This is a genomic window from Rahnella sp. BIGb0236 (assembly GCF_004364755.1).
GTDB lineage: Bacteria > Pseudomonadota > Gammaproteobacteria > Enterobacterales > Enterobacteriaceae > Rahnella > Rahnella victoriana.
On the sequence record NZ_SOAO01000017.1, the window covers coordinates 57672 to 115342 of the forward strand.

Genomic DNA, 57671 nt, shown 5'->3' on the forward strand with positions numbered 1-57671 from the left:
GGCCGGGCAGCCACCTGTTCGGTGATGTGAACGATTTCTTCTGCCAGTTCAGCCGCCGCCTGCTCACGCACCGGCTCAGGTTTTTCTTCCGGCTCAGGCTCTGTCAGCGGTTCCGGTTCAATCTCCGGTTCCGGCTCGACGAGTGGCTCAGGCTGGATTTCGGGTTCAGGTTCGACATCCGGTGCAGGTTCAGCTTTTGGCTCTGCGTCAACTTCAGGTTCTGCAACAGGCTCGCGAACGAGCGGGACACCCGGTGCTTCCGTCAGTTGCTCTTCGACAACCGGCTGTTCTTCGCGTGTTTCTTCCTTCTGCTGATCTTCTTCCTGACGGCCACGACCGAACCAGGAGAAGAAACCGCGTTTTTTGTCTTTTGCCATTTTACAACTTCACTCCTCGCCGTTAATGACTGGCGAACGGATTATTAATAGGGTTATGGTCAGGCAGTCTATCACTTTCCCCTTCAGGCAACACGCCCGCGTGTTGAATTCCGCTGGCTTTTCAATCGACAATGTTAAACATTTGCCCATTGCCCGCACACCGGTAGAATAGCCCTCCAAACGATATGCAACGAAGCCCGACGGCTTTGAATGACACAAGCGAACTATGGCAAAGAAACCCAACACTCCCGCCGCAGGCCAGATCCGAATTATTGGCGGACAATGGCGCGGACGCAAACTTCCGGTTCCACACAGCCCGGGGCTGCGCCCGACCACCGATCGCGTGCGCGAAACGCTGTTCAACTGGCTGGCACCGGTTTTACAAGGCGCGCATTGCCTGGACTGTTTTGCAGGCAGCGGCGCACTCGGTCTGGAAGCCTTGTCCCGTTATGCGGCCAGCGCGACACTGCTGGAGTTTGAACGCCCGGTTGCGCAACAGTTAGAGAAAAACCTGGCGCTGCTAAACGCCGGTGATGCGAAAGTATTTAACGTCAATGCCCTGAACTGGCTGGCAAAAGCCGGAAGTGCCTTTGATGTGGTTTTCCTCGATCCGCCTTTCCGCAAAGGCATTCTGCAAGACACGCTGAACCTGCTGGAGCAAAACCAGTGGCTGGCTGACGAAGCCTGGATTTATGTCGAAACAGAAGCCGAACACGACACTCTGGATGTGCCCGCCAGCTGGCGTTTACACCGTGAAAAAGTCGCCGGACAAGTTGCTTATCGCCTCTACCATCGCGATGTGACGCCTGAAACCGGCTCACCAGAACAGGAGCAGTAAGATGTTGATCAATATTGGTCGGTTGTTGATGTTATGTATTTGGGCGTTTCTGGCGTTTAACCTGATCCACCCGTTCCCGAAACCGATCAAATACTTTTTAGACGTGGCGATTGTGTTCATGTTCTTTATGCACGGCCTGCAGGTCATGCTGCTGAAAGCCACGCAGGGCAAGGAAAAGGACACCATCGGCCCGTGGCTGCAAACCCGCATTTTCCTGTTCGGCGTGTTCGAACTGATGGCCTGGCAGAAAAAACAGCCGCCGTTGCCGACCAAAAAGTAACTCCCGCTTTTACGGCGCGTCCTGCGCCGTAAACTGTCCCGCTATTCTAAACCAACGTGAATCAGACCGGCCGTTACGGGGATTTCTGATTGTCGCCGGTATGCCCTCTCTCCTACACTGAAAACAAGTACAGGAAAACAGGATGTGTTTTCCTGAAGGCAGACCCTTGCATCGGTTTTATGTTCTGTTCTGAAATATAAAAGGATAAACAATGAGTTGGCCATTCCTCGCTGTATTTTTCTCCGGCTGGTTGTTCGTTGATGCCAGCTATCGCGGCCCGCGCTGGCAACGCTGGGTATTCAAGCCCGTCACGTTATTGCTGCTGCTTCTGCTGGCCTGGCAGGCACCGACACTGAATGTTTACAGTTATCTGATCCTGCTGGGTCTGGCGGCGACGCTGGTGGCGGACAGCCTGTTGCTGCTGCCTGAAGAGCGCTTTATGTACGCCATTGGCGCGTTCTTCCTCTCGCATCTGCTGTATACGCTGAGTTTCGCCAGCCAGATGACCATTACGTTTTTCTGGCCGCTGCCGCTGACCTTGCTGATCATCGGCGCGATACTGCTTGCGGTGATCTGGACACGACTTGCCGAGCTGAGATGGCCAGTGACCACTTACATCGCCATGACCCTGCTGATGGTCTGGCTGGCGGGTGAGCAATATTTTGCCCGCAGCACCGACATGGCGTTTTCGCTGTTCTGCGGCGCGGCGCTGTTACTGCTGGGCAATATTTTCTGGCTGCTCAGCCGCTACCGCTTCACCTTCCGCGCTGCCGACGCGCTGGTCGCCGCCTGTTATTTTGGCGGGCACTTCCTGATCGTCCGGTCTTTGTACCTGTAACCTCCCTCAGCGGAACCGTTCTGGTTCCGCTGATAAAATAAGGGTTGACCTTAGAGCTAACTCCAACGTTTACACTGGGGGTAATTCCACTCGGTGTTGAACCGGAGGCTTTATGATCCCAATGCAAAAAAACAACGGCTGTCGCTGCGGATGTCAGGGCAAACATGCGCCCGCATTACGTATCAACAAAATTGGCGCGATGGCCCGGCCCAGCACACATCCGGCGGGCTGCTGTAGCGAAAAGGCCACACTGGCGGTTTCCGCCTGCACCAGCACAGACAGTTGCTGCGCGCCAGAAACAGGTGAGCACTCACAAACCTCTGACGATGGCAGCGCAGAAGGCTCGCCGGGCGAAGACGCCCCCGGCGCACCGCTTTCCGGCAGCCAGCAATACAGCTGGAAAGTGGAAGGGATGGATTGCCCGGCCTGTGCGCGTAAAATCGAAAAAGCCGTGTCTGGCATTGACGGCATCAGCCGCGCCAGAGTGCTGTTTGCCACGGAAAAACTGGTGATTGATGCCGGTCTGGATATCTCCCAACCCGTGCAGCATGCCGTGATCGCCGCAGGTTTCACCCTGCAATCCCTCGATAAAAAACAAAATATCCCGCAACCGGAAGCGTCACGCCTGAAAGAGGCGCTGCCGCTGATCGCCCTCTCGGCGATGATGCTGCTGAGCTGGGTTCTTGATCACGTCAGTCCGCAGGCCGGTCAGATCGCGTTTATCGCCACCACGCTGGTCGGGCTGTGGCCGGTACTGCGTCAGGCGATCCGCCAGACCCGCGCCGGTTCGCCGTTCGCCATCGAAACGCTGATGAGCATCGCCGCGCTCGGTGCCCTGTTTATCGGTGCCACTGCCGAAGCCGCCATGGTGCTGCTGCTATTTATGGTCGGCGAACGCCTGGAAGCTTTTGCCTCCAGCCGGGCGCGCAGCGGGGTGAAATCGCTGATGGCGCTGATCCCGGATACCGCCGTTCGCGTGGTAAATGGCCAGGCGGAAACCGTGCCGGTCAGCAGTTTACGCCCCGGCGACATCATTGAAATTGCGGCAGGCGCACGTCTGCCTGCCGACGCCATTTTACAAAGCGCGGCCAGTTTCGATGAAAGCGCACTGACCGGTGAATCGGTGCCGGTGGATCATCTGCCCGGCGAAAAAGTCCCGGCGGGCAGCCTGTGCGTTGACCGGCTGGCACGCCTTGAAGTGGCTTCCGCACCGGGCAACAGCGCCATTGACCGCATCCTGCAACTTATCGAAGAAGCCGATGAGCGTCGTGCGCCCATTGAGCGTTTCCTCGATACTTTCAGCCGTTATTACACGCCGGTCATTATGCTGATGTCGCTGCTGGTAATCATCGTTCCGCCGCTGGCGATGGGACTGTCGTGGGAAACCTGGATTTATCGCGGCCTCACGTTGCTGCTGATCGGTTGTCCGTGTGCGCTGGTGATCTCCACACCTGCGGCGATCACCTCCGGGCTGGCGGCCGCCACGCGTCAGGGCGCGTTAATCAAAGGCGGCGCGGCACTGGAACAACTGGCGCTGATTGAAACCGTCGCGCTGGACAAAACCGGCACGCTGACCGAAGGCAAACCGGAAGTCACCGACGTGTTACCGCTGAACGGTGCCAGTGAAGGCGAAGTGTTATGTCTGGCCTCGGCGGTGGAAGAAGGTTCGCATCACCCGCTGGCGCAGGCGATTTTAGCCCGCGCAAAAACCGGCAATCCGTTACCGCTCACCGCACAAGATCGGCGCGCGCTGGCCGGTTCCGGCGTGGAAGGCGTGGTGTCAGGCCGTAAAATTCAGGTGCTGGCACCGAAAAGTGTGGCAGGAAACAGCCTGACGGCAGAAACCCTTGCGCAAATTACGGCGTGGGAATCCAGCGGGAAAACCGTGGTGGTGGTATGGCAGGAAGACAGCGCAATCGGGCTGATTGCCATGCAGGATCGCCTGCGCGATGACGCCCATGAGGCATTGCAGAAACTCAAGGCGCTCGGCGTATCGGCGGTCATGCTGACCGGCGACAATCCGCGTGCGGCAAAAACCATCGCTGACCGGCTGGGCATTGATTTCCGCGCGGGCTTGCTGCCTGCGGATAAAGTCTCGGCGGTCACCGCGCTCAATGCGCAGAAACCGGTGGCAATGGTCGGGGACGGCATTAATGATGCCCCGGCGATGAAAGCCGCGACGATCGGTATTGCGATGGGAAGCGGGACGGATGTCGCGCTGGAAACCGCAGATGCGGCGCTGACCCACAACCGTCTGAGCGGGCTGGCGCAGATGATCAGCCTGTCACGCGCCACGCGGGCGAATATCCGTCAGAACATCACGATTGCGCTGGGGCTGAAAGCGATTTTTCTGGTCACCACGCTGATGGGGCTGACCGGATTGTGGCTGGCGGTGCTGGCGGATTCCGGTGCAACAGCACTGGTGACCGCCAATGCGCTGAGGCTGTTGCGCAATAAGTCGAAATAACCCGTCAGGGCTGAGCCATCAGCCCTGTTTTTCTGCCAACCCTTTGCACAGCAAATAGCGGTACGGCACGCTTTCGGTATCCGACGCCAGCAGCGTATGTTCCATAAAACGGCAGAAACCGGGGATATCGCGGGTGGTGGCCGGATCATCAGCGATGATCAGCAACGTTTCGCCGTCTTGCATGGTGCGTACCGCTTTACGAACCATCATCACTGGCTCGGGGCAACGCAGACCCAACGCATCAAGCTGATGGTCAGGATTGATAAAGGGGTCGGTCATTTCGTGTCTCAACATCTACATACGTGAATGGGCGGTTGTTTGGCAAAGGCGGATAGTTTAACCCGCTGGTTTTCTGGCGCAACAAACACGGCTCATTGCGCTAAAATTAACCATGGGATCTGTTGCGCAAACGGTGCGCAAACAGGTACTATGCGCGCCGCATTGATTATCTGCCATTGCTAAGACCCCAGTAATTGGAGTTGCAGCAAGGCAGCAAGCGAGTAAATCCCGATGAGCTGACTGAAGTCAGTGATTCGGGTTTGCGAACACCGCTAACGCCGCTGCGGCTTCAAGGACGCAGGGTATTTGGGTTCCCTCACCCCAATTTTTCACAAAAAAAGGCCACATCTATGTACTCCTTTACTGCTCAGCAGCGGTTTTCCGCGCTGATATGGCTTTCGCTATTCCACATCGCCATCATCACCTCCAGTAACTATCTGGTTCAGTTGCCCGTTTCCATTTTTGGTTTCCATACCACCTGGGGCGCGTTCACTTTCCCGTTTATCTTTCTGGCTACCGACCTGACCGTGCGTATCTTTGGCGCACCGCTGGCGCGACGGATTATTCTGTCTGTGATGGTGCCGGCTCTGGCCATTTCCTACATCATCTCGGCGCTGTTCTTTGAAGCGCAGTGGCAGGGCGTAGACGCGCTCAACAGCCTGAATATCATGGTTGCCCGCATCGCCACCGCCAGCTTTATGGCGTATGTGCTGGGGCAAATCCTCGACGTTCATGTGTTTAACCGCCTGCGCCAGAACCGCCGCTGGTGGATCGCACCGGTCGCCTCGATGTTCCTCGGCAATATCAGCGATACCCTGTCCTTCTTCTTTATCGCCTTCTACAAAAGTACCGATGCCTTTATGGCGCAGCACTGGGTGGAAATCGCGATGGTGGATTACACCTTCAAGGTCCTGATCTGTCTGGTGTTCTTCCTGCCGATGTACGGCATGCTGCTGAATATGCTGCTCAAACGTTTGTCCGCTCACGGCAATAACCCGCATTCTGCTGTCAGCGCGCACTAAAGCGGACCGCCGGAAAGACACAAATCGCGCCATAATCTGACTTGCATTTGTGGTCTGAATAGGTTGCCATAAAGACTGTTAAGTCAACATGTAAGCCTGGTGAACAGGCCACTTAAGGAAGCCCGATGCGTAATATCGCGAAAATGATGGGAATGGCAGTACTGATCGCCGGTCTGGCTGCGTGTGACGGTAAAACCACCGACGCACCTGCAGCGGATAAAGGCGCGCCAGCGGCCGCAGCAACGGCAGCCACCACGCCGGTCAGCCTGCTGGAAGGCAAAGTCACCTTCTCCCTGCCGCAGGGAATGAGCGACCAGAGCGGTAAGCTGGGCACGCAGGCCAACAATATGCACGTTTACGCTGACAGCACCGGTCAGAAAGCCGTGATTGTGATCCTGGGTGATAACACCACGGAATCGCTCGAGGTTCTGGCGGGTCGTTTACAGGATCAGCAAAAAGCCCGTGATACCAATCTCCAAGTAGTGACCAATAAATCCATTCAGGTGAATGGTCAGGATCTGCAACAGCTGGATACGGTGATCACCTCTGCCGGTCAGAAAGCCTATTCTTCTATCGTGCTGGGTAAAGTCGACAGCCACTTACTGACTTTGCAAATCACCCTGCCAGCCGATAATCAGCAACAGGCGCAAACTGACGCTGAAACCATTATCAGTACGCTGAAAATTCAATAAATTCAGTGCGTACGTAAATAGCAGGCGGAGCTTTGGCTCCGCTTTTTTTTGTTTCTTATTGACACCCTCGCTCACAAAATCGCCTCCCTTTGTAATAAAAATGTAACATTTCCGTCATAAATCACAGTTCGTTTGTGCGCGAATGGCTAAAGTGATGTTCGTTTTAGAACACACTGGATCCACCATTTCGTCCGTGGCTCATGATGAGTCCGACCTGATTTATGCCATCGGAGGCATTTATGCTCAGTATCTTTAAACCCGCGCCTCACAAAGCTCCTGTTGATGAGGCTCACGTCGATCCGCTTTACCGCCGTCTCCGCTGGCAAATCTTCATGGGGATTTTCTTCGGTTATGCGGCCTATTATCTGGTGCGTAAAAACTTCGCACTGGCTATGCCATACCTGATTGATCAGGGTTTCTCGCGAGGCGATCTGGGTTTTGCGCTCTCCGGGATTTCCATTGCTTACGGCATCTCAAAGTTCATCATGGGTTCGGTGTCTGACCGTTCGAATCCGCGCGTCTTTCTGCCCGCCGGTTTGATTCTGGCGGCCGCGGTGATGCTGTTTATGGGCTTCGTTCCATGGGCGACCTCCAGCATCGCCATCATGTTTGTGCTGCTGTTCCTGTGCGGATGGTTCCAGGGAATGGGCTGGCCGCCGTGCGGACGTACCATGGTGCACTGGTGGTCGCAGAAAGAACGCGGCGGCGTGGTGTCAGTGTGGAACTGCGCGCATAACGTCGGCGGCGGTATTCCTCCGCTGCTGTTCCTGCTCGGCATGGCATGGTTTAACGACTGGCATGCGGCGCTGTATATGCCCGCTTTCGGCGCGATTTTGCTGGCGGTGTTTGCCTTCATGACAATGCGCGATACGCCGCAGTCCTGCGGTCTGCCGCCGATTGAAGAATACAAAAACGATTACCCGCCGGACTATGTCAAAGAGTCTGCCGAGCAGGAACTGACAGCAAAACAGATTTTCATGCAGTACATTTTGCCGAACAAATTGCTGTGGTATATCGCGCTGGCTAACGTCTTTGTTTATCTGCTGCGCTACGGGATTCTCGACTGGTCACCGACTTACCTGAAAGAAGTGAAGCATTTTGCGCTGGATAAATCCTCGTGGGCGTATTTCCTTTATGAATACGCAGGCATTCCCGGCACGCTGCTGTGCGGCTGGATGTCGGACAAAGTCTTCAAAGGCAATCGCGGCGCAACTGGCGTGTTCTTTATGGTGCTGGTGACCATCGCGACGGTGGTGTACTGGCTCAATCCGGTCGGCAATCCGGGCATAGATATGGCCTGTATGATCACCATCGGCTTCCTGATTTACGGGCCGGTGATGCTGATTGGTTTACATGCGCTGGAACTGGCACCGAAAAAAGCGGCGGGTACCGCCGCAGGCTTTACCGGGCTGTTTGGTTATCTGGGCGGGTCGGTGGCTGCGAGCGCCATCGTCGGGTATACGGTGGATTACTTTGGCTGGGACGGCGGATTTATCGTGATGATCGCCGGTTGTGTGCTGGCCGTTCTGCTGCTGTTACTGACCATGCTGAGTGAGAACAAACATAAAGCGCAGCTGGCGAAAAACGCTTAATTAACGTTGATGTTCGTCGAAAAGGCACCGAAAGGTGCCTTTTCATTTTTTAACGCGACACTGCGGGGATCCGCCGCTGTTCCTCATCGAACAGCAACATACCGGACGTATTAAACCCGGCTGTTAGCGTCTCGGATTGGGCAAAAGAAAGCTGTCTGGAAGATTTGATTTTTACGCCATGCTCACCGAATCGCGCATACACCAGCGTTGAGTCGCCCTGCAATTCAGTGAAATCCACCGTCACGTCAAAATGATGATCCGTGGCTTCGTTCAGGCGCAACAACTCAGGTCGGATCGCCAGCGAAACGGACTGGCCCTCCCGCGCCGCCGGAAATTTATCCCCCAGCGGAAACCGTGCTTTTCCGTCAATCACCAGATGGCGGTCAATCACCTGCGCCGGGATCACATTGATTTTCGGCGTGCCAATAAAACCGGCGACAAACAGACTGGCCGGACTGTTGTAGAGTTCCACCGGCGTACCAATCTGCTCGATGTGCCCTTTGTTCAGCACCACAATCCGGTCGGCCAGCGTCATGGCTTCGACCTGATCGTGCGTCACGTAAATCATGGTGTTTTTCAGGCGGGTATGCAGCTGACTGATTTCCTGCCGCATCTGCACCCGCAACGCGGCATCAAGATTCGACAAAGGCTCATCGAATAAAAACACCTCCGGCTGCTGGACTATCGAACGGCCAATGGCGACCCGCTGACGCTGCCCGCCGGACAGGTTTTGTGGCAGCCGGTCAAGCATCTCATCAAGGCGCAGGATCTGCGCCGCCTGCTGAATGCGTCGTTCAATTTCATCCGGTGGCGTGCGGATATTCTTCAGGCCAAAGGAAAGATTCTGACGCACAGTCATGTGGGGATACAGCGCGTAAGACTGGAAAACCATCGACAGCCCGCGCTGACCGGCGGGCAAATCCGTGACATCTTTTTCGCCAATGCTGATGCTGCCGGACGTCAGTTCATCCAGCCCGGCAATCAGACGTAATAATGTGGATTTCCCGCACCCCGACGGCCCGACAAGAACCAGAAACTCCCCGGCATGAATATCGAGGGATAAATCAGGGATAACCGGCGCTTTATCATAATATTTCTGGATATTTTTCAGCGATAAGCCTGACATAACGTTGTCCTGTATGGAGTGAAGGGATTACGCATGGATAAGCGCGAGAAGCGCCCGGGTACTTTCAGCCAGCAATGAAGGAGACTGCCGCGTTTCCACGTTAAGACGCAGCAAGGGTTCGGTGTTGGAAGGGCGTAAATTAAAACGCCAGCACGCAAACTCCATACTGAGTCCGTCCGTTTCACTGATGTTCAGCGCCTGATTTTCGTAATGTTGACGAACCCTTGCGATCACCGTTTCTGGCAGCACAGCCGCAATGTTCAGCTCTCCCGATACCGGGAAAAGGGTTTTTCGCTGAGCGATCAGTTCTGACATTTTCTGAGAACCGCCGCTGAGTTGCTGTAACACCAGCAGGGCCGGGATCATTCCGCTGTCGCAGTAGCCGAAATCACGGAAGTAGTGATGCGCGCTCATCTCGCCGCCGTACAGGGCATTTTCGCTACGCATTCTTTCTTTGATGAAGGCATGACCGGTTTTGGTTTCGATGGCAACGCCGTGATGAGCATGGATAACATCGCGGGTATTCCAGACCAGTCGCGGATCATGAAGGATTTTCTCACCCGGCTCGCGCTGCAAAAACCATTTCGCCAGTAATCCGACAATGTAATAGGCTTCCACGTAGTCGCCCTGCTCGTCAAAGATGAAGCAGCGGTCAAAATCGCCGTCCCAGGCAATACCCAGATCCGCCTGATGCGCCCGTACCGCATCGCGTGTCGTCATGCGGTTCTCCGGCAACATCGGGTTGGGAATACCGTGGGGGAACGTGCCGTCCGGCTCATGGTGAATTTTTATCAATGTCAGCGGAATGCGGCGTTGCTGAAATGCCTCTTCCAGCGCATCCAGTGTCGGCCCCGCCGCACCATTTCCCGCATTGACCACCACGCGCAGAGGTCGTCCGTTTTGCAGCGTAAAATAGCTGAGCAGATGCGCAAGGTACGCCCGGCGGTTCGACACTTGCTGATAATGGCCGCGTTGCGCCGCCACCGCAAAGACCGGGTTTTCAGCCAGTTGCTGAATATCCTTTAATCCGCTGTCGCGGCTTACCGGCCTCGCCTCTCTGCCGACGATTTTCATGCCGTTGTAATTATCCGGGTTATGACTGGCGGTGATCTGGATCCCGCCATCGGCCTGCAAATCACGGGTCGCGAAATAGACCTCTTCACTGCCGGTCATACCGATATCGATGACGTCCGTTCCCTGATCCATTAATCCCCGTGCGACGGCCTGCTTGAGTGCAGCAGACGTCCGGCGGATATCACTCCCCAGCACCACCCGCTGCGGACGGTAAAATTGGGCAAATGCGGCGCCAATACGGCAGGCAATATCTTCATTGAGTTCAGAACCCAGCACACCACGAATATCATAAGCTTTAAAACAGGTTAATAAGGCCATATTTCATCCTGAAAATTGACATCAGTAATTCAGACTTCATGGCAATACCGGAAATATCAGGTCGAGCCACGTATAATCAGCGTAAATCCGAGATCGTAATCAATATTCGACTTTCCGCTTAATAACAGACTGGCGGCCATTTCGCCTTTTTTAACCGGATCCTGTGAAATGGTCGTCAGGGCAATTTCATTACCGGTGCGCGGTATATTATCGAAACCGGTAATAGCGATATCCTGTGGGACAGATAATCCCGCTTTGCGGCAATAATTCGCCGCACCCTGTGCAAATCGGTCGGACAGACAAATCAACGCGGTGATGGCCGGATTGCGTGCCAGTAATTCTCTGGCGGCCATTTCACCACATTCTTCATGGTGACGTGTCTCACAAAGAAAACAGGAATTCAGTGCAATATTTGCGGCAAGAAAAGTCTCCACGCAGGCATTTACCCGCGTGAGCATGACGTCATTATCCCCGGCAACAGGATCGGTCAGCGGCTTTATTCCCTTACTGCCCTGCAACGACGGAAATGAAATAATCCCGAATTCGCGGTGGCCTTTTTCCAGCAAGTGCTGGCAGATTTCATGCATCGCCTTGCGGTTATCAATCGACACGCTGCTGTGCGGCGGAATACGGAAATCCGTCGTCACGACCGGCACCTTTTTAGCCAGCGCTTTGGCGATGATCTGGTCGTTATTGTGCGTCGCATTGAGTATGTAGCCATCAACGGCCGTATTGATGGCGCTCACGCGCGGGCCTTGTTGGTTATGTAACGGGATCAGGATGAGGCTGACGCCTTCTTTGTCACATTCCGCAGCAATGCCCTGCATCAGTTGTACGTCATGCCTGTCGGTAAACGCATAACTGAGGGTGTCGTTAAAGATAATACCTATCGCATTCGATTTACCGGTGCGTAATGCCCGCCCCACATTATCCGGACCATAAAAATTCACCGAGTGAGCGTAATCGATAATTCGTTTTTTTAATGATTCTGACAACTTTCCCGGATTATTAAAGGCATTAGATACCGTCGTGTGCGTCACGCCTAATTCTCTGGCAATCGACTTCAGTGTTATCTTACTCAGTGTGAATACTCCCTGATGTTTAAATAATACAATCAAAACACAAGCACAGTATTAGACCGCCCACAGTTAGTCATAAGAAATTGTGTTTTGCAATGAATATAAAAATAAAGTTTAACGTTAAACAAAATCATTTGTGTGACGGCAATAACATTTATTCACCAAATGTCCATGCTAGCGTTTAAATAGAAATTAACTCATATAATAAAAATATGAATAATCCATAAATATAATTACGGATTATAAATCCAAACCTAACGGAAATAGGAATTCGGATGAAAACACTCAAACTGGCTGCTATTGCGGGGCTTACGCTATTAATTTCAGGTTGCGGACCGGACGAGAAAGATCAGACGGCGATAAAGATGTGGGTGGCGCCTAATATTACCCAGGAAAGATACTGGGGTGAAATCGTCAAAGAATGGAACAGCCATCCGGAAAACAGAAAAGTGGAATTCACCGCAATTCCGGCAGCGGGAAGTTCTGAAGAAGCCATTATGAATGCGCTGGCCTCAGGGACCGAACCCGACATCTCCACCAATATTTTTATTGGTTTCGCTAAACAGTTATCCGAACTCAAACAGCTTAATGATTATTCTAAAATGCCCGGTTTTCAGGAGCTGGTAGAAACCCGCCATATGGGCAAAGCCGTTTCCAGCTGGCAGTTCGGGGGCCAGCAAACCGTCATCCCGATTTATATCACCCCGATCGTCTACTGGTGGCGCGGTGATTTGCTGGCCGCTCAGGGATTTGATCATGTGCCGACCTCCTACGACGAGATTTACACCCTTTCCGGGCGTATGGCGTCAAGTAAGCAAGGCTATGGCCTGCAACTCACCAGCGGTAAAAACTGGTGGGATCGCTGGTTTGATTTTATTCCGCTGTATTACGCCGCCTCCGGGGGCAGCCCGTATCTTACGGATAATAAATCCACGTTCGATAACGAAGCGGGTGTGGAAGCCCTGAATTTTATGGGGAAAATGTTCGCCAACAAATGGACCAGCTACGACTTTACCGCTGCGGATGATCCGCTGGCGGCAGGTACCGTGCTGGGTGCGGTACGCGGTCCTTGGGATATCGAGCGTTATCAGAAGCAATTCCCTGAGGTGTTAAAAACCATCCGTATCGGCCCGATGCCGACGCAGTCAGGAGAACCCGGAGCGACGATGGCAGACAGCAAAGGGATCGTGATGTTCAGTACCTCGAAAGTGCAGGACGATGCCTGGAAATTCATTCAATGGGTATACAGCAATCCGAAGAACGACTTGCGCTGGCTGGAACTGACGGGGATGCCTCCGGCCAGGGAAGATCTGCAAAGTAACCCGGTATTCAGCGGTTACCTGCAACAGCATCCGCTGGTGAATGACATCGCATCTTATCTGCCGAAAGCCGTACCCCCTGCCGCCGTCACCAAAACGGTGGAAGTCCAGCGGGCAATGACGCAAATGATTGAAAAACTGGTGTTTGATAACAAACCGGTGCCGGACGCCCTGCATGCGTCATCGCAAGAGATTGACCGCGTGCTGGAGCAGTAAACCGATGATAAAACTGAAAGATTCCACCACCGGAGGCCTTCTGGCCTCCACTTATCTGGGATATTCCCTGATATTCTGGCTCTATCCTTTTATCTGGCTATTTATATTAAGTTTTACAGACTGGAAATTTATTGGTGTTCCTTCCTTCAATGGTGTGAAAAATATTCTGGCGGTGATGCAGAATCCTTTATTCTGGACGTCGATTTATAACGTATTTAAATTTTTGCTTTATTATCTGCCGATCGTGCTGATTTCTTCATTATTGTTCGCCTTTGGATTACAACGGATAAAATACGGCAAGGCGTTTGTCGCACTGAGTTTTTTACTGGCCAATGTGTCATCGGGCGTGGCGTATTCCATCGTTTTTTCGAAGTTATTCAGTGAGACCGGCCCGGTGAATACGTTTCTGATGCAATGGTTCGGGATCTCGGTTCCCTGGTTTACGCATCCTGATGTGGCGATGTTATCTGTTGCGCTGATTATCACCTGGAAATTTGTCGGTTATTACGGGCTTATTTTTTATTCCGGTTTGATCACCATCCCGAAAGATATTTACGACGCAGCAGAACTCGACCGGACCTCGCGCGCGGGGAAAATCTGGCACGTCACCTTACCGATGATGAATGCGCAAATCGTCATGGTGCTGGTGCTGGCCCTTACCGTCGCCTTTGCCATTTTCACCGAGCCGTATCTGATCACCGGCGGCGGGCCGCTGGAGAGCACCACCACACCGATGGTGGTGATGTATGAAGCCGCGTTCAGGCAGATGCAGCCGAGCTGGGCGGCCACGATGTCTATCATCGTCGCCCTGTTCAGTTTCTCACTGATCTGGATTGTCCGCCGGTGTCTTGAAAAGAAAATCGAGGTTGTATGATGAAGCCATCCACGTCACTTTCTGCGCCGGGAACACGCAAAAAATTCGGGTTTTCCTCCCTCGTGATCCATCTGCTGATGTTCACGCTGGCACTGACCTGGTTATATCCCTATATCTGGATGTTCATGGGGTCACTGAAAAAGACATCGGAAATATATACCACCGGCCTTTTCTCCGGCCATCTGTCTTTCGATAACTATGTCTTTTTATTTGACGGCTCAGGAAAAGCAGAAAAACCTTTTCTGCGCACATTATTCAACTCAATATTTATTACCCTGACGATCACGGTCTGCGTCACCCTCACGTCGTCTTTCATTGGCTATGCACTGGCGAAAATGGAATTCAAAGGGCGGGATATTTTTAAAAACCTGCTGATCCTGCAAATGGTATTTCCGGCCTTCATGTTTATTATTCCGCATTTCGTGCTGATCCGTGAACTCGGCCTGATGAATTCCTACGGGGCATTAATTTTGCCCTTTGTGATGAACGGCTGGGGGATATTTATGATCTCCCAAAGTTTCAAAGGTACGCCGAACGATTATATTCATGCCGCCCGGCTCGACCACGCCGGTCTGGTGAAAATTCTGCTTCACGTCATGCTGCCGCTGAATAAATCCATTCTCGCCATCGTCGCCTTGTTTACCTTCACCAGCGCCTGGGACAATTTTCTGTGGCCCCTGATCGTCATTCAGGACGCCAGCAAAATGCCGCTTTCCGTGCTGCTGGCGACGTTCAGTAAATCCTACAGCATTTATGTCGGCCCGGTGCTGGCAGGCTCCGTCGTACAGACCCTGCCGATCCTGATACTTTTCATTCTGTTCAGAAAACATTTTCTGCAAGGGATGTCACTTTCACTCAAATAGCAGGATGCGAATGATGAACTGTCAGAAAACATGGCCTGAACGGGTCTTTTATCAGGTGTACCTGCCCTCTTTCTGCGACGGGAATGACGACGGTCTGGGGGATTTTAAGGGGCTGATTTCGAAACTGGATTATCTGGCCGGGCTGGGCATTGGCGGTATCTGGATCACGCCGTTTTATCCTTCGCCGCTGGTGGATAACGGCTATGACATCAGCGATCACTGCGCGGTAGATCCGCGTTTTGGCACGCTGGACACTTTCGATGCCCTGATCGCCGCGTGCCATGCGCGCGATATTCTGGTGGTGACAGACGTCGTGATTAACCACGTTTCAGACCAGCATCCGTGGTTTCAGCAGGCCCTTCACCAACCCGACAGCCCGTATCGTGATTTTTTCTTCTTTCGTCAGGAAATCAACAACTGGACGTCCTTTTTCGGCGGTCCGGCATGGTCGCTGACACCGGATGGCACGACGCATTATTACCATAAATTTTCCCCGCAGCAGGTGTGCCTGGACTGGTCGAATCCGGCCGTCGAACAGGAAACGAAAAAGATTTTCGATTTCTGGATTGCCCGCGGCGTGGACGGCTTCCGTTTTGACGTCATTAATTTTCTGACCACCGACGGCATTGGTGACGATCACCCGCCAGCCCAAGCAGGCGCTGAGCCGCCGCATGAGAAAGACATCAATCAGCCCGGCGTGCTGGAAGTGGTGAAACGGTTATGCCGGCACATCCGTTCACAAGGCGATTTCTTACTGATTGGCGAAGTCGGCAGTGAATCGCTGCCTCTGCTGGTGCCTTATCAGGACAAGGAACGGCTGGACGTGGTGTTCAATTTTAATCTGGGGAGTCAGAAAACATTCGACATTGCAGCCATTTTCGCCGAAATGCAGGCAATGGAAGCCACCCTGTCCGGTTTACCGACCCTGTTTTTCTCCAGTCACGATATGTCCCGCATGATCAGCCGCTTTGGCGAATCGCCCCGTGACACCGGCCGCGCGGTAGCCGTGTTTGCGCTGCAAATGACAGCGCGGGGTCTGCCTTTTATTTTTCAGGGAGAAGAAATCGGCATGACCGATTTTATTCCTGAGAATGTGCAGCAGATGCGGGATATTCAGGGCGTCACTCACTATCACAACGCCATTTCACAAGGCATGAGCGATAAGCAAGCACTCACTTATGCATTGCCATTTTGCCGTGATGCCTCGCGTTCGCTGATCCCCTGGTCATCGGCCGGTGAAGGAACGGAACCGCTGAGTATTGAAAATGAGAGTGAGTGCTCACAATCCATATTATCGCGGTATAAACAACTGATCCGCATCAGAAATAGCCATCCGGCCCTTCAGCAGGGCCGTTATCCGTACCTCACCTTGTTTCAGCAATGCCTGATATTCCGCCGTCAGCTCGGCGGGGAATGTCTGGAAGTGATGATCAATTTCGGTCCCCCTGTCGTCAACGTAGGTTACGGCGATGGCAACACTGTCTTATTCGGCGCAGACACACCGGTGCTGAACAAAAATCACATTCTTATCAAAAAGGTACGCCATGAAAATGCACAGAAGTGAGAAAAACCCGCTGTTAACGCCTGCCGACGTAACGCCTTCCCAGCCGGGCTGGAAAGTGGAGTGCGTCTTTAATGCCGGCGTTTGCTCGTATCAGGGGGAAACCCTGCTGCTGTTGCGCGTGGCAGAAAGCGTGAAATCCGCAGAGGAAAATTGTCTGGAGGTGCCCCTGTTATTGCCGGTGAATGGCGGCTGGCAGGCAGGGACCAAACGGTTTCAGCGCGATGACCCGACGTATGATTTCAGCGATCCGCGCATGATTGTGCTGAAAGCCGATCCGTCACAGGTGTTTCTTACCTCCATGTCGCACCTGCGGTTAGCCCGCAGCCAGAACGGTGAAGATTTCGTGGTGGATGACCAGCCGTTCCTGACGGCAGATACGCAATACGAGCAGTTTGGCTGCGAAGATCCGCGTATCACCCTGATCGACGGTATTTACTACATCAATTATTCCGCGATTTCACCGTACGGGATTTCCACCGCGCTGGCGACCACCACCGATTTTGTCACCGTGACCAAACAGGGCGTCATTTTCTGCCCGGATAACCGCGATGTCTGCTTCTTCCCGGAGAAAATTCAGGGCCGCTATCTGGCGCTGACCCGTCCTTCGCCTAAGCATTTTGGCAAACCCGATATCTGGATTTGTGAATCGCCGGACATGCTGCACTGGGGCAACCATCAGCATTTGCTGGGCAGTGCCTCCGGCGAATGGGATGCGCTGAAACTCGGCGGCGGTGCACCGTTAATCCGCACACCGCGCGGCTGGCTGCAAATTTATCATGGCGTGGATAAAGACCAGCGCTATTGTCTGGGGGCGATGCTGCTCGACCTGAATAATCCCTTCAACATCCTCGCCAAATCCGCCGAACCGCTGTTACAGCCGGAAGCGATTTACGAGAGAGAAGGATTTTTCGGCAACGTGGTCTTTACCTGCGGCGCGCTGGTGGAACAGGACGTGCTGAAGATTTACTACGGCGCGGCCGATGAATGTATCGCGCTGGCGACGATGCCGCTCGACGCATTATGGGCGCATCTCGGACTGGCGGAGTGAGTGCAGCAATTAACTTATTTCGGCAATTCCGCCTCCCGGTATTGCCGTCACCCACCTATAACAGAATCGGATAATTTACAGATAAAAATCATTCATTAACTCACCAACACGGAGGTGAATTAAGTTTATTTCATTATTAATATAATTATAGTATTTGATTTATTTATGAGTCCATAACATCATATTGGAAATCATGTCAAAATATTACTTTTAAATTATTCATGGAATGAATTTTGTGTTGTGTAAACATTATATTTTTAAATGCTTATTATCTCTTTTTGTCTCCGGGGTCGCCCTGTCTGCAATGGCTGCGCCCCTGAGCCCGGCTGACCGGGGCCTGATCCGTCAGGAACAACAAGATATTTTAAGGCAGAGCCAGCAACAACGTGATGATCTTCAACGTAGTTTTTCTCCCATCCCCGTCGACGACTCTCATTCAGAAAAAGATAATGGCCCTTGCTTTAACATTCATAAAATATATATAAATAACGCAACATTGCTATCAGATAAAAAACAACACGAGATCACGCAATATCATCTTAACCAATGTGTTGGGATGAACAGCATCGCAGAAATAACCCGTCAAATCTCTGACTGGTATATTCATCAGGGATATATAACCAGCCGCGCATTTATCTCTGAGCAAGATTTATCTCAGGGGGAATTACATATTTCGGTGCTGGAGGGACGTCTTGAGAAAATCACCCTCGAAGGCGGTTCATCTTCGCAGCTCACCATGGCTTTTCCGGGGCTGGAAGGCGGTATTCTTAATCTGCGTGACATCGAACAGGGCATGGAGCAAATCAACCGGTTACGCAGTAATCCGGTGCAAATAGACATTCTTCCCGGCAAAAAATCCGGCTATTCCATTGTTAATCTCACCGCCACGCCGGAATCCCCTCTCAGTGCCTCGTTGAGTTTTGATAACAGCGGGCAAAAAAGTACCGGGACCGGGCAGCTTAGCGGCTCGCTGACCGCCGGTAACGTGCTGGGCATGGCGGATAAATGGTTCGTCAGCGGCGGACGCAGCAGCGACGGGGCTACCTCGCATGACGCACAGAACGTACAGGCCGGACTCAGCATTCCTTACGGCTATAACCTGGTCGATTACAGCTACAGCTGGAGCAACTACCTCAGCACGATCGACAACAATGGCTTTGGCTGGGCATCCACCGGCGACAGTGTCACCCACCGTTTAACCGCCTCGCGGGTGCTATTTCGCAACGGCGATATCAAAACCGGTGCCTCCGTCGGGCTGACACATCAAATCAGCAATAACTACCTCAATGACGTGCTGCTCGACAGTAGCAGCCGCAAACTTTCCAGCCTGCTGTTTGGCCTGAACCACACGCAAAAAATCTTCGGCGGTGTCGCAACGTTAAACCCGACATTCAGCCACGGCGTGTCCTGGCTCGGTGCGGAAGACGACAGCGGTAAACATGACGATATGCCGAAAGCGGGTTTTAAAAAATGGAACCTGAATGGCAGCTTCCAGTTGCCCGTCGCGAACCATTTAGGATGGCTGACCAGCTTCTACGGTCAGTGGTCACCGGACAGGCTTTATGGCAGCGAGCGTCTGACCATCGGTGGTGAAAGCTCGGTGCGCGGCTTTAAAGAGCAATATCTTTCCGGCGATAACGGCGGCTACTGGCGTAACGAACTGAACTACAGACTGTTCACATTGCCACTTATCGGCCAGGTCAGCAGCGTGGTCGCACTCGACGGTGGCTGGCTGCAAAAAGATAACAAAGACCCGTGGGCGTCCGGCACGCTGTGGGGCGCCGCCGCCGGACTTTCCGCAGCAAATCGTTATTACTCCAGCCAGCTGACCGTCGGCACACCGGTGAAATATCCCGACTGGCTCGCGCCTGATCATCTCACTATTTATTACCGCATCGCGTTTGTTATTTAAGGGAAAACGATTATGGATAATCATCAAAAACCAACGTGTTTTGCGCAAAACCTGTTGAGTTACCTGATCTGCGGCTTGCTGGCAGGACAACCGGTTTTCCCGGCGTTTGCCGCACCGACCCCGGCGAATGCTGCCACCGGCATCGATAAAGCCGGAAACGGTGTGCCGGTGGTGAATATCGCCACCCCTAACGGGGCGGGAATTTCCCATAACCAGTTTCAGAATTACAACGTCGGCAAAGAGGGGCTGATCCTCAACAATGCCACCGGCCAGCTAAACCAGACACAATTAGGCGGGCTGATTCAGAACAACACGAATCTGAAAGCAGGCCATGAAGCGCGCGGCATCATTAATGAAGTGACGGGCGCGAACCGCTCACAACTGAACGGCTACACCGAAGTGGCCGGAAAAGCGGCAAACGTGATGGTCGCCAACCCTTACGGCATTACCTGTAACGGCTGCGGATTTATCAACACGCCGAATGTCACGCTCACCACCGGTAAACCGGTATTCGATGCCAGTGGCAACGTGCAATCCCTTGAGGTGAAAAAAGGGGCCATCACCATTGAAGGCCAGGGGCTGAATGCCAGTCAGGCGGATGCGCTGTCAATCATCTCGCGGGCGACCGAAGTGAACGCTGAAATTCATGCTAATGCGCTGAACGTTATCGCGGGCGCTAACCGTGTGGATAAAAAGGGCCGTGTGACCGCGATAAAAGGTGAAGGTGCGGCACCGGTCGTGGCGGTGGATACCGGTGCGCTCGGCGGCATGTACGCCAATCGTATTCATCTGGTGTCCAGTGATAAAGGCGTGGGCGTCAACCTCGGCAATCTGGATGCCCGTCAGGGCGATATCACTCTGGAGGCTAACGGCAAACTCACGGTAAAAAACAGCCTTGCCCGTGGCAGTCTGAATGCCAAAGGGGAAAGCGTGACGCTGAGCGGGGAACATAAAGCCAGTGGCAATATGACTGTCAGCGGGCACGACATGACTCTCAGCAACGGGACCTTTGCCAGCGATAACAATATTGTCCTGAACAGCGAGGGCAAACTGGCCATCAATAACACCCGTTTAACCACCGGAAACAACCTCAGTCTCACCGCGCAGGATTTCACGCAGGACAGCCGAAGCAGCGTCAATACGGCCCGTGATATCTCCGCGCGCGTCACAGGAACCGCGACCAATCAGGGCCAGCTGATAGCCGGTCACAGCGCTGCCATCAGCAGCGGTTCCCTGTCCAACAGCGGTAAAATCGCCGCCAAAAGCACCACTTCGATCACCGCCACAAAAACCCTGAGCAACGCAGCGGGAGGAGAAATCCTCTCAGATGAGGCGCTGGTCGTGTCTGCGGAAGATACCCGGCAGAGCGGAACGTTGTCCGGCAAAAAATCACTGGCGATAAGCGGACGCTCACTGACCGCGACGAAAGGGTCACTGTCGACCAGTCTGGGCGATGTTTCCCTGAAAACCCATGAGGCAAATCTGGGTGGCGACGTTATTGCTCATGGTGACCTTGCCGTGCAGGCAGAGAGTCTGACCAGCCAGCGCGATGCCCGGCTTCAGTCCGATGGGTCAATGACGCTGACAGCGACGGATGCGACGCTTTACGGGACGCAGGCGGCACAGGACGCCCTGACGCTTACGGCACAAAGTCTGGTTCACGGCGGCGTAACCACAGCGGCGAACCTGACAGTCAGCAGCGGACAATTTAATAACCTGAGTGAAGGCTTGTTTTTAAGTCAGGGGTCTCTGGACGTCAGCGCAAACGCCCTTCTCAACACCGGGCAGATCATGGGGGATAACCTGTCTCTGACGTCAAAAACCCTCAGTAACGAGGGCCTGTGGCAAGGAACCTCTGCGCTGACTCTGACGGCGGAGGAATTGCGCACGGGTAACACCAGCCGCACGCTGACCGCAGGCGATCTGACCCTGAATGCGGGTTTACTCAATACGGCAGGTACGTTGCAGGGGCAACATGTTGTTATCTCTGCCCGCGACTGGATGCACAGCGGTTCCCTGCTGGGAACCGGCGATGTGGATGTCTCGCTCGCCCGTACACTGGATAACAGCGGCGACATTTTAAGCGAGGGCAACACCACCCTGACCGCGCAAAGCATCACGAACCGTGGCTCGCTGCTGAGCAATACAGACCTCACCCTGACGGGCGATATGCTGGATAACCGTGGCGCGTTGCAGGGCAATAATCTGCTGATGAATCTGATCTCCGTCGCGAACTCCGGCACGGCGGTTGGCTTGCAATTGTTGCAGCTTGCCGGACATGAACTCCTTAATGACGGGCAGTTATTGAGTGGCGGCGCGTTAGCGATCCGCAGCGAAAACATCACCAATAACGGCATCTGGCAGGGACAGAACATTGTGCTAGATGCGCACCAGCTGGTGAACCGGGGCACATTGCAGAGCGCCGATGCGCTGACGCTAAAACTGACCGGTGACCTGACCTCCGCTGCCGGCAGCAAAATTATCGCCAATGGCAACGCGGCGTTGCAGGCGCTAAACCTGACCAACGACGGCCAGTGGCTCGCCAGTAATCTGGTGATTCACGGCGCGTCGCTGAATAACAATGGCGACATCAGCGGCGTCAACGGGCTGGTTGTGGCACTGACCGGCGCATTTACCCAGCAGCAGGACAAAACGCTGTTAACGGGCGGAACTCTGGAGCTGAGCGCGGAGACCGTCAATAATGCCGGGCAAATTCAGGGGGTCGATATTGCGCTGACAAGCCATGCTGTCGGCAACAGCGGGCGTATTCAGGCGAACGCTGACCTCACCCTGAGCGGCAATCTGACCAACCGCGCGACGGGTAGCGTGCTGAGTCAGAACACCCTGAACCTCGCCATGGCAAAGCTTGAGAATGACGGTTTGATTCAGGGTGGCGGGACAACAAAGATTGATGCCTCAGCATCCGCCCGCAACGACGGCAGAATACTTTCCGGCGGCGAACTCACGCTTAACACGGTGAAGCTGACCAACAACAACTGGCTACAGGCCACGTCCCTGCTGCTGAATGCCAATTCCCTTGATAACGCGGGAACCCTGTTTGGCACCTCGAATCTGACGATTCATGCTGACCAGATTGAACACCGAACCACTGGCAAACTTTACAGCGGCGGCAATCTTCTGCTGACCAGCGGCGTTTTTGATCAGCTTGGTCAGGTGGTCGCGCTGGGTAATTTGACCCTGAAACTCACCGCTGCCTTCACCGCTAAAAATGTGCTGGCGGCAGGTAACGTGCTGGATATCACCAGCAATGGCGCGATAACGAATCAGAGCGTGATGCAAGGTCAGGCAGTGAATCTGACGGCCGGAGCGGCGCTCACCAATTACGGGCAAATCACCACCGGCAGCGGCGCCAGCACCCTTTCCGCTGACAGTATGGCGATGAACGCCTCCGGCACCTTACAGGCCGGTGGCGACGTGACACTGAACAGCCGTGGCAATATTACGGTGGACGGTTTTGTCGGCACCGCAGGCTCACTGACCCTGAATGCCGCCAGCAGCATTCTCAATACCGCCCTGCTCTATGCAGGCAACAATATGTATCTGCTGGCCAACAGCATCCGCAATAACCACGGCGATATTCTGGCCGGTGACAGCCTGTGGATGCAGCGCGATATGGCGGGCCATGCCAACGCCGAGGTGGTGAATACTTCCGGGAATATCGAGACGGTAAATGGCGATATTACGGTGAAAACCGGGCATTTACTGAATGAGCGGGAAAAACTGGAAGTGACAAGCTCTGGCGAAGAGGATCTTACTCAGCAGTATGATTGGCTGACAACAACTGAAGCCTATATTCCTCTGGATATGCTTACAGAGAGCGACTATGGGTATATTTATGGAGAGTCGTGCTCCGGAGGCGGTAGCCCCGGGCATGGTGCTTCACCAACCTGCCACGACTACGCTGTGGCCGCGCCTTACATCAATACGCCTGACAGAGAATTTGCAGTTTCACGTTATTCCGTCACCGTGGATAGCAAAGGTGCAGCCGGACGGATTTCATCCGGCCGCAATATGCTATTAGCAGCCGATTCTCTGGAGAATATTGCCAGTATTGTGCTGGCGAATGGAAATATGAACTTATCCGGAACAACGCTGAGAAATGAGTCATATATTTCAGGTAGTCGCACCCGCTATCAGACTTATGAAATTTTCACTCCAACAAGCTATGCAGAAACGGATTTTTTAGATCCTTCCGTGGATTTCAGAGGAGGCTCTCTTCATTTTGTTGCAAACGGTGAAAACAGAACTGAAAACAATGACTCGACACTCTACCGTTCCGTCATTCAGGCGGGGGGGAATGTCATTGCCAATTTCACCCGCGACATCAGTAACACCACGACCACGGCAAATGCCGGGAGCACCAGCAACACCCTCACGGTTCCGACCCTCGACACGCTTAGCCAGCCTGATGGCGCTCAGCAGCAAGATCTCGCCAACACAGATAGCGCGGATATCACTTCGCCGCAGTGGTACGACAGCCTCACCGATGCAGTGGCGAACATCACCGGTGGTGGCAGCTTGTATCCGCTGCCGTCGGGGAATAACGGCTATTTCGTGCCTGCAACCGACGCGAACAGCCCGTATCTGATCACCACTAACCCGAAACTTGATGGTCTGGGCCAGTTGGATCAAAGCCTGTTTGGCGAACTGTATTCTCTGACCGGAATGCAGCCGGGGAGTGCACCGCGTGAAACCAACAGCGCGTACACCGACCAGAATCAATTCCTCGGTTCGGCGTACTTCCTCGACAGACTCAACCTGCACCCGGAATACGATTACCGCTTCCTTGGGGATGCGGCCTTCGACACGCGCTACGTCAGCAACGTGATGCTCAACCAGACCGGTAACCGTTACATCAACGGCCTGGGTTCCGATCTGGAACAGATGCAGTACCTGATGGACAACGCAGCAGGTGCGCAGCAGTCGCTTGGATTAGCGTTCGGCGTGGCGCTGACGGCGGAACAAATCGCCGCGCTCGACAGCAGTATTTTGTGGTGGGAATCGGCCACCATCAACGGTCAGACGGTGATGGTGCCGAAAGTGTACCTGTCACCCAAAGACGTGACGGTGAATAACGGCAGTGTGATTTCCGGCAACAACGTTCAGCTTACGGGCGGCAACATCACCAATAGCGGCAGCAGCATCAATGCAAGCAACAACCTGATCCTCGACAGCCAGAACAGCATCAGCAATCTGAATGCCGGTCTGATGCAGGCAGGCGGTGGTCTGCAGCTTAGCGCCCTGGGCGATATCAATAACATCGGCTCCACTATCAGTGGCAAAACTGTCCAGCTCGAAAGCGTGGGCGGCAGCATCAATAACATCACGCAAACCGAACAATGGCAGGCAGGCGGAACGGGCAGACGCGGCGAGTCTGTCAGTTTCAGCGAGACACAAAGCGGCCCGATGGCAGGGATCATCGCGCAGGACGACATGATCCTGAAGGCCGGACAGGACATCAACATCACTGGTGCACATGTGGCAGCAGGAGACGATCTGCTGATGCTGGCAGACGGCAATATTCATGTCACGGCCAACACAATGACCGACAGCGAAAGCCAGTCTGGCTTCCGGCGGAAAGACGCCACACACAGTGAATCGGTGACGTCTGACGGCAGCAGCATCACCGCCGGTGGCAGTCTGGGTATGCAGGCGGGGAATGATGTGACCATTGAAGCCAGCCAGATTAATGCCGGTGAAAACGCGGTCCTGATTGCCGGCAACGACCTGAACCTGAACGCAGCGGGAACGCGCGAAAACAGCCGCCAGGGCAAAAGTGAAACCCACAGCACGGATGTCGCAACCACCACAATCACCAGCGGTAACGATCTGACACTGGTCGCCGGGCAGGACATCAACAGTCATGCCGCAGGGCTGGCCGCAGAAGGTGATGTGGCGATGCAGGCTGGTCGCGATGTGAATCTGATGGCGGAAGACATCACCGACGGCAACAGCTACAAAGCGAAGAAAAAAGTCGAAATCAACGAATCGGTACGCCAGCAAAGCACCGAAATCATCAGCTCCGGCAACACCACGATTGTCGCCGGACGCGACGTTAACAGCGCAGCGGCGCAGGTGATTGCCAGCGGCGATATCGGCATCGGCGCAGGCCGTGATATCAATCTCGACACCGCGACAGAGAGCGATTACCACTTCAAAGAAGAAACCAAAACCAAAAAAGGGTTCATGAAAAAAACCACCACGCACACGGTGGAGGAAGACAGTGCAACCCGCGAGGCAGGCACGCTGCTCAGCGGCGATAACGTGACTCTCGTCGCCGGAAATGATCTGCGGGTGAAAGGCTCTGCGGTGGTGGGCGACGGCAATGTCAGCCTGAATGCAGGCAACAATATCGACATCGTGGCGGCGACCAACACCGACTCAACATACCGCCTCGAAGAGAAGAAAAAGAGCGGCATGTTCAGCGGCGGCGGTATTGGCGTCACCATCGGCACCAGTAAATCACGTTATGAAATGAACGATGAAGGCACCACCCAGAGCGAAAGCTTCAGCACCGTCGGCTCGACGGGCGGCAACGTCAGCATTAACGCAGGCGGTCAGGCGCATATTGGCGGCGCAGATATTATCGCCGGAAAAGATTTACGCATCACCGGCGACAGCGTGCTGATTGAACCGGGCCGCGATGCGCGTACCCACGATGAATCGTTCGAACAGAAACAGAGCGGGCTGACGATAGCCTTATCGGGCGCGGCAGGCAGTGCGGTAAACAGCGCGGTGACGACGGCACAGTCGGTCAGTGACGAAAGTGACGACCGGCTCGCCGCGCTGAAAATCGCTCAGGGTGTGATGAACGGCGTATCGACCGGTCAGGCGATGGAACTGGCACAGGCCACCACCGGCGATGCTTCCACCGCCTTCGGCATCAGCGCCTCGCTGGGGACACAGTCATCCAAATCCGAGAGCCACAGCGGACAAAACACGGCCACGGGCAGCACGCTGACGGCGGGCGATAACCTGTCGATAATCGCCACGGGCGGCGATATCACGGTCATCGGCAGCCAGATTAAAGCCGGGCTGGACGTGGCGCTGAACGCCGCAGACGACATCAACCTGATTTCCTCACAGAACACCCAGTGGCTGGACGGAGAAAACAGCAGCAGCGGCGGCGCGATAGGAATGGGTATCGGTATGGGCGAGAGCGGTGCCGGGATTAACATCTCCGCCAGCGGTAACGCCTCCAGAGGCAGCGAGAGCGGCAACGGCACGCAGCATAACGAAACCACAATCGACGCGGGCAACCGTATCAGCATCAACAGCGGCGACGACACAACGATTGCCGGTGCGCAGGTCAGCGGCAACAGCGTGGTGGCGGATATCGGCGGCGACCTGACCATCAGCAGCCTGCAGGACAGCGACTATTACGACAGCAGCCAGAAGAGCATCAGCGGCGGTGCCAGCTTCTCCTTCGGCACCATGACCGGCTCCGGCAGCATCAGTGCCAGTCACGACGGCATGAACAGCGACTACAACTCGGTCACTGAGCAGTCGGGTATTTATGCCGGTGACGGCGGCTTTGATATCACGGTCGGCGGGCATACCCAGCTTGATGGCGCGGTGATTGCCAGCACAGGGTCGGCGGATAAAAACCACCTTGATACCGGCACGCTGGGCTTCAGCGACATCGGCAATAAAGCGGAATACAGCACCGAACATCAGGGCGCTGGCATCAGCACCGGCGGGACTGTTGCAGAGAACTTTATCGGTAATATGGCGAACGGCGTACTGGTGGGCGCAGGCGGTGAAGGTGAGGCTTCCGGCACCACCAAAGCGGCGATTTCCGCAGGCACCCTCACCATCCGCGACAAGGAAAACCAGCAACAGGACGTGGCAGATTTAAGCCGCGACACCGAACATGCCAACGGCAGCATCAGCCCTATCTTTGATAAAGAAAAAGAGCAGAAGCGGCTGGAGATTGCGCAGGCGCTGGGCGACGTGGGCAGCCAGGCGGCAGATATCGCACGGACGGCGGGCGAGATTAAAGGGCTGGAAGCCGCGAAAGCCGCGCATCCTGAGCTGAGCGGTAAAGCGCTGCTGGAGACAAAAGAGTACAAAGACACCCAAAAACAGTACGGTACCGGCAGCGACATCCAGCAAGGTATCAGCGCAGCGACGATGGCACTTCAGGGGCTGGCGGGCGGTGATATGGCAGCGGCACTGGCAGGCGGCGCGGCACCTTATCTGGCGGAGCAAATCAAGAAACAGGTCGGCGAAGATAACGTTGCCGCCAATGCCATCGCCCACGCCATTGTCGGCGGTGTCATCGCAGAGCTTCAGGGACGTGACACCGCAGCGGGTGCCGCAGGCGCAGCAACCGGTGAGCTAATCGCCCAGGTGCTTTATCCGGGTGTGAAACGCGAAGATCTGGATGAAACGCAGAAGCAGAAAATCGTGGCGTTGAGTACGTTAGCTGCGGGTCTTGCTGGCGGACTTGCAGGTGATGATACGGCGGGTATTATTGCCGGTGCGCAGGGTGGGAAGAATGCGGTTGAGAATAATTATCTGAGTGCAGACCAGACAAAATCATGGTTAGAGGAATATAAATCTGCATCTTCCGATGATGAACGAAAACGTCTGATTGACGTTGCTAATAAAGCTGATAAGGATCAGCAACAAAAGGCAATAGATACGAAAATATCAAAGGACTATCTTATCCAGCAGCAGGATGACCTCATCAGTCTGATTCAGTCATCTGGATGTGATGCAGATTGTCAAAAATTGGCGCAATACAGCATTGACCAACTGAGCCCAATTATTAACAATTACGATGAACTGCAACAAGGTAATAACATTCCTCGTGCTGCAATAGCGACAATAACACTCGCCATTCCTGTATTGAGTAAAGCCGTTGCACCAGTTATTGGAGAGTGGATGGGTAGCCAAACCATAGCTAACCGTATAATAGGTGCTGGAACGAGTGGCACTGCAAATATGGGAATGCAGGGTTATAATATTTATAATGACTCAAATGAAAGCTTCAGTTGGGCTAGTTTTGGTACATCCGTAATTACAGGTGGTGTAACTGCTGGCATGAATTATAAACCATCAGTAATAATAAATACTGCAGGAGCGGGATTCTCAAGTATTTTTGATGGGAAATCCCCATGGGTACCTATGGCAGGAACCTTTGCGGGTTCTTCGTTGGGTTACTGGGGAGCAGGGAAAATCACTCCTTATGCAGAAAAACAATTTAATCCTTGGTCAAATGGATTTAAAGAAAAATACAACCTTTATCTTCCATCCATATCGGCACCTTCAGGGGTGTCTCCATTGCCAAGTATTATTGGCGGTGGCGCAGGTGCAATTGGCTTTGAAATGACAAACAAATATATCGATAACAAAAGCAAAGAAATATCTAGCGGGGTGAAAAAATGAAACATTTGAAGTATTTTTCTTTTTTAATTTTAATGTTTTCATTATTAATGATGTTTTTCCTATTTGGATTGAGGGCGTTTGTTGAGGTGATTTTTTATTTTAAAACAAACACCTTCTCAATAAAAAAACAGGATGTCATTGAAATAATTTCTCTTGGTTTTATAATTGGTTTTTTCTTTAGTTGTGTTGTTTGTTTAGTACAATATATACAACACAAAAATCGCTGAACAAATCCCGACTAGCTCGCCGGGCGCTTTTAATTGTCACTTAGTCATGGGTCGGATCACCAGTTTCCCTTCCGGACAGGCTAGGCAGCTATCAAGGAAGCTTGTAGTGGTGAAACACCAATATCGTGTGAAACAGCAGTAGCAGCAATGGGTAGTGTACTGGCCTGGCCGCTGTTGCCGGAAATCGCAGCAACAACCAGCCTCATTGGTGCTGGGGCGAACGCAGGAGTGGGGTTGCTGGTAAATGGTGAAGTGAATCTAAATGATGTGATTCTGGGTTACTGGACAGGCGCGTTAACGGCAGGAACCGGTCTGTGGGGCACAATGGGGATGAATGCGATCAGCGGTGGCACCTCCAGTTACCTGAAAGGTGATGATCCGCTGAAAGGTGGCGCTATCAGTGGGGCAGCATCGGGGCTGGGTTATGGGTTCGGTAAATTGGTAGAACTTCCATTCGATAGGGCCTTGAATCCAATGAAACCATGGAAAGACTGGATCTGGACTGATGTCGGAATGGGCGTATCTAAGCCACTACCGATTAATCCGTTACCCGGCGTTACTGGAAATATATTTGGTACCGGAACAACTGAATTTTCGAATGATCAGGCAGGAAAATGGATTAAAGATCATTCGGAGGTTAAGAAATGAGGAGAAATAAGAATTTTAGGTGGTTATTTGCTTTTTTGTATCTCAATTTAGCTCTAATGCTCGTTTTTCCATTATGGTTTATGCTCGTCCAAATTGGGACTGAGTTATTTTACTCATTGTATTATGCTAGAGAGTTTAGTTTTTCAGATATTAATTTTATGAAAACAATAAAAGCTGGCGTGTTTTGTGGTGTTCTTGCAGGGTCTGGTTGTTGGTGGATTTACTATCAGCACTACAGAAAAAACAGATACAGATAGCAAGAAATCGCTCAGGGCGTGATGAGCGGCGTATCGACCGGTCAGGCGATGGAGCTGGCGCAGGCTACCACCGGCGATGCTTCCACGGCGTTTGGTATCAGCGCCTCGCTGGGGACACAGTCGTCCAAATCCGAGAGCCACAGCGGACAGAACACGGCCACGGGCAGCACGCTGACGGCGGGCGATAACCTGTCGATTACCGCCACGGGCGGCGATATCACGGTCATCGGCAGCCAGATTAAAGCCGGGCTGGACGTGGCGCTGAACGCCGCAGACGACATCAACCTGATTTCCTCACAGAACACCCAGTGGCTGGACGGAAAACAGCAGCAGCGGCGGCGCGATAGGAATGGGTATCGGTATGGGCGAGAGCGGTGCCGGGATTAACATCTCCGCCAGCGGTAACGCCTCCAGAGGCAGCGAGAGCGGCAACGGCACGCAGCATAACGAAACCACAATCGACGCGGGCAACCGTATCAGCATCAACAGCGGCGACGACACAACGATTGCCGGTGCGCAGGTCAGCGGTAACAGCGTGGTGGCGGATATCGGCGGCAACCTGACCATCAGCAGCCTGCAGGACAGCGACTATTACGACAGCAGCCAGAAGAGCATCAGCGGCGGTGCCAGCTTCTCCTTCGGCACCATGACCGGCTCCGGCAGCATCAGTGCCAGTCACGACGGCATGAACAGCGACTACAACTCGGTCACTGAGCAGTCGGGTATTTATGCCGGTGACGGCGGCTTTGATATCATGGTCGGCGGGCATACACAAGCACAGGCAGGGTGTGCAGCTGTAGTCAGGCGGCAACATTGCCCTCACCACCAGCACCCGTAAATCACACTATGAAATGAACGATAAAGGCATGGCCCGGAGCGGGATCTTTAGCGAAGCCGGGAATAAAGCAGATGCCAAAGCAGGGTTCCCCCTGCTTTGGTTTTTTCAACAAATTAGCTTTCTTCGGACAAATACATCTTACGCAGGTAATGCGGCACGGCATCGTCGGCGTTGGAGCCGATGATTTCCGCATCCGGCATGGCGGCTTTCAGACGCGGCAATGAACCGCTCATCAGACAACCTTTACCGGCCATGGTCAGCATTTCCAGGTCATTGAGACCATCACCAAAGGCGATGCAGTCTTTCAGCGAATAGCCCATCAGTTTGGACACATATTCAAGCGCATGCCCTTTCGACACCCCGCCCGCCATCACTTCCAGACAGACCGGCAGTGAGAAACTGACGTTTACACGGTCGCCCCAGCGCGCGTTGATCGCTTCTTCCAGTGGCAACAGTTTTTCGTGGTCTTCACAGGTGAAATACACTTTGCAGATGCCGTCGGTTTCCAGCAGGCCCGGTTCATACAGTTTGTATTTGAAAACGGATTCGCGGAAGAAATCATCCTGATCGGCGCGGTCACGGTTCATGTACCAGTCATCATTACGATAAACGTTGGTCAGGATATCCGGGTTGTTATGCATGATGCCGAACAGGTCTTTGGCGATGTCTTCATCCAGATTGTGTGAGAAAATCAGGTCGCCGTCGGTGTTATGCACGCGCGCACCGTTGGAGGTGATCATGTACGCACTGATTTCCAGATTGTCGCGCATCTGCGCCACATCGATATGGTGACGCCCGGTGGCGAACACGAAATGCACGTCGCGCTGGGTCAGCAATTTCAGCGTCTCTTTGGCGAACGGGCTCAGGGTATGATCAGGTGATAGCAGCGTGCCATCTAAATCGGAAGCAACAACATGGTACATAGCGTTAGGTTCTAACCTCTGATGGAGTTGTGCGCGGCGAACCGCGGATTAAAGCTGTCGCGCAAAAAAGCGCATGATAGCGTCCAGCGCCTGTGCCCTCAGGTCGTCCCGTTCAAACAGGATCTCGTGGCGCGCGCCTTCGATGACCAGCGGTTTTTCCCCTTCACAGGGGTGCCCCGCCACGGCCATGGCCTGACAAAAAGCAAGATGGGACCGGTTATCCACCACACGGTCTTCGCTCGCCTGCAATAACAGAACAGGAGTGGTGATTTTTTCGGCTTCTTTCAGGATATGCATCCCCGCCTCAATCCCTTCACGCACCCAGTGATAGGTTGGCCCGCCGACCTGCAACTCAGGGTAATCGGCATAAAACCGCAGATTACGGCGATAGCGTTCACGGCTGTGTGTCAGCTGGTTGACGACAAACGGCAGGGGCCGCCAGTGTCCGGTCCCCAGCGCATAACCGTCGCGACGAACCGGGCGATTCTCCGCCCAGTTGAGGATCCGGCGGGATACCCAGCCCGGCATCGGCAAATAAATGCCGGTCATCGGTGCGAGTAACGCCGCTGCATCGAACTGCCCCGGATTTTTCGCCAGAAACAGGGCGAGAATGGCACCGCCCATGGAGTGTGCCAGCGCGAACTTTTTCGCGTACTGACGTGGGGCAATCTCACGCTGATAAAAGGTCTCGAAATCGGCGACATAATCGTCAAAGTGCTTAACGTGGCCGCAATGCGGGTCATCCAGCATACGCCCTGAACGCCCCTGCCCCCGGTGATCAACAATCATCACATCGTAGCCGCAATGGAACAGGTCATACGCCACTTCGGGATATTTTACGTAGCTTTCGATACGCCCCGGTGACACCACGATGACCTTATCGTGCCGGGGCGAACAGAAGCGGACGTAGCGGATCGGCACGTCATCGACGCCGATGAACTCATCTTCTTCGCGTGTTCGCCAGAAATCCAGCAAGGGTCCGGTCGCAAAGGCGGAAAACTCCTTCTCACGTGTTAACCACTTCGCATAATTCACAGACATTCATTGATCCAAAGTTGTCAGACACAAGAGCAGGAAGGTGTTATTTGTGAGCTATAGCGCAACTATAGACAATAGCGTATTGTGCCATAAAACGACGTATTCATGTTCCATAAAAGGCGTATTCAGGGAGTCTCGCAATGACACTGGACTGGTGGTTAACCTACCTGCTCACCACTTCTATTTTAAGTTTATCCCCCGGTTCCGGCGCGATTAATACGATGAGTACGGGCATCAGCCACGGCTATCGCGGTGCGGTGGCGTCCATCGCCGGGTTACAGCTCGGTTTAACCATCCACATCGTGCTGGTCGGTATCGGGCTTGGCGCGCTGATCTCATCCTCGCTGCTGGCCTTTGAGTTTCTCAAATGGTTTGGCGCCGCGTACCTGATCTGGCTCGGTATTTGTCAGTGGCGTTCTGCCGGGGCGATTGACCTGAACGCGCTGGCCAGCAGCATGCCGCGCCGTCGTCTGTTCAAACGGGCCATCCTGGTGAACCTGACCAATCCAAAAAGCATTGTGTTTCTCGCCGCATTATTCCCGCAGTTTATCATTGCTCACCAACCTCAGGCTGCACAATACGTGGTACTGGGTGTCACAACGGTGGTTGTCGATATCATCGTGATGATCGGTTACGCCACGCTGGCTACCCGCATCGCCGGTTGGGTGAAGGCACCGAAACAAATGCAGTTGCTGAACCGCATCTTTGGCTCGCTGTTTATGCTGGTGGGTGTGTTGCTGGCAAGTGCGCGGAAGGTTTAAATACATAAGCGGGGGGAATTCTGTTCTCCCGCTAATAATCTCACACCTCATTTAATTAATTTTGAAGCACTGCTACATATCATTGAATCCACGTAATAAAAATCTCTTTAATCACCCTTCCTGTGATCTCCCATTAAATGATTGCTTGCGTTATATTCCTTACCCGCTACACATTGACCTAATAAAGACAGATCTACAATATCAGGGATGAAAGGAGCTATGAATGGATATCTATACGCGCAGGACTGAGAGAGAGAATGATTATTATGTTGTGATGGGAAATCTTGCCGGTCGCGCAGTGATAGAAGCGGGTTCGACGGCTGCAAGATTTATTAAATACAACAGTGTTAAAATGAAATTTAGGAATGAAATTTCAATATTCGTCGAAAATCAGTTAGAAATCATAAATGGTGATTACTCAGCGAGTAATAAAAAACTGGCTGTAGACTACTTAAACAAAGAAAAGAACAATTTAAATCATCAGGAATTCCTACTTAAGTATAACAAAGTTATCGTTGGTGTATCGATAGCAATTGAATTCACAAAGGATTTAACAAAAATTCCTTTATACTATGTGGTGAAGGCTGTGGGAGTTTATGCTGGTATTGCTCAGGTACAACTGGGGAGTGCTCTGGTTGGGGGTAGTTATATGACTGGCCCAGGGGCCATTATTGGTAATGCTGCTGGATTTGCTCTCATAATCCATGGATTTGGTGCCATAGAGGAAAATGTAACATCCATAATAAATAACGCCCCTGACTATAAAGGTTATTTGAGAAGGGCCTATGAACACAGTGCAGTGTCTGCTGGAATGTCTCCTGAACAAGGAAGTATTATTTATGGCGGTGTGGATTTAATACTTTCTGGTTACGGGCTTTTTAGAAATGTGATAAAACCTGAGTCATATCGCTTATTTAAGTGGATCAATACTGATACGGTCATTGGTTTCAAGGACATGAAAGGCCCTGCATTAACAATGGAGATGTTGATTGATGGACTAACGATAAACTCAACTTATGATGTTATTAGTAGTCAGGATAATTAAAATTTATTTTCATTAATATATCCATACACTTTATAAGATAATTTAACTGGAGAGGACCGCTGAATAATCATACAACCAAGAAGATAGGCAATCCCTAATGCTATTATTTCATCTAAAGCGATATCCGTATAGTTAATACCTATTATAGACATAATTACAACCAATAGGATAATATGCATTTTGACGAGTTTTGGAAAGGCAAAATAAAGCTCGTAAAGCACGCTCTGCAAACTGACTTTTCTTATCTCTGATTGCTTAATAAGAGTTTTTATTTCTTTATTACTAAATCCACTTTTTTAATTTTTTTTAAAAGATCGACATCACTCATGATAAAATCCATTTAACGATAAAATTGAATTTTTTTCCTGATTTTAAATGATTTATATGACAAACCAATGGGAGAGAAACCTTCAAACACAAGGAAAACAATAACATAAGTAATGAATAGACCCACTATATTTGATAGAGTCATTTCATTATGATTTAGAACCAATATGACGACCACGATGATATTTAACAGTGCGTGCATGCGAAGTAATTTCGTGAAGGCTTCAGCAAGGTCATATAAAACATGCTGTAGGGTAAGACCTCTTTTTATGGACTGCTCAGTTATGCGCCTAATATCTTTATCTTTGAAATTATTTTCTTTCATCATTTTTAATAAATACTCATTTCTCATGATAACCCCATGAAATATTTGTTTTTTATATAGATCAAACTTAAGATAGTAGACAACAAAAATAGGATTAAGACCAGAGAAAAACACATCGTTGGCCTGCTAAAAAGTCACATCTTTAGGTATCCAGACAGTCTGATTACCCAGCTAATAATCTCACACCTCATTTAATTAATTTTGAAGCACTGCTACATATCATTGAATCCACGTAATAAAAATCTCTTTAAGCACCCTTCCTGTGATCTCCCATTAAATGATTGCTTGCGTTATATTCCCTGACCGCTACACATTGACCTTAATGAAGATATTACATTAAGGATAATAACCATGGCGCATAATATTTACCTGACACTGACAGGGAAAAAACAAGGACTGGTCTCCGCAGGTTGTTCAACATTTGATTCTATTGGTAACGCGTATCAAAGCAGCCACAAAGATCAGATATTAATTTATGAACTAAGTCACACTATGACCCGGGAACAAAATGTCACTCATCATCCCCTGACCTTCAAAAAACCTATCGATAAATCCTCTCCTCTGTTAGGTTTCGGCGTTTCAAACAACGAAGAGTTCGACGCAGTTTTCGATAAATACCGAACTGACAGTACCGGCGCACAGATACTTTATTATCGAATCAGATTAACCAAAGCCACCATTTCAGAACTGAGTCTGGTATCCCCAAACTCTTTGGATCACAACGAGGCTCAGTCTGTCGAAATCGTCTCCATGAATTACCAAAGTATTATCTGGGAACATATAACAGCAGGCACCAGCGCCTACAGCATCTGGGATGAGAGGGTCTATTAATGGATATATGCCCGCATGACTGAAAGGGAAAATGATTATTATGTTGTGATGGGTCAACTTAAAACAAGGTTGCTCAAAGAAAATAGATTATAAAGGTTATCTCCGCCAAATTTATGAAGAAGCGCCATGCCCCCGATGTCTCTTCTCTTTGAAATAGGCGTTGATGGTTTAACCATAAAATCAGCCTATGACTCCCAGGATAAAACTCCCTAGAGACCTGTTAAATGCATATATTTTTTATACAATCTGTGAGATTTATAGGATAGTTTTACCGGTGCAACATGCCAAAAAATTGAAATAACGAGCATAAAAATAAACAACATGAATAATTTACCTTCAGACAACCCAATATCAAAAAGAGCAATAATTGTTAGAATCAGAATAAGTATAAATACAGCAGCAATACGGTAAAATATCTTAGAAAGATACAGTACATCAGATTGTAGAGCAGAAGAGTCTCGTTGAGAGATAGCGATAAGATGGCAAACCTCCTTTTCTGTAAACCCACTCTCTTTCATTACTTTAATAAAATCAGTATCATTCATAGCAGTAACCTTATTGATAATAGTTTGTATATAAAAATTGGAATAACAGAGGGTATACTAATCCATATACTCCTTATACATCCTATGTGATTTATAAGAAAATTTCACAGGTGTGATATACCATATAATAGAAAAAACCACTATATAAGCACAGAATAAAAACACTTTACCCCCATTGAATTCGCCAGGAATAAGGTATGCCACCATGACAATCAAAATAAATGAAAGTACAAATATTATCCGATAAAATTTTCCGGCAAGTTCCTTCACATCTGACTGCAAATTTGAAGAATCTCTTTGAGCGTAAAACACCAGATCAGTGATTTCCTTTTCTGTAAACCCGCTCTTTTTCATTATGTTAATAAAATCAGCTTCATTCATGACAACATTCCTTTATTGATGAATATTTTCTAATCTTAAATGATTTAAAAGGCAGAAGTATAGGTGCAAATCTTTCACATACTATTACGCCTATAACATAGACTCCAACGCCAACCCTGTTTCCATGGAATGATTGACGACCCTTCTTATTTTTCTCTTCCGAAGTCCATTAATCCTCATCAGTTCCAATAAATCATTGTTATCCATAACCGCTCCATGAAACATTAGTTTTTAATATATATCCATTAAGCAAAATATATTAGACAACAAAAAGAGGATTAAGGCCAGATTGAAATAATTGAAGATACGGAAGCTATTACGCTTCCGTATTAACAGGAAGGGTAAACTTAACGATTAATAATCAGCGCAACACCAAAGCCCGCAAACACTACGCCCGCCACGCCATCAATCCATTTCGCTAAACGCTGATAGCCGCGTCGCATTTTCGGCAGCGCGAAGACCAGTGCCACTAATGAGAACCATGCCAGGGTTTCAACGACGATCAGCATGAATATGCCAAGACGCTCGCCGCCGCTGACACTGTCGCCGACAAACATCGAGAACACGCTGCCGAAGTAGATAACGGCTTTCGGGTTGGAAAGATTGGTCAGCAGGCCGCGCATAAAAGTACGCCCGTTCGCCGGTAACGCGACGACGGGTTCTGCCGCCTCCGTCTCGTCAGACGGCTTTTTAGAACGCGCGGATTTCAGCAACTGCCAGCCCATCCAGCACAGATACAGGCCACCGCCGACGGTAATAATCTGGTGCAACCAGGCCATTTTTTGCAGGATCAGATGCAGGCCCATCAGCGCCACCGCCGCCCAGACAGCAACACCGAGGGTAATACCAATCACGCCCATCATGGCTTCTTTACGCGAACGACTGGCTGCCGTTTGCGAGACAAAGAAAAAGTCCGGACCGGGACTCACCAGCGCGATCATATGCATCATCGCAACCATCAGGAATAGCATCAGCATGATTAACTCTCTGTGTTATGTGTAGGAAACAGAATTCTTAGTCGTCGCCGTTATCAATATGGTCACGGATCATCGCCATAAATGGCCGGCCGAATTTCTCCAGCTTACGCTGGCCGACGCCGGTGATATCCAGCAAATCACTCGCGCTGACCGGCAGATGTTCGGCCATTTCCAGCAGCGTGGTGTCGTTAAACACCACGTACGGCGGCACATTATTGTCATCCGCCAGCGATTTACGCAGTTTGCGCAATTTGGCAAACAGCTTGCGATCGTAATTCCCGCCATAGGTTTTCTGGCTGGCACTGCTTTTAATTTTCAGCGTCTGAATACGCGGTACCGCCAGCTGTAACGGGATTTCGCCACGCAAGACCGGACGCGCTGATTCAGTCAGTTGTAACGCCGAGTGCATGGCGATATTTTGTGTGATCAGCCCGAGGTGGATCAGCTGGCGTACCACGCTGGTCCAGTGTTCGTTGCTGTGTTCTTTGCCGATGCCGTAGACGCTCAGTTTTTCGTGGCCGTATTCGCGGATACGCTGATTGTTCGAACCGCGCAGCACTTCGACCACATAACCTAAGCCAAAACGCTGGCCGACGCGCGCAACCACTGACAGCGCCTTTTGCGCATCCAGTAAACCATCGTAGCGTTTTGGCGGATCAAGGCAGACGTCACAGTTGCCGCAGGCGTTCTGTTTACCTTCACCGAAATAGTTCAGCAACACCAGACGGCGACAGGTTTGCGCTTCCGCGAAGGCATTCATCGCATTCAGTTTATGGCGTTCGACATCCTGCTGAGCGCCAGCCGGTTTTTCTTCCAGACAGCGGCGCAGCCACGCCATATCGGCCGGATCGTAAAGCAGTACCGCTTCGGCAGGCAGGCCGTCACGCCCTGCCCGGCCCGTCTCCTGATAATAAGATTCGATGGTGCGGGGAATATCGAAGTGCACCACAAAACGTACGTTAGGCTTGTTGATGCCCATGCCGAAGGCGACGGTGGCGACCACAATTTGCAGGTCATCACGCTGAAAACCTTCCTGCACGCGGGCGCGGGTGTCGTTATCCAGCCCGGCATGATACGCGCCGACACTCAGCCCGCGGCTTTGCAGACGGGCAGCGGTGTCTTCGACTTTGGCACGGCTGTTACAGTAAATAATGCCGCTTTTGCCGCGCTGATCCTGCACAAAGCGGATCAGCTGATCGAGCGGCTTAAATTTTTCCACCAGCGTGTAACGGATATTCGGACGGTCAAAACTGCTGACCTGAATCAGCGGATCGTTCAGTTCCAGCAGGCGGACGATATCGTTACGGGTGGCTTCATCGGCGGTCGCGGTCAGGGCGATCACCGGCAGTTGCGGATAACGCAGCTTGAGCTGACCCAGGGCGCGGTATTCCGGACGGAAATCGTGGCCCCATTGGGAAATACAGTGGGCTTCATCCACGGCCAGCATCGCCGGATTCCACTGTTGCAGCTGTTCGAGGAAATCGCCCATCATCAGGCGTTCCGGCGCGATATACAGCATTTTAATGCGTCCCGCGCGGCAACCGGCCATCACGTCCAGCTGTTGCTCACGGGTTTGTGTCGAGTTCAGGCAACCGGCTTCAACACCCGCCGCCATAAGTTGGTCAACCTGATCTTTCATCAGTGAGATAAGGGGCGAGACGACCAGCGTCAGGCCGTCCATCACCAGTGCAGGGATTTGGTAGCACAGCGATTTACCGCCGCCTGTGGGCATCACCACCAGACAATCCCGGCCAGAAATGGCGGTATTGATGATAGTTTGCTGGCCTGGTCTGAATTGCTGATAGCCGAAGGTATCGCGTAATACCTGATGAGCCAGCTCTTCTTTGTTTATCACTGCCGCCGTAGACACTCAATTCCCCAACTGTTCAAACCACCCGGCTAAACCCGAAAGCCGCCGGGGCTGTACTGCTTCGACACCTAATATACCCTAAATCATTCAGGTTGCAGCCAACGCACCTGCAACCTGAAGTATGACGGGTATTACATGATGTCGTTAAGCATAATGCCCACACCGATGCGCGTCTGACGGTGATTGTAGTCGATCAACGACTCGCCGTAACCGCTGAAGACCTGCGTATAGAAGCGTACCTGTTTGGAAATCGGGTAGCTCCAGCCGGTGGTTGCGCCGCCGTAACCGGTATTCCAGTTGTAACGGCTTTCGACGCTGAACACGCTTTCGCCCCACGCATAGCCTACTTTCAGACGGTAATACCCCATGTACTTGGTGATGTCCGGGTTGTCGTCGTTTTTGTCACTTTCCGGAATGCGATACCAGGGTTTGAGATCAACCTGCCAGTTGCCGTTCTGCGCCATAAAGCGCGCGTAGACGCGGTTCCAGCTGCGGGATGTCGGGTCTGAGCGGCCGTTGGACTGATGAGCCACACCGTATTCGGCTTCACGCATTGTCCAGCCAAGGAAATCGTAATCCGTTGCCCAGGCGAGGAACAGTTGCGGCTCGTAGTTGGTCTCACGGAAGGGTGAAGACTGTCCGCTGTTGGAAAGTTGCCAGAAGGATTTCTGGGTATACGACGCGCCCAGCACCGAGTTTTCACCCGCAATGCCACGCCACAGCGGGAAGGCCAGGCTGAGCTGGAATGCCACTTCATCATGACGCGCATTGTCTGCCCAGTCATAAGACTGGATCGCTTTCTTATTGATATTGCTGGTATCGGTGTAAATCAGGTAGTTCGGTTCGTAAGGATACAACGTGAACGGGTTGTCGTGTTCCTGCAACATATTCGCAATAATACTGCCGCGCACCGCAGGTTTATCATGCACTTCCTGCACCGTGGCTTCTGCTGCATGGCCCAGTAATGGCATCGCCAGCATGGTGGCTCCGACAGCCCAATTTTTACGCATTCTTCCGTACCCTCGCCCTAAAGTGAACAATTCATTATTTAATATAAGCCAGCTGCCCGGCCGGATTTTTTTGCTGACTCACGTCAGGAAACCCCAAAGCAGGGCATTTTACACGCAAAATCATGCCAGCATGAGTATTGAATACATTTATCCTTTGCTGGCTAGAAATCCCGTCGCCCCGCACCTAAAATCAACAATCCGTTAACCTTTTCGGCGAACATACGGCTCACTTGTTTTCGTCAGGAATTTATTCATGTCTGCTTCATCCCTCAGCCACGAGGCCGCCCTGCAACTGATCGGCAATATTTTCGTTTACGATATGCCGTTTAACCGCGAACTCGGGCTCGAACTCAAACGTCTCGACTGCGATTATGCAGAGCTGAAATTTGCCAATCAGACCAAACTGGTCGGCAACGCCGCACAAAAAATCTTACACGGAGGCGTGATCGCCGCCGTGCTGGATGTCGCCGCCGGTCTGGTGTGTGTCACCAGTTCGCTGATCCGTCGCGACAAGCCGGATCACCCGTTACTGGAAGCGGAAATGCGCCAGCGTTTGGCCAAAATGGGCACCATTGATTTGCGCGTGGATTACCTGCGACCGGGCCGTGGCGAATATTTTATTGCCTCGGCCAGCCTGATCCGCGCCGGGAATAAAGTGTCCGTGGCACGCGTGGATCTGCATAGCGACACCGGTATTCATATTGCGACCACTACAGCAACCTATATGGTCGGCTGATATCAGGTAAACTCCGCTTCTTTCCTTACTCTTTTTTCAGGTACCCACATGGACGCACAACGTACCCGGCAAGGTATTATTTTTGCCTTTATCGCCTATCTGATCTGGGGGATCGCACCGGCGTATTTCAAACTCATCAAACAGGTTCCGGCGGATGAAATTCTGACGCACCGGGTGATCTGGTCTTTCTTCTTCATGTTAGTGCTTCTGTCGGTCAGCCGCAGCTGGGGCGATGTCCGGCGGGTGTTCGCACAGCCGAAGAAAGTCGTCATGTTACTGATCACCGCCCTGCTGGTCGGCAGCAACTGGCTGATTTTTATCTGGGCGATTAACCATAATCACATTCTGGAAGCCAGCCTCGGCTACTTTATCAATCCGCTGGTCAATGTGGTGCTCGGCATGTTGTTTTTGCGGGAAAGATTCCGGAGTTTGCAATGGTTTGCCGTGGCGCTGGCGTTCGCCGGTGTGCTGGTACAGGTGTGGATTTTCGGCTCGGTGCCGATCATCGCCATCGGGCTGTCGCTGACCTTTGCGTTTTACGGTCTGCTGCGTAAAAAAATCGGTGTGGATTCCCAAACCGGCATGCTGATAGAAACCCTGTGGCTGCTGCCGGTCGCCGGGATTTACCTGTTCTTTATCGCCAACAGCCCGACCAGCAATCTGTCCGCGAATCCGTGGTCGCTGGATCTGCTGCTGATGGCCGCCGGGATTATTACCACCATCCCGTTGCTGTTCTTCACCGCCGCAGCTGCCCGGCTGAAACTGTCCACACTGGGCTTTTTCCAGTATCTCGGGCCGACCCTGATGTTCCTGCTGGCCGTGGTGTTTTACGGTGAAACCGTCAACGCCTCTCAGCTCATCACCTTTGGCTTTATCTGGGCAGGTCTGCTGTGCTTTATCAGCGATGCGCTCTATACGCAGGGCCGTTTACGACGGGGGAGAAGCGGGCACAGCGCTGCGTGAGATAAAGCGCGCCATGGCGGGACCGGTGGCCAGGATGGTGATCAGACGCAACGTTTGCATCGCCATCACAAAACCTAAATCCGCATGGCTGCCCGCCGCAATAATCGCCACGGTGTCCAGCCCGCCCGGGCTGGTCGCCAGATACGCCGTCAGCATATCGACGTGCAGCAGTTTGGTCAGCACCCACGCCATTCCCCCGCAAATCAGCATCAGCCCGATAATCGAGGCAATCATCTGCGGCAGCGTACGCAAAGCCAGTTTGAAAATGGGCCGCGTGAAGCGCAATCCGACACTCCAGCCAATCAGCGTATAAGCCATCGCCAGCAGCCATTCCGGCACTTCCAGGGTCACGGTACCGGTGGAATGCAACACCGCGCCGACAATCGCCGGAAGCAGCAACGCGCCGGAAGGAATGCGCAGGCGCGGCCCCAGCCAGACACCGGCAACCGCCAGAAAGACCGTCACAAAGAAACGCCAGGTGAGCGGCGGGAACCAGACCACGACGGCCGCCAGCGAGGCGCTGTCACCCATCGCCATGCGGGCGACAAAAGCGGCGGCGGTGGCGACAAACAGCACCCGCAGATACTGCATAAATGCCACCAGACGGACATCCGCACCGAAATCACCGGCCATCGCCACCATTGCGCTGGCACCGCCGGGTGACGATCCCCACGCACCGGTCGGGCCGGGCAACTGACTGAAACGCACCAGCAGCCAGCCGGAAAGCCCGCTGGCGAGCAGCGTCGCCACCAGCACCATCAGCACCAGCGGCCAGTCATTGAGTAACGGCGGGAGAATCGAGGGCGACAGGCTTTGCGCGATCATACAGCCCAGCACGCCCTGCGATATTTTGAAAAACAGCGGGTGAATACGCACGCTGGCACCCAGCAGGCCCATGATGACGCCGACAATCATCGGCCCGAGCAGAAGCGCAGCAGGCACATGGAAGGTTTGAAAAATAATGCCCAGAATCAGTGAGGAAACGACGAGGATCACCCACTGCCCCGCCGGCGCCATCCTTTCCATCAGCATGGTCGGTTATAACCAGTTTTTACGTTTGAAGTATAAATAAGGCGCCAGCCCGGCGAGGATCATCAAGGCAATCGCACCCGGATAACCAAATGACCATTTCAGCTCAGGCATGAATTCGAAGTTCATCCCGTAGCTGGATGCCACCAGCGTGGGCGGCAGGAAGACCACGGATACCACCGAGAAAATCTTGATAATGCGGTTCTGCTCGATGTTGATAAAGCCCATCGCCGCCTGCATCAGGAAGTTCACTTTCTGGAACAGGGATTCGTTGTGAGGCAGCAGGGATTCGATATCGCGTAACACTTCACGCGCCTGCTCCAGCTGACCTGCCGGTAAGCGGGCTTTGCGCACCAGGAAGTTGAGGGCGCGCTGGGTATCCATCAGACACAAACGGACTTTCCAGCCGATATCTTCCAGCTCGGCGAGCGTGGAAAGCGCGGCGTCATATTCGTCGCCCTGATGCCCTTCCATGATCACCCGGCTGAGTTTTTCCAGATCGCTGTAGATATTTTCGATTTCATCCGCCAGCTGTTCGATTTTGGTTTCGAACAGATCCAGCAGCAGTTCATACGCATTACCATCGACCAGTTTCTGGTTGCGGGCACGCATACGGTAGAGACGAAACGCCGGTAATTCGCGTTCACGCAGGGTATACAGACGGCCTTCGCGCACGGTAAAGGCCACGGTGCTGTTACCGGCATGATCGTCGGCATCTTCGTAATAAAAGAAGGAGTGAATGTGCAGACCGTCTTCGTCTTCAAAAAAACGTGCAGAGGCTTCGATGTCGTCCAGTTCAGGACGTGTCGCCAGGCTTTGCCCTAATTCACATTGAACACGCTCACGTTCCTGATCGTCCGGCTCAACCAAATCAACCCACAATGAGGTTTTGAGATCGTCTGACTCGTCCAGCTCTAAACGGGATAAGCGGCTGTTTTCTAATTTAAAAGCACTCAGCATGTGCCCGTTCTCCCAAGAATGACGGAAAGTGGACAACGCGTTGAAGCACAGAAAATCACGGGGTGAGACGTGTCACCGGCGTAATTCAGACCATGTTCAGATCTGACTCACAGCGACAGAACGGGGGTCGCTGACAACCACTAAGGCCATCAGCAAAGAGGAGGGCCTTAGAAGTGGTACCTGATGAACAGGTTATTGAGCCAGTATCTACTGGGTGTGTCCAAGGCGAAGTTCCTCATTGATAATAGTGCGCGCATGTTACGCCGGGAGTAAAAAGACTGTCAACCGCGAACAAATCTATACTGGCAACATTTATGCATAAAATTCAGGCTGACCTGTTCACCTCTTGCGGCTTATCGGAAGGCACTTTTTTGGCTACACTCAATGCCCGGATTTCCTCACACTTTCAGAACCCAACATGATTAAGCAGATAAACCAAGACACCTTGTGTGACCTGATCACGCAGGCGGCGAATTCGCCGCGACTGCGTCAGAATCTGAATATCCACCCGGCACCGGAAGACGCAGTCCAGCGTCTGGCGATCGCCATGGAACCCGGCACGTACGTGCGTATTCACCGCCATCCGCATACGTGGGAAATGCTGACCGCGCTGCGCGGCCGCTTTCTGGTACTGATTTACGATAACAGCGGTAAAGTCACCGAACGCCTGTGGCTCGGTGCAGAAACCCGTCTGCTGGAAATCCCGGCCAATACCTGGCACAGCGTGTTATCCCTCGACGAAGGCGGTGTGATTTTTGAAGTGAAACACGGCGCGTATCAGCCGGTACAGGAACAAGATTATCTGCCAGGCACCCCGCCGGAAGGCGAAGCAGGCGTAAAAGAAACGCTGGAATGGTATGCGAAAGCCGAAGTGGGTGAAACTTTTAGCCTCTGACCTTTCGGCTCCTCCCCCTGCGAAGGGGGAGGATGGGAGGGGGTTTTACAGACAAAACAGGAGATTAAGCGCGCTTAAACGTTGGTTTTTGACCTTAATACCCCACCCCAACCCTCCCCTTCGCAGGGGAGGGAGTTAAAAATCAGACGGCTTCGAGGCGGGCGTAGGCGGCGACCAGCCACTTGATCCCTTCCCCCGGAAACGCCACCTGCAGACGGCTGTGTTCGCCGCTGCCTTCCATGTTGACGATGGTGCCTTCGCCGAATTTAGGGTGCATGACGCGCTGGCCGAGTTTGAAGCCGGTGTCGCTGACGCTGGTTGGCGTGCCGACGCTGCGGTTGCTCATCGGGCGTGACACGTTGGCGCGCATCCTGACTTCTTCGACACAGTCTTCCGGCAATTCACCGACAAAACGTGACGGACGGTGCGAGACTTCTTTACCGTATAAACGGCGGGTTTCCGCGTAGGTCAGGGTCAGTTTCTGCATAGCGCGGGTCACACCGACATAGGCCAGACGGCGTTCTTCTTCCAGACGCCCGCCTTCTTCCAGCGACATCTGGCTCGGGAACATGCCCTCTTCCATCCCGACGATAAACACCTGCGGGAACTCCAACCCTTTGGCCGAGTGCAGCGTCATCAGCTGCGTGGCGTCCTGATTGGCATCTGCCTGCCCTTCGCCCGCTTCCAGTGCGGCATGAGACAGAAATGCCTGCAACGGCATCAGGTCTTCGTCTTCATCCTGATAGCTGAACTGACGCGTCGCCGTCACCAGTTCCTCTAAGTTTTCAATACGAGCCTGACCTTTTTCGCCTTTCTCCTGCTCATACATGATGAACAGGCCGGAATCTTTGATCACCCGGTCAGTCTGCACATGCAGCGGCATATCCGCCGTTTCATGCGCCAGTGCGTCAACCAGTTCGGTAAAGCGTTGCAGTGAAGACGCTGCACGGCCCGCCAGCACTTTTTCCTGCAACAGCGCGCGCGTGGCCTGCCACATGGTCAGCTGACGATCACGGGCGGTCTGGCGCACCACATCCAGCGTACGGTCGCCGATACCGCGCGTCGGGGTGTTCACCACGCGCTCGAAGGCGGCATCGTCATTACGGTTGGACATCAGACGCAGATATGCCAGCGCATCTTTGATTTCCTGACGGTCGAAGAACCGCTGGCCGCCGTAAATACGGTACGGCATCGCCATTTGCAATAAGGCTTCTTCCAGCACACGCGACTGGGCGTTGCTGCGGTACAGAATGGCACAGTCTTTCAGCGCGCCGCCGTTGTCCTGCCACGTTTTGATGCGGTTAACCACAAAGCGCGATTCATCCAGTTCGTTGAAGGCGCAATACAGTGAAATCGGCTCGCCTTCGCCGTCTTCGGTCCACAGGTTTTTCCCCATACGGCCGTTGTTGTTTTCAATCAGCGAGTTGGCGGCTTTCAGGATGGTGCTGGTCGAGCGGTAGTTCTGCTCCAGACGGATGGTTTCCGCATTCGGGAAATCTTTCAGGAAACGCTGGATGTTTTCGACCTGCGCCCCGCGCCAGCCGTAGATCGACTGGTCATCGTCGCCGACGATCATCACGTTATTGTTATCGCCCGCCAGCAGACGGATCCACGCGTACTGAATGCTGTTGGTGTCCTGGAATTCGTCCACCATCAGGTTGGTAAAGCGTTCGCGGTAATGCTGCAAAATATGCGGCTTGTTCAGCCAGAGTTCGTGGGCGCGCAGCAACAGCTCGGCAAAATCCACCAGCCCGGCACGGTCACAGGCTTCCTGATAGGCCTGATAAATCCGCAGCCAGGTTGCTTCAATCGGGTTGTTGTAGGTTTCGACATGCTGCGGGCGCAGACCTTCGTCTTTTTTGCCGTTGATGTACCACATCGCCTGACGCGGCGGCCATTGTTTATCGTCGATGTTCAGCGCTTTGATCAGGCGCTTAATCAGACGCATCTGGTCGTCGCTGTCGAGAATTTGGAAATCCTGCGGCAGATTGGCGTCTAAATGGTGCGCACGCAGCAAACGGTGCGCGAGACCGTGGAAGGTACCTATCCACATGCCGCCCTGACTGGTGCCAATCAGCTGGTCGATACGGTGGCGCATTTCGGCCGCCGCTTTGTTAGTAAAGGTGACCGCCATGATGGAATACGGCGAGCACTTTTCGACCGCCAGCAGCCACGCAATGCGGTGAACCAGCACGCGGGTTTTGCCACTGCCTGCCCCGGCCAGCACCAACAGATTGCTGCGCGGCGCGGCCACGGCTTCACGTTGTTTTTCATTCAGGCTGTCGAGCAGGTCAGAAACGTCCATAGGCACCGTTTGTCAGGATGAGAAAAGCACTCACGCGAAGATTATCGCCGCGAATGCATTTCTACTGTGAATTTATACAGAGTAATTTAAGAAGGGATTATAGCAATGCTGTCAGCGATGCCAACTGCGAAATCTCAATATGCGGCAACAGACGGGCATCCTTAATGTGCATCAGGTTGCCTTCGCGCAGATTAATCCAGCATGACTGCATCCCGCAACGCACGGCACCGGCGACGTCTGTCGTCAGGTCATCGCCGACGTGGAGGATATTTTCCAGCGGAATATCCAGTTTCAGCGAGGCCTTTTTATACATGTCGGCATAAGGCTTGGCGCGGCCATGCTCACCGGCACGCAGGGTAAACTGCAAATATTGCGACAAACCAAACGCGGTCGGATCGGCATTGCCGTTGGTGATGCCCACCAGAGGCCAGCGTTCTGCCAGTGCCGCCAGCGCGTCATGGTTTTCACCCGGAACATAAATCCGGCTGCGCCACAGGGCGAAGGTTTCCATCGCGGCTTTTGTGCCCAGCGTGGCATCACTTTCGCTCAGACCTGCGCGCTTCATCGCCAGCAACACCGCCTGACGACGCCATTCGGTGACGTCGTGATAAATCTCCGCATCCTCTGCCAGCAGTTCTGCGCGCATCAGGCGGATGGTGTCCGGTGCCATGTCGGCCAGCGCCGGATGGAAACCCTGAATCGATTTCAGCGTTTCAGCATCGGTACGGCGGATAACGTCGTAATTGTCATACAGCGTGTCGTCTAAATCGAAGGTGATCGCTTCAATGCGTTTCAGCGGACGATAGAACTTCATCAGGATTTTCCTCGTTTAGCGCGGGGATGCGCGGCGTCGTAAACCGTCGCCAGATGTTGAAAGTCGAGGTGGGTATAAATCTGGGTGGTGGACAAATTCGCGTGGCCCAGCAGTTCCTGTACCGCACGCAGATCGCCGCTGGATTCCAGCACGTGCGTGGCAAAAGAATGTCGCAGTTTATGCGGATGGATATGGCTGTTCACGCCCTGTTTCACGCCCCACTCGGCAAACCGTTTCTGGACGTTTCGCGCCGAAATACGGCTGCCTTTGCTCGACAAAAACATCGCATCATCCTGCGGATTAAAATCAGCGCGCCGCGCCAGCCAGTGTTCAAGCCAGGTGACGGCCGTCCGGCCAATCGGCACTTTACGTTCTTTGCTGCCTTTCCCCAACACGCGCACTTCGCCGGAGGCCATATCGATATGTTTGCAGTCGATACCCACCAGTTCCGAAAGACGCAATCCGCCGCCGTACATCACTTCCAGCATCGCACGGTCACGCACGGAAAGCGGATCGTTGAGGTCGATTTCCAGCAGTTTATTCACTTCATCGACATCAAGATTTTTCGGCAGATGTTTGGGGGCGCGCGGCGTAGAAATACCTTTGGCGGGGTTGGCGCTCAATACGCCCTGACGTACCAGCCAGTCGAGAAAGCTGCGCAGTGAAGACATGCGCAGCGCCAGACTGGACGCCCCTAAACCGGCGCGTTTGCTGCGTGCCAGTAACATGCGGACTTTTGGCGCATCGAGTTGCTGCCAGCTGGAAATGCCGATCTCGCCGGAGAGGGCGATCAGGGCTTCTAACTGGCGGCTGTAATTGGTGGTGGTAAGCGGGCTGAGCTGACGTTCGACGTGCAGGTAACGCAGAAACGCCTCGACCGCAGGATACAGAGGCGATTCGGTGTGAGTCATACCCGTTCGATCCAGCGTTCCAGCAGGCCGGGCAGCATCTTAGCCAGCTGATCAAGTAAGACGGTGCCCATTCCCGGCTGATAATGCTGCGGGTCACGGCTGCTGAAAATCAGTACGCCCAGCTCACCCTGCTCGCCCATCAGCGACAGAGCAACGGAACCCACGGCTTTCGCCTGCGGTAATAACAGCAGTAATTCCGGGCCGTTCAGGCTGCCGAGATAATGCGGGGTTTCACCCAGACGCTGAATACGCATCGATTCAAACGCGCTGCGGCTCACCGCAAGATGGGTGAAGTCAGACGGCGCACCGATGCGCCAGCCTTCGCTGAACAGACGCACATTGGCGCCCGCCAGCCCCAGACTGCGCGCCCAGCGTTGCAGGCGGTTGAGCATATCCTGCAAACTGCTGGCCGCCGCAAGCGTGGCCTGAAGCTCAATCATCCGCCCGAACAGCGATTCGTTGATCGAGGCCTGCTCCATCAATAAGGTAATTTCTTCTTCAAGCTGCGCGATCTGATGACGCTGACGCCCGAGTTGCCATTCAACCAGCGAGGTGCTGCCTTTCACCGGATGCGGTACGTGCAGTTGCTCGACGCTGCGGGCATTGCGAATAAAGAAATCCGGGTTTTGCAGCAGATATTGCATCACGCTGTCGTCGTCGAGTGCTATCACCGGTTCAATCTGGTCATCAAGATTGTTCATAGATGAATAAATCCGTCGTAAACATGAGTGGCAGGTCCGGTCATATAGAGCGGATGACCCGGCCCTTTCCAGCGAATGTCGAGGCTGCCTCCCGGCAGTTCCACCTGAACTTCTTCTGCGAGTAAACCTTGCTGAATGCCGACCGCAACCGCCGCACAGGCGCCACTTCCGCACGCCTGGGTTTCACCGGCACCGCGCTCGTACACCCGTAACTTCACGCTTTCCGGGCTGACAATCTGCATGAATCCTACGTTCACACGTTCCGGGAAACGTTCGTGGCTTTCGAGCATCGGCCCGAGAACCTCGACGTCTGCCGTCAGAACATCCTCAACCTGTAACACGCAGTGCGGGTTTCCCATCGACACCACGCCGCAGAATACTGTGCGCTCTTCCGCCCGCAGAATATAGGTCTTTTCCGGTTTCGCTGCACGGAAAGGCACCTGCTGCGGTTCAAAGACCGGCTCGCCCATATTGACCTGCACGTCTTCATCTTCCGTGACGGTCAGCACCATGCGACCTGTCTGCGTACTGACGCGGATATCGCGTTTGTTCGTCAGACCTTTAATCCGCACGAAGCGGGCAAAACAGCGCGCGCCATTGCCGCACTGCGCCACTTCGCTGCCATCCGCATTAAAAATGCGGTAATGGAAATCCAGTTCGGGATCGTAAGGCGGTTCCACCACCAGCAGCTGGTCAAAACCCACACCACGGTGACGATCGGACAAACGGCGAATCAATTCAGGCGAGAAATAGACATTTTGAGTCACGGCGTCAACAACCATAAAATCGTTGCCCAGGCCGTGCATTTTGGAGAACTGCATAACTGACTCCGTTTACCGCTGGTCAAATCCAGTCGCGATGATCCCTGCTTGATATGGACCGGCGATCATCAGCCGGCACCTCTGACAATTTCCGTCAGTTAGTCATTATCAGGGCTCGAGGCGAGATCTTCTGGTGAAACGCCCTGCTGCTGGGATGAACCATCGTTACTGGTACCCGGAACCTGACTGGTTTTCTGGGTAGATGTTTTATCCGCTTTAGGGAAATACAGCGGCCCTTTAAGCCCGCAACCGGTAAGAGAAAAGAGTATTGTCGCGGCCAGAGACCAGCGTAAAGCGTTTTTCATTTTATGAATGCCCGTAATTCATGCGACCAAGCTCTCTATAATCGCAGGTGGATCATGAAAAGCAACAGGAATCGATAAATCCCACGGGCACATTTTCAGGGTTCAAAGGGAAGGAAAGCCGGATAATCTGCCATGCGTCCGCGATACGGACGCCTTTTCTAATGCAACTGGAATTGCTGTTTCAGCCGGGAAGGTTCCGCGTCACTTTCAGGCAATGTGGCGCAGGTCGCCGTTAACGCATTGCTGCGGAAAGGGATCACCTGAATGCGCTCATCGAGAGAAACAATCTGGTAAAACTGCGGCAGGTTGAAGTTGATGAAGCTCGAGCCGTAGGTAAACCGGTCATGAGAAGACGAGTAGAAGCGGCTGACATCGCGCACCAGATCCTCTTTGCTGCCTTCACAATGGTGATAGACCTCGACGCGGTTCGATTCATCCAGAATATAGATGTTGAAACCAATGTCGTCCGCGCTGTCTTCGAAGAAGAACTGAATGATCCCTTCACTGGCATAGCCATCAATCACCGCCGGCAGATGCGCCTGATCGGTTTGCAATTTCACTGACAGACCATGCAGTTTGTTGTTGGAAATCGCACCGTAGAATTCGATCGCATTTTCCAGCTTTTGCACAGAAACGCTCAGACGCTCGAAGAACAGCCCCCAGGTTTGTCCGGCCACGCGCACGGCCTTGAAACGGCCCGGCTCGAGACGCTTGCTCGACAGGCGCAGCTCAATGCATTCGGTCACAAGCTGCTGGATACGGGTACGGATCAGACCCCGTAAATGCTGGCTGTAGCAGAACACTTCCACCGATTCCGGCGGCGCGGCATCCTGATGCATTTTGCCCAGAATGGTTTTCAGCGCTTCCAGCACTGCCTGTTCACCGCTGAAATGCAGCGTACGCACTTCATTCCATGAGTTGCGATAGAGCAGGTCAATGCTGCCGACCATGCATTCCTGATTCTGCCCGAAGCTGAACACATCCAGTTTACGGAAATCAAAATGCACGACCTGATTACGGAAGGCTGCGGTCGGATCATGTTCCAGATTGACGATAATCGCTAAGTGACGAATTTCGCACGGGCTGTACAACGCTTTGGGCGTCGGTGCCGCCAGACGCAACGGGAAGTGATGCGAGACATCCGCCACCAGTTCGCGCAATTTGGCGATATCACACAAGCTGCCACTTTTAATATGCAGACGCGTGGTGGAGGTCAGCAGACCATTGAAATAGGCCCAGGCCACCAGTTTGTTCAGGTAGCGGTTATATTCAAGCGGCTGATGGCTGACGATAGAATCCATCGACGGCGACTGGTTATACAGATACCAGCCGGTGCGGTTGGCACGGCCAATCGGCACATGAATAAAGGTTAAATCGCTTTCGGACAAATCAGGCGAAATCTGCGGGTTCACCAGCGTGACTTTGCCCGGCAGCGCTTCAAACGCGGCGTACAACTTACGGGTCAGCACGCCGATATCCTGCGGGCTGGCACTGACGCTTAAATTGTTACGACGGGCAAAGCGGATCAGGTTGCGATAGCTTTGCATCATGGCATCAAGCAGTTCGTTATGCGCTTCGCGTACACGCTCGATTTTCCAGTTCGCCCGGTTATCCAGGATCGCCAGACGCTCTTCGTCCCATCCCCATTCAGCCACCAGCTGGCTGAGAATTTCACGACGCCAGCCGACCGACGCCCGTGCACGGGACAGTTTTTCGCACACTTTTAAATAGAAGCAACGGCGGACTAAATCAAGGCGGGTGGTGTCTTCAATCTGAGTGAGGTAGCGGGTCACGCGGTCGAGCATCATGCAATAGGAATCAAGCCCGAAGCAGACGATCTCGCCCTGATGCAGACGTTGTTTGATATCCATCGCCAGCAATTGGGTTTGCGGGTATTCCCAGGAATAGGTTTCCAGCAGCAGCGTTTTCAGCACCGCTTTATAAGGCGAGTCGATGCTTTTATATAACTGCCACAGGCTCGCACCGAAATACTCTTCGGCGGACAGGGTACTGAGGCCACCGAGATCCAGCCATTCGTTCGGCGTCAGCGCGCCCTGCGCATACAGCGACAGCACATATTCATCGTAATGCGCTTCTTCTTCGCCCGGCACCATATTCCACAGAATACGCTTACCGGCCAGACGCACGGCGGTACGGTAGAATTCGTCGAGCAATAAGATGTGCTGCGTTGAACCGCAGTCTTCTCCGCCCAGACTGCCACTTTCATTATGGCGGAAGCGGTTTTCGTCGATCAGGAAGAAACTGACTTCCACGCCCAGCGAGGCGGCCCATTTTTCCAGCAGGGTGCATTTTTGCTGTAAGCGGTTGCGTTCTTCGTTGTCGAGCCAGGACTGATGACAGACCCAGATATCCAGATCGGAGCTTTGGCTCTGACCGATGGAGGATGTGCTGCCCATAGAATAGACGCCGGTGATCGGTAATTCACCTTTCACCAGAGGCTCAAGTGCGCTGCCCCATTTCTCTTCAAGGTCAGTCAGGTAGGTTTTTTGGGATTCATCAGGCGTGAAAACACAGATACCATGCGGAACCTTACCTTCAAGGTATCCCGGCATCAGAGGGTGATGTTGATGTAAAAAGACAGGAAGCAGCTGATAGACCTGTTGAAACGCAGGACCCATGGCAGCCAGCGCACGATCGACCCGTAACTGGTTGATCGCATCCAATCTTTGCTTCAATGTCTCGATGTAGAGGTACAAGACGTTTCGCCTGATTATACAGTGTCTGGAAAGAACCCCGTTCCAAATCCGTCATTTATGGTGATGCTTATGCTTTGAACAACCGTGATTGTGCAAATAGTTGACGAATAATTGCTGGAAACGTGATCAATTTAACACCTTGCTGTTTGACCGTAAAGAAAGTAACGCACCACAATTACTCTTCCGCTTCTCTGGATTTTACCGTCTGTTCCGAAACGGAACAAATCTCTTAGACTCCCGTTAACCTTCCTTGACGAATGGCTTCTTACGCTGACAGCTTTCTATTGTCAGTGGTAGGATGGTCACAGAGACAGTTAAACGGTAACAAACATGTTAGACAAAATCATTCGAATTGCCACCCGCCAGAGCCCTCTGGCTTTGTGGCAGGCACAATATGTTCAAAGCCAGCTGATGGCCTGTCACCCCGGTTTGCAGGTGGAACTGGTCCCAATGGTCACCAAGGGCGATATCATTTTAGATACCCCGCTGGCCAAAGTGGGCGGTAAAGGTTTGTTCGTCAAAGAGCTGGAACTGGCGATGCTTGATGGCCGTGCCGATATCGCCGTGCACTCGATGAAAGATGTGCCGGTGGAGTTCCCTGAAGGTCTGGGACTGGTCACTATTTGTGAGCGTGAAGACCCGCGTGATGCATTCGTCTCCGGTCAGTACGCCAGTCTCGCAGACTTACCGCAAGGCAGTATCGTCGGCACCTCGAGCCTGCGCCGTCAGTGCCAGTTGCGTCAGAAACGTCCGGATCTGGTGATCCGCGATCTGCGCGGCAACGTTGGCACCCGTCTGTCCAAACTCGATAATGGCGAATACGATGCCATTATTCTGGCTGTCGCCGGCCTGAAACGTCTGGGTCTGGAAAACCGCATTACCTGCGCGCTGACGCCGGAAGAGTGTCTGCCCGCTGTCGGACAAGGTGCCGTAGGCATCGAATGCCGTCTCGACGATCATATCACCCGCGAGTTACTCGCCCCGCTGGCACACCGTGAAACCACATTACGTGTGCAGGCTGAACGCGCCATGAATATGCGCCTTGAAGGCGGCTGTCAGGTGCCGATTGGCAGTTATGCAGAACTGGAAGGCGACGAGCTGTGGTTGCGTGCGTTGGTCGGCGCACCGGACGGCAGCCTGATGGTATGCGGTGAACGCCGTGGTCCTTCCGCCAATGCGCACAGCATGGGTGTGGATCTGGCAGAAGAGCTGCTGGCCAACGGCGCGCGTGAAATTCTGCATGAGGTCTATCAGGGGAACGCCCCTAAATGACCATTCTGGTCACCCGCCCCTCTCCGGCAGGAGAAGCACTGGTCAGCCGGCTGCGTACTCTGGGTCGGGTCGCCTTCCATTCCCCGTTGATTGAATTTGCACCGGGGAACCAGCTCGCATCGCTGCCGAACCTGCTATCCTCATTAAATCAGCAGGATCTGGTGTTTGTGCTCTCGCAACACGCGGTGAATTACGCTGACCGCGCATTGCGCCAGTCCGCGACACGCTGGCCGGACACGTTAAATTATTACGCGATCGGACGCACCACGGGCCTGCTTTTTCACCGGGCCAGCAGCCTGCCGGTTCTCTATCCTCAGGATGGCGAAACCAGCGAGACATTACTGAATCTTCCGGCATTGCAGCGCATTCAGGGCAAAAAAGCCCTGATATTACGCGGTAATGGCGGACGCGAATTGCTGGCAGAGACACTGGCTGAACGCGGTGTGGAGGTGACCTACTGCGAATGTTACCAGCGCAGCCCGGTTTACTACGATGCCAGCGAACAAAGTGCCCAGTGGCAACGCGCCGGAATTGACACGCTGGTCGTCACCAGCGGAGAAATGCTGCAACAGCTGTACCAGTTAGTTCCTGAATACTACCGACATTCATGGTTACTGCGCTGTAACCTGGTGGTGGTCAGCGAACGTTTGGCAACCCTCGCCAGCCAGCTTGGCTGGAGCGCGATTCGGGTTGCTGAGAATGCAGACAATGATGCGCTGATCCGCGCATTACAATTACCTGACTAAGGGATGTGCCAAAATGACGGAACAAAAAAATCCTTCCGCACCGGATGAGAACATTGTGATCTCCCCGGCGGTTGAGAGCCCCCAGCCAGACGCTTCCGACCGGGATCAGGAGCTGAAAACGTTGCGCAAAAAGCAGCGCACCGCACCGGTATTAGGTGCCATCGCCATTGTCCTGGTGATCGCACTGGGTGCAGGTCTTTACTATCACGGCCACCAGCAATCGCTGGCGCAGGCCGCTGCAGACCAGTCACTTTCTGAACAACTCGATGCACTGCAAAAAACCCAGCAACAGGACAAACAGCAAATCGCGGCCCTGCTTGCTCAGCAGTCGAAAAGTCAGCAGGAAGCAGACCGGCAGCAGGCCTCACTCAGTCGCCAGCTGAACGAATTACAGGATAAAGTCGCCAGCATTTCCGGCAGCGATGCCAAAACCTGGTTACTGGCGCAGGCCGATTATCTGGTGAAACTGGCCGGTCGCAAATTATGGAGCGATCAGGATGTGACCACCGCTGCCGCGCTGCTGAAAAGTGCCGATGCCAGCCTGGCGGATATGAACGATCCGAGCCTGATTGACGTGCGTCGTGCGCTGAACGAAGACGTGGGCAGCCTTTCGGCTGTCACACAGGTCGATTTCGACGGCATCATCCTCAAGCTGAATCAGTTGTCGAATCAGGTGGATAACCTGCGTCTGGCCGACAATGATACGGATGATTCTCCGATGGATAATGACAGCTCCAGCCTCTCCGGTTCGCTGGCCGAATGGCGTCAGAACCTGACCAAAAGCTGGCACAACTTTATGGATGACTTCATCACCATCCGCCGCCGCGATTCCAGTGCCGAACCGCTGCTGGCACCGAATCAGGATGTGTATCTGCGCGAGAATATCCGCTCGCGTCTGCTGATCGCCGCGCAGGCCGTGCCGCGTCATCAGGATGAAGTGTATAAACAGTCGCTGGAAAGTGTCTCGACCTGGGTTCGCGCCTACTTCGATACGACCGATCCGTCGACCAAAGCCTTCCTTGAAGATCTGGATAATCTCAGCCAGCAGTCTGTTTCAATGGATGTGCCGGATGAGCTGAAAAGCCAGCCGATGCTGGAAAAACTGATGCAGACCCGCGTGCGTAACCTGCTTCAGCAGCCCGCCGCCGCCACGCAGGGGGAATAACGCATGTTACGAGTTTTCGTGTTATTCCTGATTGTCTTTGCCGGCATCATCGTCGGCCCGATACTGGCCGGACATCAGGGCTACGTCCTGATCCAGACCGACAATTACAACATCGAGACCAGCGTCACCGGTTTAG

47 protein-coding genes and 1 pseudogene (2 of these 48 cut by a window edge) are annotated in these 57671 nt (G+C 53.1%); 26 read left to right on the forward strand and 22 right to left on the reverse strand.

What is annotated here, in order from left to right:
• On the reverse strand, nt 1–377 hold the 5' portion of the coding sequence (gene ftsY / locus EDF78_RS23250) for a signal recognition particle-docking protein FtsY (protein WP_133823989.1). 1123 nt of this gene lie to the left of the window's left edge; only the first 377 of its 1500 coding nucleotides appear in the window; it begins with the start codon at nt 375–377; its stop codon lies off the left edge, out of view.
• Nucleotides 378–603: 226 nt separating this feature from the next.
• On the opposite strand from ftsY, the gene rsmD reads away from it, so the two are divergent.
• The 4 genes from rsmD (at nt 604) to EDF78_RS23270 (ending at nt 4800) form a co-directional block, all read left to right on the forward strand.
• Nucleotides 604–1215: a 16S rRNA (guanine(966)-N(2))-methyltransferase gene (gene rsmD / locus EDF78_RS23255; protein ID WP_095924227.1), complete on the forward strand. Its 612-nt coding sequence runs from the start codon at nt 604–606 to the stop codon at nt 1213–1215.
• 1 nt (nt 1216) lies between these two features.
• Entirely contained in the window at nt 1217–1495 is a 279-nt protein-coding gene (locus EDF78_RS23260; RefSeq protein ID WP_095924226.1) for a DUF1145 family protein, read from the forward strand.
• A 211-nt stretch (nt 1496–1706) separates the two neighbouring features.
• Nucleotides 1707–2333, forward strand: coding sequence for a lysoplasmalogenase (locus tag EDF78_RS23265; protein ID WP_013577476.1), 627 nt, complete (start codon nt 1707–1709; stop codon nt 2331–2333).
• Nucleotides 2334–2445: 112 nt separating this feature from the next.
• Entirely contained in the window at nt 2446–4800 is a 2355-nt protein-coding gene (locus tag EDF78_RS23270; protein ID WP_133823990.1) for a zinc/cadmium/mercury/lead-transporting ATPase, read from the forward strand.
• Between the two features lie 18 nt (nt 4801–4818).
• Here EDF78_RS23270 and tusA read toward each other — a convergent pair whose 3' ends face one another.
• Complete coding sequence (gene tusA, locus EDF78_RS23275) at nt 4819–5079, reverse strand: sulfurtransferase TusA (RefSeq protein ID WP_013577478.1); 261 nt, start codon at nt 5077–5079, stop codon at nt 4819–4821.
• 350 nt (nt 5080–5429) lie between these two features.
• Here tusA and EDF78_RS23280 point away from each other — a divergent pair, with 350 nt between their 5' ends.
• From EDF78_RS23280 to glpT, 3 genes are all read left to right on the forward strand, one after another.
• Complete coding sequence (locus tag EDF78_RS23280; RefSeq protein WP_095924224.1) at nt 5430–6101, forward strand: 7-cyano-7-deazaguanine/7-aminomethyl-7-deazaguanine transporter; 672 nt, start codon at nt 5430–5432, stop codon at nt 6099–6101.
• Between the two features lie 125 nt (nt 6102–6226).
• Entirely contained in the window at nt 6227–6793 is a 567-nt protein-coding gene (locus EDF78_RS23285) for a DcrB family lipoprotein (RefSeq protein ID WP_095924223.1), read from the forward strand.
• A 239-nt stretch (nt 6794–7032) separates the two neighbouring features.
• Complete coding sequence (glpT, locus tag EDF78_RS23290) at nt 7033–8385, forward strand: glycerol-3-phosphate transporter (RefSeq protein WP_095924222.1); 1353 nt, start codon at nt 7033–7035, stop codon at nt 8383–8385.
• A gap of 49 nt (nt 8386–8434) precedes the next feature.
• Here glpT and ugpC read toward each other — a convergent pair whose 3' ends face one another.
• Genes ugpC through EDF78_RS23305 form a run of 3 tightly spaced genes read right to left on the reverse strand, consistent with a single transcriptional unit; the run spans nt 8435 to nt 12018 of the window.
• Nucleotides 8435–9511, reverse strand: coding sequence for a sn-glycerol-3-phosphate ABC transporter ATP-binding protein UgpC (gene ugpC / locus EDF78_RS23295; RefSeq protein ID WP_133823991.1), 1077 nt, complete (start codon nt 9509–9511; stop codon nt 8435–8437).
• A gap of 27 nt (nt 9512–9538) precedes the next feature.
• On the reverse strand, nt 9539–10903 hold the full coding sequence (locus EDF78_RS23300; RefSeq protein ID WP_133823992.1) for a phosphomannomutase CpsG: 1365 nt from the start codon (nt 10901–10903) through the stop codon (nt 9539–9541).
• Between the two features lie 56 nt (nt 10904–10959).
• Nucleotides 10960–12018 carry a LacI family DNA-binding transcriptional regulator gene (locus EDF78_RS23305; protein WP_233432923.1) on the reverse strand — a complete coding sequence of 353 codons (1059 nt, stop codon included), beginning with the start codon at nt 12016–12018 and terminating at the stop codon, nt 10960–10962.
• A 239-nt stretch (nt 12019–12257) separates the two neighbouring features.
• Between EDF78_RS23305 and EDF78_RS23310 the strand changes: the two genes are divergently transcribed.
• The 9 genes and pseudogenes from EDF78_RS23310 (at nt 12258) to EDF78_RS23350 (ending at nt 31162) form a co-directional block, all read left to right on the forward strand.
• Nucleotides 12258–13517, forward strand: a complete 1260-nt coding sequence (locus EDF78_RS23310) for an ABC transporter substrate-binding protein (protein ID WP_133823993.1) — start codon at nt 12258–12260, stop codon at nt 13515–13517.
• Nucleotides 13518–13521: 4 nt separating this feature from the next.
• On the forward strand, nt 13522–14391 hold the full coding sequence (locus EDF78_RS23315; RefSeq protein WP_095924218.1) for a sugar ABC transporter permease: 870 nt from the start codon (nt 13522–13524) through the stop codon (nt 14389–14391).
• Nucleotides 14391–15254, forward strand: a complete 864-nt coding sequence (locus tag EDF78_RS23320; RefSeq protein ID WP_165497976.1) for a carbohydrate ABC transporter permease — start codon at nt 14391–14393, stop codon at nt 15252–15254. The genes EDF78_RS23315 and EDF78_RS23320 overlap by 1 nt, the downstream gene beginning before the upstream one ends.
• Before the next feature lie 13 nt (nt 15255–15267).
• On the forward strand, nt 15268–16818 hold the full coding sequence (locus tag EDF78_RS23325; protein ID WP_133824009.1) for an alpha-amylase family glycosyl hydrolase: 1551 nt from the start codon (nt 15268–15270) through the stop codon (nt 16816–16818).
• Nucleotides 16805–17866, forward strand: coding sequence for a glycoside hydrolase family 130 protein (locus tag EDF78_RS23330; protein WP_119823011.1), 1062 nt, complete (start codon nt 16805–16807; stop codon nt 17864–17866). Before EDF78_RS23325 ends, EDF78_RS23330 begins: the two co-directional genes overlap by 14 nt.
• A 304-nt stretch (nt 17867–18170) precedes the next feature.
• Nucleotides 18171–19778 (forward strand): ShlB/FhaC/HecB family hemolysin secretion/activation protein, encoded by a 1608-nt coding sequence (locus tag EDF78_RS23335; RefSeq protein ID WP_243839477.1) that lies wholly within the window; start codon nt 18171–18173, stop codon nt 19776–19778.
• A gap of 12 nt (nt 19779–19790) precedes the next feature.
• On the forward strand, nt 19791–29192 hold the full coding sequence (locus EDF78_RS23340) for a hemagglutinin repeat-containing protein (RefSeq protein ID WP_133823995.1): 9402 nt from the start codon (nt 19791–19793) through the stop codon (nt 29190–29192).
• Nucleotides 29193–29566: 374 nt separating this feature from the next.
• Complete coding sequence (locus EDF78_RS23345) at nt 29567–30067, forward strand: adhesin (RefSeq protein WP_243839478.1); 501 nt, start codon at nt 29567–29569, stop codon at nt 30065–30067.
• Between the two features lie 305 nt (nt 30068–30372).
• Nucleotides 30373–31162 (forward strand): annotated as a pseudogene (locus tag EDF78_RS23350) (hemagglutinin repeat-containing protein).
• Nucleotides 31163–31275: 113 nt separating this feature from the next.
• Here EDF78_RS23350 and yigL read toward each other — a convergent pair.
• Both yigL and pldB read right to left on the reverse strand, forming a co-directional pair.
• Entirely contained in the window at nt 31276–32085 is an 810-nt protein-coding gene (gene yigL / locus EDF78_RS23355) for a sugar/pyridoxal phosphate phosphatase YigL (protein WP_095924212.1), read from the reverse strand.
• Between the two features lie 48 nt (nt 32086–32133).
• A complete protein-coding gene (gene pldB, locus EDF78_RS23360) occupies nt 32134–33126 on the reverse strand; it encodes a lysophospholipase L2 (protein ID WP_119822773.1) in 993 nt (330 codons plus the stop codon).
• A 137-nt stretch (nt 33127–33263) separates the two neighbouring features.
• Here pldB and rhtB point away from each other — a divergent pair, with 137 nt between their 5' ends.
• Complete coding sequence (gene rhtB / locus EDF78_RS23365; RefSeq protein WP_095924210.1) at nt 33264–33884, forward strand: homoserine/homoserine lactone efflux protein; 621 nt, start codon at nt 33264–33266, stop codon at nt 33882–33884.
• Between the two features lie 223 nt (nt 33885–34107).
• Nucleotides 34108–34929, forward strand: coding sequence for a DUF4225 domain-containing protein (locus EDF78_RS23370; protein ID WP_133823996.1), 822 nt, complete (start codon nt 34108–34110; stop codon nt 34927–34929).
• A gap of 340 nt (nt 34930–35269) precedes the next feature.
• Here the strand turns inward: EDF78_RS23370 and EDF78_RS23375 are convergent, their stop codons facing one another.
• Complete coding sequence (locus tag EDF78_RS23375) at nt 35270–35608, reverse strand: hypothetical protein (protein WP_133823997.1); 339 nt, start codon at nt 35606–35608, stop codon at nt 35270–35272.
• Between the two features lie 324 nt (nt 35609–35932).
• Between EDF78_RS23375 and EDF78_RS23380 the strand changes: the two genes are divergently transcribed.
• Nucleotides 35933–36412 (forward strand): Hcp family type VI secretion system effector, encoded by a 480-nt coding sequence (locus EDF78_RS23380; RefSeq protein ID WP_133823998.1) that lies wholly within the window; start codon nt 35933–35935, stop codon nt 36410–36412.
• A 209-nt stretch (nt 36413–36621) separates the two neighbouring features.
• On the opposite strand, the gene EDF78_RS23385 is transcribed toward EDF78_RS23380, so the two are convergent.
• The 5 genes from EDF78_RS23385 to pldA form a co-directional block, all read right to left on the reverse strand.
• Nucleotides 36622–36957: a hypothetical protein gene (locus EDF78_RS23385; RefSeq protein WP_133823999.1), complete on the reverse strand. Its 336-nt coding sequence runs from the start codon at nt 36955–36957 to the stop codon at nt 36622–36624.
• Nucleotides 36958–37014: 57 nt separating this feature from the next.
• Nucleotides 37015–37338 (reverse strand): hypothetical protein, encoded by a 324-nt coding sequence (locus EDF78_RS23390; RefSeq protein ID WP_133824000.1) that lies wholly within the window; start codon nt 37336–37338, stop codon nt 37015–37017.
• Between the two features lie 347 nt (nt 37339–37685).
• Nucleotides 37686–38315, reverse strand: coding sequence for a threonine export protein RhtC (gene rhtC, locus EDF78_RS23395; RefSeq protein ID WP_133824001.1), 630 nt, complete (start codon nt 38313–38315; stop codon nt 37686–37688).
• Nucleotides 38316–38352: 37 nt separating this feature from the next.
• The gene (gene recQ, locus EDF78_RS23400; protein WP_095924208.1) at nt 38353–40185 is read right to left on the reverse strand and encodes an ATP-dependent DNA helicase RecQ; all 1833 of its coding nucleotides are present in this window, start codon (nt 40183–40185) and stop codon (nt 38353–38355) included.
• Nucleotides 40186–40316: 131 nt separating this feature from the next.
• Nucleotides 40317–41195 (reverse strand): phospholipase A, encoded by an 879-nt coding sequence (pldA, locus tag EDF78_RS23405; protein WP_133824002.1) that lies wholly within the window; start codon nt 41193–41195, stop codon nt 40317–40319.
• Nucleotides 41196–41448: 253 nt separating this feature from the next.
• On the opposite strand from pldA, the gene EDF78_RS23410 reads away from it, so the two are divergent.
• Complete coding sequence (locus EDF78_RS23410; protein ID WP_095924206.1) at nt 41449–41931, forward strand: thioesterase family protein; 483 nt, start codon at nt 41449–41451, stop codon at nt 41929–41931.
• A gap of 48 nt (nt 41932–41979) precedes the next feature.
• Nucleotides 41980–42894, forward strand: a complete 915-nt coding sequence (rarD, locus tag EDF78_RS23415) for an EamA family transporter RarD (protein WP_131694303.1) — start codon at nt 41980–41982, stop codon at nt 42892–42894.
• Here rarD and EDF78_RS23420 read toward each other — a convergent pair.
• Nucleotides 42859–43920: an AbrB family transcriptional regulator gene (locus EDF78_RS23420; protein ID WP_095925247.1), complete on the reverse strand. Its 1062-nt coding sequence runs from the start codon at nt 43918–43920 to the stop codon at nt 42859–42861. The genes rarD and EDF78_RS23420 overlap by 36 nt on opposite strands.
• A gap of 12 nt (nt 43921–43932) precedes the next feature.
• Nucleotides 43933–44883 (reverse strand): magnesium/cobalt transporter CorA, encoded by a 951-nt coding sequence (corA, locus tag EDF78_RS23425; protein WP_095924204.1) that lies wholly within the window; start codon nt 44881–44883, stop codon nt 43933–43935.
• A gap of 418 nt (nt 44884–45301) precedes the next feature.
• On the opposite strand from corA, the gene EDF78_RS23430 reads away from it, so the two are divergent.
• A complete protein-coding gene (locus EDF78_RS23430; RefSeq protein ID WP_133824003.1) occupies nt 45302–45778 on the forward strand; it encodes a WbuC family cupin fold metalloprotein in 477 nt (158 codons plus the stop codon).
• A gap of 142 nt (nt 45779–45920) precedes the next feature.
• Here EDF78_RS23430 and uvrD read toward each other — a convergent pair whose 3' ends face one another.
• From uvrD to EDF78_RS23465, 7 genes are all read right to left on the reverse strand, one after another.
• A complete protein-coding gene (gene uvrD, locus EDF78_RS23435; RefSeq protein WP_095924202.1) occupies nt 45921–48083 on the reverse strand; it encodes a DNA helicase II in 2163 nt (720 codons plus the stop codon).
• A gap of 97 nt (nt 48084–48180) precedes the next feature.
• Nucleotides 48181–48897, reverse strand: a complete 717-nt coding sequence (gene yigB, locus EDF78_RS23440; protein WP_095924201.1) for a 5-amino-6-(5-phospho-D-ribitylamino)uracil phosphatase YigB — start codon at nt 48895–48897, stop codon at nt 48181–48183.
• Nucleotides 48897–49808, reverse strand: a complete 912-nt coding sequence (xerC, locus tag EDF78_RS23445; protein ID WP_095924200.1) for a tyrosine recombinase XerC — start codon at nt 49806–49808, stop codon at nt 48897–48899. The genes yigB and xerC overlap by 1 nt, the downstream gene beginning before the upstream one ends.
• Nucleotides 49805–50509, reverse strand: coding sequence for a DUF484 domain-containing protein (locus EDF78_RS23450; protein WP_095924199.1), 705 nt, complete (start codon nt 50507–50509; stop codon nt 49805–49807). The genes xerC and EDF78_RS23450 overlap by 4 nt, the downstream gene beginning before the upstream one ends.
• A complete protein-coding gene (gene dapF / locus EDF78_RS23455; RefSeq protein ID WP_095924198.1) occupies nt 50506–51330 on the reverse strand; it encodes a diaminopimelate epimerase in 825 nt (274 codons plus the stop codon). Before dapF ends, EDF78_RS23450 begins: the two co-directional genes overlap by 4 nt.
• 98 nt (nt 51331–51428) lie before the next feature.
• Nucleotides 51429–51635 (reverse strand): lipoprotein, encoded by a 207-nt coding sequence (locus EDF78_RS23460; RefSeq protein WP_119822785.1) that lies wholly within the window; start codon nt 51633–51635, stop codon nt 51429–51431.
• A gap of 158 nt (nt 51636–51793) precedes the next feature.
• Nucleotides 51794–54352 carry a class I adenylate cyclase gene (locus EDF78_RS23465; RefSeq protein WP_133824004.1) on the reverse strand — a complete coding sequence of 853 codons (2559 nt, stop codon included), beginning with the start codon at nt 54350–54352 and terminating at the stop codon, nt 51794–51796.
• Between the two features lie 330 nt (nt 54353–54682).
• Here EDF78_RS23465 and hemC point away from each other — a divergent pair, with 330 nt between their 5' ends.
• The 4 genes in view from hemC to hemY are tightly spaced (at most 13 nt apart) and all read left to right on the forward strand, a layout consistent with a single transcriptional unit that may run on beyond the window.
• Entirely contained in the window at nt 54683–55624 is a 942-nt protein-coding gene (gene hemC, locus EDF78_RS23470) for a hydroxymethylbilane synthase (RefSeq protein WP_133824005.1), read from the forward strand.
• A complete protein-coding gene (gene hemD / locus EDF78_RS23475; protein ID WP_133824006.1) occupies nt 55621–56370 on the forward strand; it encodes a uroporphyrinogen-III synthase in 750 nt (249 codons plus the stop codon). Before hemC ends, hemD begins: the two co-directional genes overlap by 4 nt.
• Before the next feature lie 13 nt (nt 56371–56383).
• Entirely contained in the window at nt 56384–57535 is a 1152-nt protein-coding gene (gene hemX / locus EDF78_RS23480; RefSeq protein ID WP_133824007.1) for a uroporphyrinogen-III C-methyltransferase, read from the forward strand.
• 3 nt (nt 57536–57538) lie between these two features.
• Nucleotides 57539–57671: the 5' end (the start) of a protoheme IX biogenesis protein HemY gene (gene hemY, locus EDF78_RS23485; RefSeq protein ID WP_119822789.1), read on the forward strand. 1064 nt of this gene lie beyond the right edge of the window; 133 of the gene's 1197 nt are visible here — the first part of the coding sequence; it begins with the start codon at nt 57539–57541; the stop codon falls past the right edge of the window.

Coding starts and splice junctions, on each gene's coding strand:
- rsmD (WP_095924227.1), top strand. CDS start 604: ATGGCAAAGAAACCCAACACTCCCGCCGCAGGCCAGATCCGAATTATT.
- EDF78_RS23260 (WP_095924226.1), top strand. CDS start 1,217: ATGTTGATCAATATTGGTCGGTTGTTGATGTTATGTATTTGGGCGTTT.
- EDF78_RS23265 (WP_013577476.1), top strand. CDS start 1,707: ATGAGTTGGCCATTCCTCGCTGTATTTTTCTCCGGCTGGTTGTTCGTT.
- EDF78_RS23270 (WP_133823990.1), top strand. CDS start 2,446: ATGATCCCAATGCAAAAAAACAACGGCTGTCGCTGCGGATGTCAGGGC.
- tusA (WP_013577478.1), bottom strand. CDS start 5,079: ATGACCGACCCCTTTATCAATCCTGACCATCAGCTTGATGCGTTGGGT.
- EDF78_RS23280 (WP_095924224.1), top strand. CDS start 5,430: ATGTACTCCTTTACTGCTCAGCAGCGGTTTTCCGCGCTGATATGGCTT.
- EDF78_RS23285 (WP_095924223.1), top strand. CDS start 6,227: ATGCGTAATATCGCGAAAATGATGGGAATGGCAGTACTGATCGCCGGT.
- glpT (WP_095924222.1), top strand. CDS start 7,033: ATGCTCAGTATCTTTAAACCCGCGCCTCACAAAGCTCCTGTTGATGAG.
- ugpC (WP_133823991.1), bottom strand. CDS start 9,511: ATGTCAGGCTTATCGCTGAAAAATATCCAGAAATATTATGATAAAGCG.
- EDF78_RS23300 (WP_133823992.1), bottom strand. CDS start 10,903: ATGGCCTTATTAACCTGTTTTAAAGCTTATGATATTCGTGGTGTGCTG.
- EDF78_RS23310 (WP_133823993.1), top strand. CDS start 12,258: ATGAAAACACTCAAACTGGCTGCTATTGCGGGGCTTACGCTATTAATT.
- EDF78_RS23315 (WP_095924218.1), top strand. CDS start 13,522: ATGATAAAACTGAAAGATTCCACCACCGGAGGCCTTCTGGCCTCCACT.
- EDF78_RS23320 (WP_165497976.1), top strand. CDS start 14,391: ATGAAGCCATCCACGTCACTTTCTGCGCCGGGAACACGCAAAAAATTC.
- EDF78_RS23325 (WP_133824009.1), top strand. CDS start 15,268: ATGAACTGTCAGAAAACATGGCCTGAACGGGTCTTTTATCAGGTGTAC.
- EDF78_RS23330 (WP_119823011.1), top strand. CDS start 16,805: ATGCACAGAAGTGAGAAAAACCCGCTGTTAACGCCTGCCGACGTAACG.
- EDF78_RS23335 (WP_243839477.1), top strand. CDS start 18,171: ATGGCTGCGCCCCTGAGCCCGGCTGACCGGGGCCTGATCCGTCAGGAA.
- EDF78_RS23340 (WP_133823995.1), top strand. CDS start 19,791: ATGGATAATCATCAAAAACCAACGTGTTTTGCGCAAAACCTGTTGAGT.
- EDF78_RS23345 (WP_243839478.1), top strand. CDS start 29,567: ATGGGTAGTGTACTGGCCTGGCCGCTGTTGCCGGAAATCGCAGCAACA.
- yigL (WP_095924212.1), bottom strand. CDS start 32,085: ATGTACCATGTTGTTGCTTCCGATTTAGATGGCACGCTGCTATCACCT.
- pldB (WP_119822773.1), bottom strand. CDS start 33,126: ATGTCTGTGAATTATGCGAAGTGGTTAACACGTGAGAAGGAGTTTTCC.
- rhtB (WP_095924210.1), top strand. CDS start 33,264: ATGACACTGGACTGGTGGTTAACCTACCTGCTCACCACTTCTATTTTA.
- EDF78_RS23370 (WP_133823996.1), top strand. CDS start 34,108: ATGGATATCTATACGCGCAGGACTGAGAGAGAGAATGATTATTATGTT.
- EDF78_RS23375 (WP_133823997.1), bottom strand. CDS start 35,608: ATGAGAAATGAGTATTTATTAAAAATGATGAAAGAAAATAATTTCAAA.
- EDF78_RS23380 (WP_133823998.1), top strand. CDS start 35,933: ATGGCGCATAATATTTACCTGACACTGACAGGGAAAAAACAAGGACTG.
- EDF78_RS23385 (WP_133823999.1), bottom strand. CDS start 36,957: ATGAATGATACTGATTTTATTAAAGTAATGAAAGAGAGTGGGTTTACA.
- EDF78_RS23390 (WP_133824000.1), bottom strand. CDS start 37,338: ATGAATGAAGCTGATTTTATTAACATAATGAAAAAGAGCGGGTTTACA.
- rhtC (WP_133824001.1), bottom strand. CDS start 38,315: ATGCTGATGCTATTCCTGATGGTTGCGATGATGCATATGATCGCGCTG.
- pldA (WP_133824002.1), bottom strand. CDS start 41,195: ATGCGTAAAAATTGGGCTGTCGGAGCCACCATGCTGGCGATGCCATTA.
- EDF78_RS23410 (WP_095924206.1), top strand. CDS start 41,449: ATGTCTGCTTCATCCCTCAGCCACGAGGCCGCCCTGCAACTGATCGGC.
- rarD (WP_131694303.1), top strand. CDS start 41,980: ATGGACGCACAACGTACCCGGCAAGGTATTATTTTTGCCTTTATCGCC.
- EDF78_RS23420 (WP_095925247.1), bottom strand. CDS start 43,920: ATGGAAAGGATGGCGCCGGCGGGGCAGTGGGTGATCCTCGTCGTTTCC.
- corA (WP_095924204.1), bottom strand. CDS start 44,883: ATGCTGAGTGCTTTTAAATTAGAAAACAGCCGCTTATCCCGTTTAGAG.
- EDF78_RS23430 (WP_133824003.1), top strand. CDS start 45,302: ATGATTAAGCAGATAAACCAAGACACCTTGTGTGACCTGATCACGCAG.
- uvrD (WP_095924202.1), bottom strand. CDS start 48,083: ATGGACGTTTCTGACCTGCTCGACAGCCTGAATGAAAAACAACGTGAA.
- yigB (WP_095924201.1), bottom strand. CDS start 48,897: ATGAAGTTCTATCGTCCGCTGAAACGCATTGAAGCGATCACCTTCGAT.
- xerC (WP_095924200.1), bottom strand. CDS start 49,808: ATGACTCACACCGAATCGCCTCTGTATCCTGCGGTCGAGGCGTTTCTG.
- EDF78_RS23450 (WP_095924199.1), bottom strand. CDS start 50,509: ATGAACAATCTTGATGACCAGATTGAACCGGTGATAGCACTCGACGAC.
- dapF (WP_095924198.1), bottom strand. CDS start 51,330: ATGCAGTTCTCCAAAATGCACGGCCTGGGCAACGATTTTATGGTTGTT.
- EDF78_RS23460 (WP_119822785.1), bottom strand. CDS start 51,635: ATGAAAAACGCTTTACGCTGGTCTCTGGCCGCGACAATACTCTTTTCT.
- hemC (WP_133824005.1), top strand. CDS start 54,683: ATGTTAGACAAAATCATTCGAATTGCCACCCGCCAGAGCCCTCTGGCT.
- hemD (WP_133824006.1), top strand. CDS start 55,621: ATGACCATTCTGGTCACCCGCCCCTCTCCGGCAGGAGAAGCACTGGTC.
- hemX (WP_133824007.1), top strand. CDS start 56,384: ATGACGGAACAAAAAAATCCTTCCGCACCGGATGAGAACATTGTGATC.